The organism is Ferdinandcohnia jepli, assembly GCF_047246645.1.
GTDB lineage: Bacteria > Bacillota > Bacilli > Bacillales > Bacillaceae_L > Ferdinandcohnia.
On sequence record NZ_JBFOKR010000023.1, the window covers coordinates 1 to 57,671 of the forward strand.

General features: G+C 36.0%; 61 protein-coding genes (1 of these 61 running past the window's edge). All 61 read right to left on the reverse strand.

What is annotated here, in order from left to right; genetic code table 11:
* Positions 1-130: 130 nt before the first annotated feature.
* On the reverse strand, positions 131-391 hold the full coding sequence (locus AB3M96_RS20315; RefSeq protein ID WP_412969434.1) for a YlmC/YmxH family sporulation protein: 261 nt from the start codon (positions 389-391) through the stop codon (positions 131-133).
* A 65-nt stretch (positions 392-456) separates the two neighbouring features.
* On the reverse strand, positions 457-1,698 hold the full coding sequence (locus AB3M96_RS20320) for a M16 family metallopeptidase (protein ID WP_412969435.1): 1,242 nt from the start codon (positions 1,696-1,698) through the stop codon (positions 457-459).
* A 39-nt stretch (positions 1,699-1,737) separates the two neighbouring features.
* Positions 1,738-2,712, reverse strand: coding sequence for a polysaccharide deacetylase family protein (locus AB3M96_RS20325; protein ID WP_412969436.1), 975 nt, complete (start codon positions 2,710-2,712; stop codon positions 1,738-1,740).
* 265 nt (positions 2,713-2,977) lie between these two features.
* Positions 2,978-5,095: a polyribonucleotide nucleotidyltransferase gene (gene pnp, locus AB3M96_RS20330; RefSeq protein ID WP_412969437.1), complete on the reverse strand. Its 2,118-nt coding sequence runs from the start codon at positions 5,093-5,095 to the stop codon at positions 2,978-2,980.
* A 337-nt stretch (positions 5,096-5,432) separates the two neighbouring features.
* Positions 5,433-5,702, reverse strand: a complete 270-nt coding sequence (gene rpsO, locus AB3M96_RS20335; RefSeq protein ID WP_010282323.1) for a 30S ribosomal protein S15 — start codon at positions 5,700-5,702, stop codon at positions 5,433-5,435.
* A 106-nt stretch (positions 5,703-5,808) separates the two neighbouring features.
* Positions 5,809-6,771, reverse strand: a complete 963-nt coding sequence (gene ribF / locus AB3M96_RS20340) for a bifunctional riboflavin kinase/FAD synthetase (protein WP_412969438.1) — start codon at positions 6,769-6,771, stop codon at positions 5,809-5,811.
* 115 nt (positions 6,772-6,886) lie between these two features.
* Complete coding sequence (gene truB, locus AB3M96_RS20345) at positions 6,887-7,810, reverse strand: tRNA pseudouridine(55) synthase TruB (protein ID WP_412969439.1); 924 nt, start codon at positions 7,808-7,810, stop codon at positions 6,887-6,889.
* 116 nt (positions 7,811-7,926) lie between these two features.
* Complete coding sequence (gene rbfA / locus AB3M96_RS20350) at positions 7,927-8,280, reverse strand: 30S ribosome-binding factor RbfA (protein ID WP_412969440.1); 354 nt, start codon at positions 8,278-8,280, stop codon at positions 7,927-7,929.
* A 187-nt stretch (positions 8,281-8,467) separates the two neighbouring features.
* On the reverse strand, positions 8,468-8,746 hold the full coding sequence (locus AB3M96_RS20355; protein ID WP_412969441.1) for a DUF503 domain-containing protein: 279 nt from the start codon (positions 8,744-8,746) through the stop codon (positions 8,468-8,470).
* Complete coding sequence (infB, locus tag AB3M96_RS20360; RefSeq protein ID WP_412969442.1) at positions 8,743-10,929, reverse strand: translation initiation factor IF-2; 2,187 nt, start codon at positions 10,927-10,929, stop codon at positions 8,743-8,745. The genes AB3M96_RS20355 and infB overlap by 4 nt, the downstream gene beginning before the upstream one ends.
* A 19-nt stretch (positions 10,930-10,948) precedes the next feature.
* Entirely contained in the window at positions 10,949-11,251 is a 303-nt protein-coding gene (locus tag AB3M96_RS20365) for a YlxQ family RNA-binding protein (RefSeq protein ID WP_412969443.1), read from the reverse strand.
* Between the two features lies 1 nt (position 11,252).
* Positions 11,253-11,531, reverse strand: a complete 279-nt coding sequence (gene rnpM / locus AB3M96_RS20370; protein ID WP_412969444.1) for an RNase P modulator RnpM — start codon at positions 11,529-11,531, stop codon at positions 11,253-11,255.
* Between the two features lie 11 nt (positions 11,532-11,542).
* On the reverse strand, positions 11,543-12,676 hold the full coding sequence (gene nusA / locus AB3M96_RS20375; RefSeq protein ID WP_412969445.1) for a transcription termination factor NusA: 1,134 nt from the start codon (positions 12,674-12,676) through the stop codon (positions 11,543-11,545).
* A gap of 37 nt (positions 12,677-12,713) precedes the next feature.
* Positions 12,714-13,187 (reverse strand): ribosome maturation factor RimP, encoded by a 474-nt coding sequence (gene rimP, locus AB3M96_RS20380; protein WP_412969446.1) that lies wholly within the window; start codon positions 13,185-13,187, stop codon positions 12,714-12,716.
* Positions 13,188-13,504: 317 nt separating this feature from the next.
* Positions 13,505-17,821: a PolC-type DNA polymerase III gene (locus AB3M96_RS20385; protein WP_412969447.1), complete on the reverse strand. Its 4,317-nt coding sequence runs from the start codon at positions 17,819-17,821 to the stop codon at positions 13,505-13,507.
* Between the two features lie 71 nt (positions 17,822-17,892).
* Positions 17,893-18,258, reverse strand: coding sequence for a His/Gly/Thr/Pro-type tRNA ligase C-terminal domain-containing protein (locus tag AB3M96_RS20390; protein ID WP_412969448.1), 366 nt, complete (start codon positions 18,256-18,258; stop codon positions 17,893-17,895).
* 75 nt (positions 18,259-18,333) lie between these two features.
* Positions 18,334-19,593: an RIP metalloprotease RseP gene (gene rseP, locus AB3M96_RS20395; RefSeq protein WP_412969449.1), complete on the reverse strand. Its 1,260-nt coding sequence runs from the start codon at positions 19,591-19,593 to the stop codon at positions 18,334-18,336.
* Positions 19,594-20,009: 416 nt separating this feature from the next.
* Positions 20,010-21,167, reverse strand: a complete 1,158-nt coding sequence (locus tag AB3M96_RS20400) for a 1-deoxy-D-xylulose-5-phosphate reductoisomerase (protein WP_412969450.1) — start codon at positions 21,165-21,167, stop codon at positions 20,010-20,012.
* Positions 21,168-21,195: 28 nt separating this feature from the next.
* Positions 21,196-21,987 carry a phosphatidate cytidylyltransferase gene (locus AB3M96_RS20405; protein WP_412969451.1) on the reverse strand — a complete coding sequence of 264 codons (792 nt, stop codon included), beginning with the start codon at positions 21,985-21,987 and terminating at the stop codon, positions 21,196-21,198.
* A gap of 14 nt (positions 21,988-22,001) precedes the next feature.
* Complete coding sequence (gene uppS / locus AB3M96_RS20410) at positions 22,002-22,763, reverse strand: undecaprenyl pyrophosphate synthase (protein WP_412969452.1); 762 nt, start codon at positions 22,761-22,763, stop codon at positions 22,002-22,004.
* Between the two features lie 234 nt (positions 22,764-22,997).
* Positions 22,998-23,555 (reverse strand): ribosome recycling factor, encoded by a 558-nt coding sequence (gene frr, locus AB3M96_RS20415; protein ID WP_412969453.1) that lies wholly within the window; start codon positions 23,553-23,555, stop codon positions 22,998-23,000.
* Positions 23,556-23,558: 3 nt separating this feature from the next.
* Positions 23,559-24,281 (reverse strand): UMP kinase, encoded by a 723-nt coding sequence (gene pyrH / locus AB3M96_RS20420; protein ID WP_412969454.1) that lies wholly within the window; start codon positions 24,279-24,281, stop codon positions 23,559-23,561.
* A gap of 101 nt (positions 24,282-24,382) precedes the next feature.
* A complete protein-coding gene (gene tsf / locus AB3M96_RS20425) occupies positions 24,383-25,264 on the reverse strand; it encodes a translation elongation factor Ts (RefSeq protein ID WP_412969455.1) in 882 nt (293 codons plus the stop codon).
* Positions 25,265-25,414: 150 nt separating this feature from the next.
* The gene (gene rpsB / locus AB3M96_RS20430; RefSeq protein ID WP_412969456.1) at positions 25,415-26,113 is read right to left on the reverse strand and encodes a 30S ribosomal protein S2; all 699 of its coding nucleotides are present in this window, start codon (positions 26,111-26,113) and stop codon (positions 25,415-25,417) included.
* A gap of 146 nt (positions 26,114-26,259) precedes the next feature.
* Entirely contained in the window at positions 26,260-26,841 is a 582-nt protein-coding gene (locus tag AB3M96_RS20435) for a hypothetical protein (protein ID WP_412969457.1), read from the reverse strand.
* A gap of 10 nt (positions 26,842-26,851) precedes the next feature.
* Positions 26,852-27,157 (reverse strand): hypothetical protein, encoded by a 306-nt coding sequence (locus AB3M96_RS20440; RefSeq protein WP_412969458.1) that lies wholly within the window; start codon positions 27,155-27,157, stop codon positions 26,852-26,854.
* Between the two features lie 18 nt (positions 27,158-27,175).
* Entirely contained in the window at positions 27,176-28,549 is a 1,374-nt protein-coding gene (locus AB3M96_RS20445) for a flagellar assembly protein A (RefSeq protein ID WP_412969459.1), read from the reverse strand.
* A gap of 15 nt (positions 28,550-28,564) precedes the next feature.
* Positions 28,565-29,329, reverse strand: a complete 765-nt coding sequence (locus AB3M96_RS20450) for a FliA/WhiG family RNA polymerase sigma factor (RefSeq protein ID WP_412969460.1) — start codon at positions 29,327-29,329, stop codon at positions 28,565-28,567.
* Positions 29,330-29,405: 76 nt separating this feature from the next.
* Positions 29,406-29,903: a chemotaxis protein CheD gene (locus AB3M96_RS20455; RefSeq protein WP_412969461.1), complete on the reverse strand. Its 498-nt coding sequence runs from the start codon at positions 29,901-29,903 to the stop codon at positions 29,406-29,408.
* The gene (locus tag AB3M96_RS20460; protein WP_412969462.1) at positions 29,896-30,537 is read right to left on the reverse strand and encodes a chemotaxis protein CheC; all 642 of its coding nucleotides are present in this window, start codon (positions 30,535-30,537) and stop codon (positions 29,896-29,898) included. The genes AB3M96_RS20455 and AB3M96_RS20460 overlap by 8 nt, the downstream gene beginning before the upstream one ends.
* 8 nt (positions 30,538-30,545) lie before the next feature.
* On the reverse strand, positions 30,546-30,989 hold the full coding sequence (locus AB3M96_RS20465; RefSeq protein WP_412969511.1) for a chemotaxis protein CheW: 444 nt from the start codon (positions 30,987-30,989) through the stop codon (positions 30,546-30,548).
* Between the two features lie 48 nt (positions 30,990-31,037).
* Complete coding sequence (locus tag AB3M96_RS20470) at positions 31,038-33,077, reverse strand: chemotaxis protein CheA (protein ID WP_412969463.1); 2,040 nt, start codon at positions 33,075-33,077, stop codon at positions 31,038-31,040.
* Between the two features lie 17 nt (positions 33,078-33,094).
* On the reverse strand, positions 33,095-34,159 hold the full coding sequence (locus tag AB3M96_RS20475) for a protein-glutamate methylesterase/protein-glutamine glutaminase (protein WP_412969464.1): 1,065 nt from the start codon (positions 34,157-34,159) through the stop codon (positions 33,095-33,097).
* 255 nt (positions 34,160-34,414) lie between these two features.
* Entirely contained in the window at positions 34,415-35,287 is an 873-nt protein-coding gene (locus tag AB3M96_RS20480; protein WP_412969465.1) for a MinD/ParA family protein, read from the reverse strand.
* A complete protein-coding gene (gene flhF, locus AB3M96_RS20485) occupies positions 35,284-36,444 on the reverse strand; it encodes a flagellar biosynthesis GTPase FlhF (RefSeq protein ID WP_412969466.1) in 1,161 nt (386 codons plus the stop codon). Before flhF ends, AB3M96_RS20480 begins: the two co-directional genes overlap by 4 nt.
* Positions 36,441-38,477, reverse strand: coding sequence for a flagellar biosynthesis protein FlhA (gene flhA / locus AB3M96_RS20490; RefSeq protein WP_412969467.1), 2,037 nt, complete (start codon positions 38,475-38,477; stop codon positions 36,441-36,443). Before flhA ends, flhF begins: the two co-directional genes overlap by 4 nt.
* An 81-nt stretch (positions 38,478-38,558) precedes the next feature.
* Positions 38,559-39,641, reverse strand: coding sequence for a flagellar biosynthesis protein FlhB (gene flhB / locus AB3M96_RS20495; protein WP_412969468.1), 1,083 nt, complete (start codon positions 39,639-39,641; stop codon positions 38,559-38,561).
* A 1-nt stretch (position 39,642) separates the two neighbouring features.
* Positions 39,643-40,419: a flagellar biosynthetic protein FliR gene (gene fliR, locus AB3M96_RS20500; protein WP_412969469.1), complete on the reverse strand. Its 777-nt coding sequence runs from the start codon at positions 40,417-40,419 to the stop codon at positions 39,643-39,645.
* Between the two features lie 4 nt (positions 40,420-40,423).
* Positions 40,424-40,693, reverse strand: coding sequence for a flagellar biosynthesis protein FliQ (fliQ, locus tag AB3M96_RS20505; protein WP_412969470.1), 270 nt, complete (start codon positions 40,691-40,693; stop codon positions 40,424-40,426).
* A gap of 16 nt (positions 40,694-40,709) precedes the next feature.
* Positions 40,710-41,375 (reverse strand): flagellar type III secretion system pore protein FliP, encoded by a 666-nt coding sequence (gene fliP / locus AB3M96_RS20510; RefSeq protein ID WP_412969471.1) that lies wholly within the window; start codon positions 41,373-41,375, stop codon positions 40,710-40,712.
* On the reverse strand, positions 41,372-42,022 hold the full coding sequence (locus AB3M96_RS20515) for a flagellar biosynthetic protein FliO (protein ID WP_412969472.1): 651 nt from the start codon (positions 42,020-42,022) through the stop codon (positions 41,372-41,374). The genes fliP and AB3M96_RS20515 overlap by 4 nt, the downstream gene beginning before the upstream one ends.
* A 27-nt stretch (positions 42,023-42,049) precedes the next feature.
* Complete coding sequence (cheY, locus tag AB3M96_RS20520; protein ID WP_412969473.1) at positions 42,050-42,412, reverse strand: chemotaxis protein CheY; 363 nt, start codon at positions 42,410-42,412, stop codon at positions 42,050-42,052.
* Between the two features lie 17 nt (positions 42,413-42,429).
* Positions 42,430-43,623 carry a flagellar motor switch phosphatase FliY gene (fliY, locus tag AB3M96_RS20525; RefSeq protein WP_412969474.1) on the reverse strand — a complete coding sequence of 398 codons (1,194 nt, stop codon included), beginning with the start codon at positions 43,621-43,623 and terminating at the stop codon, positions 42,430-42,432.
* The gene (gene fliM / locus AB3M96_RS20530; protein WP_412969475.1) at positions 43,616-44,617 is read right to left on the reverse strand and encodes a flagellar motor switch protein FliM; all 1,002 of its coding nucleotides are present in this window, start codon (positions 44,615-44,617) and stop codon (positions 43,616-43,618) included. Before fliM ends, fliY begins: the two co-directional genes overlap by 8 nt.
* Before the next feature lie 39 nt (positions 44,618-44,656).
* Positions 44,657-45,082 (reverse strand): flagellar basal body-associated protein FliL, encoded by a 426-nt coding sequence (gene fliL, locus AB3M96_RS20535; protein WP_412969476.1) that lies wholly within the window; start codon positions 45,080-45,082, stop codon positions 44,657-44,659.
* A gap of 7 nt (positions 45,083-45,089) precedes the next feature.
* A complete protein-coding gene (locus tag AB3M96_RS20540) occupies positions 45,090-45,299 on the reverse strand; it encodes a flagellar FlbD family protein (RefSeq protein ID WP_412969477.1) in 210 nt (69 codons plus the stop codon).
* Between the two features lie 47 nt (positions 45,300-45,346).
* Positions 45,347-46,291 (reverse strand): flagellar basal body rod protein FlgG, encoded by a 945-nt coding sequence (flgG, locus tag AB3M96_RS20545; protein ID WP_412969478.1) that lies wholly within the window; start codon positions 46,289-46,291, stop codon positions 45,347-45,349.
* Positions 46,292-46,368: 77 nt separating this feature from the next.
* Positions 46,369-46,740, reverse strand: a complete 372-nt coding sequence (locus AB3M96_RS20550) for a TIGR02530 family flagellar biosynthesis protein (RefSeq protein ID WP_412969479.1) — start codon at positions 46,738-46,740, stop codon at positions 46,369-46,371.
* A gap of 12 nt (positions 46,741-46,752) precedes the next feature.
* Positions 46,753-47,214, reverse strand: coding sequence for a flagellar hook assembly protein FlgD (flgD, locus tag AB3M96_RS20555; RefSeq protein WP_412969480.1), 462 nt, complete (start codon positions 47,212-47,214; stop codon positions 46,753-46,755).
* A 13-nt stretch (positions 47,215-47,227) separates the two neighbouring features.
* Positions 47,228-48,550, reverse strand: coding sequence for a flagellar hook-length control protein FliK (locus AB3M96_RS20560; RefSeq protein WP_412969512.1), 1,323 nt, complete (start codon positions 48,548-48,550; stop codon positions 47,228-47,230).
* Positions 48,551-48,601: 51 nt separating this feature from the next.
* Positions 48,602-49,180: a MotE family protein gene (locus AB3M96_RS20565; RefSeq protein WP_412969481.1), complete on the reverse strand. Its 579-nt coding sequence runs from the start codon at positions 49,178-49,180 to the stop codon at positions 48,602-48,604.
* Between the two features lie 8 nt (positions 49,181-49,188).
* Complete coding sequence (gene fliJ, locus AB3M96_RS20570) at positions 49,189-49,632, reverse strand: flagellar export protein FliJ (RefSeq protein ID WP_412969482.1); 444 nt, start codon at positions 49,630-49,632, stop codon at positions 49,189-49,191.
* Between the two features lie 5 nt (positions 49,633-49,637).
* Complete coding sequence (fliI, locus tag AB3M96_RS20575) at positions 49,638-50,954, reverse strand: flagellar protein export ATPase FliI (protein WP_412969483.1); 1,317 nt, start codon at positions 50,952-50,954, stop codon at positions 49,638-49,640.
* Between the two features lie 2 nt (positions 50,955-50,956).
* Positions 50,957-51,712, reverse strand: a complete 756-nt coding sequence (gene fliH / locus AB3M96_RS20580) for a flagellar assembly protein FliH (RefSeq protein ID WP_412969484.1) — start codon at positions 51,710-51,712, stop codon at positions 50,957-50,959.
* Entirely contained in the window at positions 51,705-52,724 is a 1,020-nt protein-coding gene (gene fliG, locus AB3M96_RS20585) for a flagellar motor switch protein FliG (protein ID WP_412969485.1), read from the reverse strand. Before fliG ends, fliH begins: the two co-directional genes overlap by 8 nt.
* Positions 52,725-52,735: 11 nt before the next feature.
* Positions 52,736-54,337, reverse strand: a complete 1,602-nt coding sequence (fliF, locus tag AB3M96_RS20590; RefSeq protein WP_412969486.1) for a flagellar basal-body MS-ring/collar protein FliF — start codon at positions 54,335-54,337, stop codon at positions 52,736-52,738.
* Between the two features lie 44 nt (positions 54,338-54,381).
* Entirely contained in the window at positions 54,382-54,681 is a 300-nt protein-coding gene (fliE, locus tag AB3M96_RS20595; RefSeq protein ID WP_412969487.1) for a flagellar hook-basal body complex protein FliE, read from the reverse strand.
* A 10-nt stretch (positions 54,682-54,691) separates the two neighbouring features.
* On the reverse strand, positions 54,692-55,141 hold the full coding sequence (gene flgC, locus AB3M96_RS20600; RefSeq protein WP_412969488.1) for a flagellar basal body rod protein FlgC: 450 nt from the start codon (positions 55,139-55,141) through the stop codon (positions 54,692-54,694).
* A 2-nt stretch (positions 55,142-55,143) separates the two neighbouring features.
* On the reverse strand, positions 55,144-55,539 hold the full coding sequence (flgB, locus tag AB3M96_RS20605) for a flagellar basal body rod protein FlgB (protein WP_412969489.1): 396 nt from the start codon (positions 55,537-55,539) through the stop codon (positions 55,144-55,146).
* Between the two features lie 361 nt (positions 55,540-55,900).
* Complete coding sequence (gene codY / locus AB3M96_RS20610; protein WP_412969490.1) at positions 55,901-56,680, reverse strand: GTP-sensing pleiotropic transcriptional regulator CodY; 780 nt, start codon at positions 56,678-56,680, stop codon at positions 55,901-55,903.
* A gap of 24 nt (positions 56,681-56,704) precedes the next feature.
* On the reverse strand, positions 56,705-57,671 hold the 3' portion of the coding sequence (hslU, locus tag AB3M96_RS20615) for an ATP-dependent protease ATPase subunit HslU (RefSeq protein WP_412969491.1). 434 nt of this gene lie beyond the right edge of the window; only the last 967 of its 1,401 coding nucleotides appear in the window; its start codon lies off the right edge, out of view — the gene reads right to left on this strand; it ends in the stop codon at positions 56,705-56,707.

The following is a 57,671-nucleotide window of genomic DNA, read 5'->3' on the forward strand; positions in this document are numbered from 1 at the left end:
AGTATAAAAGACTGGCTGATGTCGTGCATTTTTTATGCCTTTAATTGTGTAGGAACCCCAACAAATATTATAGAACCCAAATATTATAGAACCAAAAAAATAACCTATCATATGATAGGTTATTCGAACGTTATTCATTTTGTTCTGCGGCATATTCATCAGGAATGTCAATGATAATCATGTCTGTACCAATCTTTCGGATATGATGCCAAGACACTCTTACTTCATTGCCTTGTTTTCTTAAACCGAACCATTTCAGTGAAGGAATGATTAGCGCCTTAATTTGACCTGTTTTCTCATCTATTTCCAGGTCAGTTTGACCTAATACCCCTAGTCTTTCAGCTCTTTTTACATCGACGATTTCTTTTCCACTTAGTTCGCTTAATCTCACAATAGACCACTCCTTATTTATCCCTTATTACATTGTATGGAGTAGTCCTATTTTTAGAAGTTAAATCAATTTGTTAGTTTTTCAGGTAATTGATCACTTGGACTAATTAATGCGACTGAATATTCATCAGTAAAAATACGAGTAGAAAGTTCATTTACACTATTTTCACTTACAGAATTAATATCTTGAACAATCTCATCTAATGATTTATGTCTCTTTAGTAATAATTCATTTTTACCATTACGACTCATTCTACTATTCGTACTTTCTAAGCTTAGCATGAGGCTACCCTTCATTTGTTCTTTACTGTTTTTTAGTTCTTTCTCTGTAATGCCTGTTTGTTTCAATTTTTGAAGTGTATCCTGAATCGTTTCAAATAATAAGTCTAACTGATTACTACCAGTCCCACCATAGATAGTTAGCATACCATTATCTTGATAAGAGGAGTGGTAAGAGAACACCGAATATGCTAAGCCTCTTTGCTCACGGACTTCTTGAAATAAACGACTACTCATACTTCCACCAAGAATATTATTTAGGACGATTAAGTTATAAATATCTTTATCACCTATTTGTAATCCATTAAAACCTAAGCATAAATGAGCTTGTTCTGTATCCTTTTTACGCGTTATTTTGTTTGTATGAAAAGTAGGCTTATTGAATTCACGCTTTGATTCATTAGTCGTATATGTCCCAAAGAATGATTCGACCTCGGAAATAAAGGCTTCATCAATGTTCCCTGCTATGGAAACCACAACATTATCCGGTGTATAGGTATCATTCATATACTGCCTTAACATGTCACCATTAAATGTTTGTAACGTCTCTTCTGTACCTAGTATAGGATACCCTAATGGATGATTTTCGTAGCTTGCCTTACTTAATAAATCATGAACGATGTCATCTGGAGTGTCTTCATACATTTTAATTTCTTCAAAGACCACATTCTTTTCTTTTTTTAATTCCACCTCATCGAAGGTAGAGTTAAAAAACATATCAGATAAAACATCTAGTGCAAAACTAGCATGCTCATCGAGTACTTTTGCATAATAGCAGGTATACTCTTTTGAAGTAAAAGCATTAACCTGTCCCCCAATACTATCGAAAGACTCTGCAATCTCCCTAGCTGTTCTTGTTTTAGTCCCCTTGAAAAACATATGCTCTAAGAAATGTGAAATCCCATTATTGCTAGGGTTTTCATTTCTAGAACCTGTTCCAATCCAGATTCCGATTGCAACTGAACGAACAGTTGGTATATTTTCTAATACAATTCTTACACCATTTTGACATGTATATTTTTTGATCAAGTGGTAATCCTCCTGTTCTAAAGACAATGCTTTCTAAGCTCACTTTTTATTTAGTATGATACGTTCTTCACTTAATAATGTAGATACATTATCAATTGAGTAACCTTTTTGTTTAATAGATAGTATTAATCTTTCCAAACTTTGAGCAGTAGATGAAGTTGGATGCATAAGAATCATAGCACCTGGATGCACCTTTCCCATTACTCTCTGAACCAGTACGTGTGGTTCCGGACGTTGCCAATCAATTGTATCCACACTCCACATAATTGTCTTCATACCAAGCTCATCTGCTATCTTAACAACTTCATCGCGATAATTTCCACTTGGCGGAGCAAAAAGGTTTACTTTTTTACCTGTTGCTGCCCCAATGACATCATTTGTTTTAATAAGTTGCTCACGAACTAATTCTGAAGACAATGTTTTTAAATTCGGATGGGTATACGAGTGATTCCCCACTTCATGACCTGCATCTACAATCATCTTAGCTAAATCAGGATTTTCTTTAGCCCATCTTCCTTCAAGGAAAAAGGTTGCACGAATTTTATGCTTTTTTAGGGTTTCAAGCATATCTGGAATATATTCGTTACCCCATGCAACATTTATTAAGAAAGTTACCATTTGCTTATTTGGATTTCCTCGATAAATAGCTTCAGCCGGTAAATCGTTCAGATGTACTTTAGGAGGAAGCTCTTTATACACTAACTTCTTCTCGTCAAATACTCCGTCTTTTTCCATCTTTTTATATGAAGCCTTAACATCCACCTCTAACCCATTTATTCCAGGAGTAGCTTTCCATACTGGATCAATCTTAGCATCCTCAGCAGGAATATTATATTCAATCGCTCGTTTTTCAATTTCCGAATATAGTTGGTTACTCTTACCGGCAACTGTGATACTATCAGAGTTGCTCTTAAGTTCCTCTACATAGTCGTTGGTAAATGGATTATGTAATGATCCAAAAGACAATAAAAGAATGCATATAAAAGCAATAAATTGTATGTATTGTTTTTTCATACTTATCCCCCTCTTTACTAGAAAATATGTAAAGAGAGGACAAGGTAGAACACTGAAATCAAGTTGTTTATATAAGAAAAGCGCAAGCGTCTTGGAAAAAGGAACATCGACTAAATAGCCGCCACGTCCTTATGTCTTCGTAGACACTTTCATGTCCTGTGCTTCGGAACGCTGACGAGGAGGCTTAAACAAAACAAAAAGCATTTTAATCACCAAAAAGCCTGGTACTATTCCAGGCTTTTCTGTTTTATTATTGAAGTGTTCTTTATTGCTGTTGTTGCTGCTTTTCTTTTTCTTCACGTAATACAGCTTTTCTGGATAGATTAACTCGACCTTGTTTATCAATTTCAGTAACTTTAACTAAAAGTTCGTCACCGATTGAAACAACGTCCTCAACTTTGCCAACTCGTTCCTCAGCAAGTTCAGAAATGTGTACGAGTCCATCTTTACCACTAAATATTTCAACAAACGCACCAAATTTTTCAATACGCTTAACTTTACCAAGGTACATTTGACCAACTTCAACTTCACGAACGATATCTTCAATGATTTTTTTAGCTTTTTCGTTCATTTGCTGGTCAATTGAAGAGATAAAGACAGTTCCATCCTGTTCAATATCGATTTTCACACCTGTTTCGTCAATAATCTTATTGATTTGTTTCCCACTAGGTCCAATAACATCCCGGATTTTATCAGGATTAATTTTCATTGTTAATATCTTCGGAGCGTATTTAGACAGCTCTTCTCTCGGAGTTGTAAGAGTGCTTAACATTGATTCAAGGATTTGCATTCTACCCTTTTTAGCTTGTTGTAATGCTTCTTCAAGGATTTCACGAGAAAGTCCTTCAATCTTAATATCCATTTGTAAAGCTGTTACACCTTTAGAAGTACCTGCAACCTTAAAGTCCATGTCTCCTAAATGGTCTTCCATTCCTTGAATATCAGTTAATACTGTATAATGCTCACCTGATTTAACCAGTCCCATAGCAATACCTGCAACAGGAGCTTTAATAGGTACACCTGCATCCATCATTGCTAGTGTGCTTGCACAAATACTTGCCTGTGATGTAGAACCATTTGATTCTAATACTTCAGAGACTAAACGGATTGTATAAGGAAAGTCCTTTTCAGATGGAATAATTGGTTCTAAAGCTCTTTCACCAAGAGCACCATGTCCAATTTCACGACGACCTGGCCCTCTCATAGGTCCAGTTTCACCGACACTAAATTGTGGGAAATTATAGTGGTGCATAAAACGTTTTGATTCCTCAATTCCTAAACCGTCTAAGATTTGTACATCACCTAAAGCTCCGAGAGTACAAATGCTTAATGCCTGAGTTTGTCCACGTGTAAACAAGCCAGAACCATGTGTTCTAGGTAAAATACCAACCTCTGATGAAAGTGGTCGTATTTCATCAATGCTTCTACCATCTGGGCGAACTTTTTCAACAGTTATTAATCTTCTAACTTCCTCTTTTACAAGCTTACTTAAAATTTCTTTAACCTGTTTAAGAGTAGCGTCATCTGCTTCTTGCTCTGTATATTCAGCAATAATAGCTGCTTTCACTTCATTAATAGCTTCTTCTCTCGCATGCTTCTCAGCTACTTGTACAGCCTTATTAATATCACTTTCAGCTTTACTGCGGATATTTTTTTCGATATCGGCATCTAACTCATAAAGTACAATTTCCAGTTTTTCTTTACCGACTTCGGCCACAATTTCTTCCTGGAATGCAATTAAGCGTTTAATTTCTTCATGCCCAAACATAATTGCTTCCAGCATAGTTTCTTCTGGTACTTCTTCAGCACCAGCCTCAACCATATTAATAGCATCTTTCGTACCAGCAACGACTAAGTGAATATCACTTTTCTCCATTTGCTGAACAGAAGGATTAATAATAAATTGATTATCTACTCTTCCGACAGTAACACCTGCAATTGGACCCTCAAATGGAATATCTGAAACTGAAAGTGCCAGTGATGAACCAAACATGGCTGCCATTTCAGAAGAACAATCTTGGTCAACACTCATAACTATACTGATAACTTGTACTTCATTTCTAAATCCATCAGCAAATAACGGACGGATTGGTCTGTCGATCAAACGACTTGCAAGTATTGCTTTTTCGCTTGGTCTTCCTTCACGTTTTATAAAACCACCTGGTATTTTCCCAACAGCATATAATCTTTCTTCATAGTTTACTGTTAACGGAAAAAAGTCTAATGGCTTTGGTTCCTTTGATGCTGTAGCTGTACTTAAAACTGCTGTTTCTCCATATCGTATTAATACAGCACCATTTGCTTGCTTGGCTAATTGTCCAATTTCAACGGTAAGTTGACGGCCAGCCCATTCCATGGAGAAGACACGCTTTCCTTGATCCATAATAATAGTACCCCTCTCTATATCTACATTTAAGTATGTTTGATTGTATAGTAATATATGTATTAGTAGTATTGACTATTTTATTAGAACATATCAATCCTAGCGAAATATGTAAAGTGAATATTGTTTAAAGGAATGAAAACATTAGATCTTTCAGATCCTTCATACTTTTCATTTTAGGGCCCTGTTTTCATAATTCTTATAAAGAAAATATCTGGTCCTCGCCAAAGTTGCGTTACTCAACTGCAACTTTTCTAATAAATAATAGTAATCTAGGTAAAATATCCCTCGATTTTTAACCTAATAAAAAAGCGGGAATTCTCCCGCTTTCTGTAGATTATCGACGTAGACCAAGCTTGTTGATTAATTCACGGTAACGAGTTACGTCTTTATTACGAAGATAAGTTAGTAAATTACGACGTTTACCAACCATCTTTAATAGACCACGACGTGAATGATGATCTTTCTTGTGTGTACGTAAGTGATCATTCAACTTGTTAATTTGCTCAGTTAGGACAGCGATTTGAACCTCTGGCGAACCAGTGTCATTTTCGTGTGTTTTGTACTCGCTGATAATTTCATTCTTGCGCTCTTGTGTGATAGCCATCCTATTCACCTCCTAATAGATAATCCCCGATTACCGAGCAGACGTTGGTGATTCGATCTGCCAAGCAATGGTTCTAATTCATACTTTACTAGAATACATCTTTTTATCATAAAAAGCAAGTATCTTCATATAATTTTTCAAAGTATTCTTGGGCTTCTACTTTATCCTTACCAATTTGTTTTATCAATTCATCAATGGAAGGAAACTTCTGTTCAGAACGGATTCTTTTATGCCATTCAACGATTACATTTTCTTTGTAAATATCCTCGCTAAAGTCAAAAAGATGTACTTCAATTGAAGGCACTGTTTTATTGTCATGGAAAGTTGGTTTTACACCAACATTACATACCCCATTATACCATTTTGAGTTTACCTTTATCCTAACAGCATAAACTCCCATTTTAGGAATAATAAAATTCTCAGTTGTTCTTATATTTGCAGTTGGAAATCCAATCGTTCTTCCTCTTTTCTCTCCATCAACTACAAATCCTTGAATGGTATAATATCTCCCTAAAAGTTTTGTAACCTCTGAGACCTTTCCTTCACCAATTAAGCGTCGGATTAATGTTGAACTGATTTTCTCATTATCATTGGCTAACTTTTCTACCGTTGTTTGTGTAAACTTTTCTCTTGAGTGAAATGGGAGTGTTTCCATTGTTCCTTTTCCAAGTCGACCATAAGTGAAATCGAAACCTGCAACAACATGTTGTACATTAAGCCCAATAATGTAGTCATCAACAAACTGTTGTGGAAAGAGACTCGCAAATTCTTTAGTGAAATGCACAATATATAGGAAATCTACATTCATTTCCTTAAATAATTCTTCTTTTTCAAATAAAGGAGTAATATATTCTACTAGTTCCACATCTTTTCCAAGAACAACAGAAGGATGTGGATCAAATGTCATAACAGAGCATGTAATTCCCATTTCCTTCGCTTTAGCCAAAGCAGTTTTTACAACCTTTTGATGACCTAGGTGTACACCATCAAAGTAGCCTAATGCTAAAACGGTTGGTGGTAATTTAGCTTGATTGAACGTATGTGGATGTGAGATACGAATCGTCTTCACTACTTCTTCACCTTTTCTAACTTGGATGACCTATTATTTTTTTCAAGCCACTATGGTTGTTAGTGTTACAATATTTGGAATAACCACGGTGAAAGCTTATCTTGTCTGAATGAAGTTATACTTGATTATTCAGAAGTACTTTAATAGGCTTAATTAATTGATTTTTTTCGGGGTGTCTTTGATATATTGCTAGGATTTCTCCCCTATTATTGACCATAGCAATTGGTTCACCAATAGGAAAATTATCCAATTCTTCTGGTTGCGGCAATACAGCCCCATTTTTTACTTTCTCTGCTACTTTATCATTAATCATAAGTTTCGGCAAATGAGATAAAGCTGCTTCAACTGAAAAAAGCGAATTCTGAATCGTACCGTTATATACCTTTTCTTCTATTTCTGAAAGTGAAAGGCATTGTTCAATTGTAAATTGTCCGGAAGAAGTCCTCATTAAATCTGACATGTGAGCTGGAAAACCGAGTTGTTCACCAATTTGAACAGCTAACGTCCGAATGTATGTACCTTTACTACAAGTTACTTTAAAGCGGAAGCTAACTGTATCATCGTTTTGTGCTATTTCGTTGATTAGTTCTAATTCGTGTATGTATATTTTTCTAGAAGGACGTTCAACTTCAATCCCTTTTCGAGCATATTCATATAGTCTTTTTCCATTAACCTTAACCGCAGAGAACATTGGTGGTGTTTGGGTAATCTCCCCGGTTAAAGAGGCAAATACCTTTTTGACTTCTTCAGGTGAAATAATCCGATCAACCTTTTTTTCTTCAACCTTTTCTCCTGACGCATCCTCTGTAGTTGTTGAAAAACCTAGTGTCACTTCTCCAACATACGTTTTATTAGTTGCAGTAATGTATTCTACAATTTTTGTAGCTCTACCCAGACAAATCGGTAAAACGCCTGTTACATCGGGATCAAGTGTTCCAGTGTGGCCTACCCTTTTCATTTTCAATAACTTTCTTACCTTAAATACACAATCGTGTGATGTTAACCCTTTTGGTTTGTTAAGTAGTAAGATACCTTCCACTAAAACCATCTCCTATTAGATAAACTTCAAAACATATACGTACTAAAGAGAAAACTATACTTCCATAACAGCATGACTGAAAAAAAGGGATAGACTATAATAGTCTATCCTCTCTTTCAATCTTGGCTTGATTGTTTATTAATTTCATGAATGAGTGTTTCAATACGGTTACCGTAGTCAATTGATTCGTCAAACTCAAATTGAATTTCTGGTGTTTTACGAAGTCTTATACGCTGACCTATTTCTGAGCGAATAAATCCCTTAGCCTTTGCTAGACCTTTTAGCGTATTTTGCCTTTGTTCTTCATCACCGAGAACCGATATAAAAACCTTTGCTTGTTGTAGGTCTCCTGTAACTTGAACATCAGTGACGGTCACAAATCCTATACGAGGATCTTTGATTTTTCGTCCAATGATGTCTCCCAGTTCCTTTTTCATCTGTTCGCCTACACGATTTGGTCGTAAACTCATTTATCATTCACCTCGTTTTGCAACGTGTCCAATTCAGCGCCTAGAAACTCGAGTAACTATACTCCCGCTTTAGTGGCAATTCTTCACAAAACAAAACCAACGAATATTGATCCTTAGCTGTTTCAGAAGAACTGACAATTCATACGGGACGTATAACCTATTTCTTTACAAGGCACTTGCACATTTTTTACAGCCATTCAAACTCTGTTACCGTTCTATCAAGCTCTGGAAACGAGTCAATGAACTTTAATGCATTCTGTAATTCGAGCTCAGATTGCCTGCGACTAGACGATACTGTAGCGATTGCAAGTTTAGTTCTTTGCCAGGTATCCTGATGATCTACCTCAGCAACAGAAATGTTAAACTTTTGCTTAAGTCGAGTTATTACACTTTGTAAAACTGCTCGTTTCGCTTTTAAAGAATTGGAATCATATATGATGCATTCGCATTCTACGTAGCCGATCACTTACGATCAACTTCTTGCATTACGAAAGCTTCAATGATATCTCCTTCTTTAATATCGTTAAATTTAGCAATTGTTATACCACATTCATAGTTTTGTGCAACTTCCTTCACATCATCCTTGAAACGCTTAAGTGTATCAATCTCACCTTCAAAGATTACAACACCATCACGAATAAGTCTTACTCCACTATCGCGAGTAATTTTACCATCAGTTACATAAGAACCAGCAATCGTTCCAATTTTAGATACTTTGAAGGTTGTACGAACTTCTGCTTGCCCAATAACTTTTTCTTCAAACTCAGGATCAAGCATACCCTTCATTGCACTTTCAATTTCTTCAATAACTTTATAAATAATTCTGTGTAGTCGAATATCAATATCCTCAGCTTCTGCTACACGCTTCGCATTAACATCCGGGCGAACGTTAAAACCAATAACGATTGCATTTGATGCTGATGCTAGTGTTATATCAGATTCTGTAATAGCCCCTACACCAGTGTGGATGATTTTAACCTTAACGCCTTCAACATCAATTTTTTGTAATGAAGCTGCAAGTGCCTCAACCGACCCTTGAACATCAGCTTTTACTATTAAATTGATTTCTTTCATTTCACCTTGTTTAATTTGTTCAAATAAATCTTCAAGGCTAACCTTAGCTTTATCCCCACGTTGCTCAACTAATTGTTTTTGAGCTCTTGCTTCACCGACTTGTCGTGCTTTCTTCTCGTCCTCAAAAACAACGAATTGGTCTCCAGCTAGTGGAACATCATTTAAACCTGTAATTTCAACTGGAGTTGATGGACCAGCTTCTTTTACTCTGCGACCAAGATCATTCACCATAGCACGTACACGGCCAAATGTATTACCTACTACAATAGGATCACCTACACGAAGCGTTCCATTTTGAACTAGTAACGTTGCTACAGAACCTCTACCTTTATCAAGCTGAGCCTCAATAACAGTACCTGTTGCTCTTCTCTTAGGATTTGCCTTGTATTCTTCAACCTCACCAACAAGAAGAATCATTTCTAGTAATTCATCGATTCCCTCTCCTGTTAAAGCTGATAGAGGAACAAAAATAGTTTCTCCGCCCCATGCCTCTGGGATAAGCCCGTGCTCAGTTAATTCTTGCATAACTCTGTCTGGGTTTGCAGTTGGTTTATCCATCTTATTCACTGCAACAATAATTGGTACTTCAGCAGCTTTAGCATGATTGATAGCTTCCACTGTCTGCGGCATAACACCATCATCTGCAGCCACTACTAGTACTGTAATGTCCGTAACTTGAGCTCCACGAGCACGCATTGTCGTGAACGCAGCATGTCCTGGTGTATCTAGGAAGGTTATTTTTTTCCCCTTGTCTGTTACTTGGTACGCACCGATATGTTGCGTAATACCTCCCGCTTCTCCAGCGGTAACCTTCGTATGACGTATAGAATCTAAGAGAGTTGTTTTACCATGGTCTACATGTCCCATAATTGTAACAATAGATGGTCTCTCAACAAGGTCTTTCTCACTATCTTCTTCAACATATTGTTCAAATTCTGTAACTTCAAATACGATTTCCTCTTCAACTTCTACACCGTAATCAGAACATATTAGTTCAATAGAATCCTTATCTAATTCTTGGTTAATTGTAGCCATTACACCTAGCATAAACAGCTTTTTAATAATTTCAGACGGTTCCTTACCAAGTTTTTTCGCCAACTCACCAACTGAAAGTGACCCGATAAAGGTAATCTTTTCAGGGAGCTTTTTCTCAGGCTTTGGCTGAACTGGTTGCTGCTGGTTATTAGGTCGGTTATTCCCTTTTTGTTTGTTCTTGTTATTCTTTCTGTCTCTTGGTTGGAATGCCGCCTTCTTCTGTCCTGGATTTTCCGTTTTCTTTCCGTCACGGTTTTTAGGAGGAACCGGCTTTTTCTTAACCTCTTTTTTCTCAACTGCATTTGTATCTACAGTATCCACAGCTACTGCTTTCGAGTTACTGTTAGTATTTTGTTCTTTAGCTGTCTTAACTGGTTCAGCCTTTTTAGTAAATGATTGATCTAATTTTTTCAAAATATCTCCCTCAATTGTTGCCATATGATTTTTAACCTCGATGTCCATCTCTTTTAGCTTTGTAATAACTTCTTTGCTTGAGATATTTTGTTTTTTCGCATATTCGTATACACGCATTCTACTCATATGTTCACCCCCAAATAAGTTAATCGAGCAAGTGACTGATTTTTTTTGCAAACCCACTATCTGTTATTGCGACAACTACTCTGGCATCTTTTCCAATTGCATGCCCTAATGTAAATCTATCGCTGACAGAACGCAGTTGAACTTTATAATACGTGCTTTTATCAGTAATTTTTTTTAGAGTGTTTGCTGATGCATCTTCAGATATTAATACTAACTTCGCAGTTCCATTTCGGATTTCCTTAACTACGAGTTCTTCACCTGAAATAACCTTTCTTGCTCGATTGGCAAGACCTAATAACGATATCCATCCGTTTTTATTCATTTTACGAATGTTTCTCCTTATCTACCAATTGAAGTAGTTCATCGTATATTGTATCATCTATTGCACACTTCAGTTGATTTGCAAGAATGTTCTTCTTCTTTGCTAGTAAAATGCAATCCTTATCCCTGCTTAGATATGCACCCCGTCCAGATTTTTTACCAGTAAGGTCTATTGAAACCTCACCCTCCTTAGAACGAACAATTCTAACAAGTTCTTTCTTCGACTTCATTTCACCACTAGCTATACACTTACGTAATGGTATTTTTTTATTACCTACCATTTGCTATCACCTCACTCGATTTCTTCAGAATGTAAATCGAATGCTTCATCCTCTTGTTCATCTTGCTGATCATCAAATAATGCAAATCCATCTCTAGGATAAATACCTACTTGCTCTGCTTCTGTTTGACTTTTAATATCAATTTTCCAACCAGTAAGCTTAGCTGCTAAGCGAGCATTCTGTCCCCGTTTACCAATTGCAAGAGATAATTGGTAATCTGGAACTACTACAGTGGTTGCCTTATCCTCTTCATTTACAATTACATCCAACACCTTAGATGGACTTAAGGCATTTGCAACAAAAATAACAGGATCATCTGACCATTTTACAATGTCAATTTTTTCACCCTTCAATTCATTAACGATGGCTTGGACGCGTTGTCCTTTTGGCCCTACACAAGAACCTACAGGGTCAACCTCTGGGTTTTCTGAATGAACGGAAATTTTTGAACGATCGCCAGCTTCACGTGCAACTGATTTAATTTCAACAGTTCCATCATAGATCTCAGGTACCTCTATTTCAAAAAGACGTTTTAATAGCCCTGGATGTGTTCTCGAAACAAAAATTTGAGGTCCCTTGGTTGTTCTTTCAACTTTTGTTATGTAAACCTTAATACGGTCATGAGGCTTATACCGTTCATTTGGCATTTGCTCATTAACAGGAAGTAACGCTTCAATTTTACCTAAACCAACATAAATAAATTTAGAATCTAGTCTTTGAACGATTCCTGTCATGATATCCTCTTCACGGTCAATAAACTCAGAGTATATAACGCCTCTTTCCGCTTCACGAACACGTTGAGTAACAACCTGCTTAGCTGTCTGGGCAGCGATACGACCAAAATCCTTTGGTGTAACTTCTATTTCGACTACATCATCAACCTGATAATTTGGGTTGAGGGTTCTTGCTTCATCTACTGAAATTTCTAAGCGTGGATCAAAAACTTCGTCCACCACATCTTTTCTGGCAAAAACACGCATAGAACCATTTGCTAAGTTTAAATCAACCCTAACGTTTTGAGCTTGATTGAAGTTACGTTTATATGCAGAAATCAGTGCTGCTTCTATTGCCTCTATTATGACATCTTTACTAATGCCTTTTTCTTTCTCGAGCAATGTTAAGGCATCCAATAGTTCACTACTCATTTGATTTCTAATCCCCCTTATCATTCAAAAAGCTTTTTTAATGGAATGTAACAGCTAGTCTTGCACTTGCAACTTTTTCGTACGGAATTTCAATTGTCTTTTTCCGTGTTTTTACCGTAACAGTAATGATTACAGTGTTTCCATCAAAAGAAGAAAGTTCTCCTTCGAATATCTTTGTCCCTTCAATTGGTTCGTAAGTTTTAACATATACCTGCTTTCCAATTGCCTTATGGAAATCACTTTCTTTTTTTAATGGACGCTCTGCACCTGGAGATGATACCTCAAGAAAATAGTTATAAGGAATAGGGTCAATTTCATCAAGCTTTTCGCTTAACTTTTCACTAACTGTCCCACAGTCTTCGATATCAACACCTTTGTCGGAGTCAATAAATACGCGAAGAAACCAGTCTTTACCTTCTTTTACATATTCAACATCCACTAGCTCCATTTGCAAATCTGATAGTATAGGTATCACCAATTCTTCAACAGTTTGTGTTACCTTCTTACTCATGTTCTTCCTCCTTACTTCATAAGGAATTGTCTTACGCTTTATTATTTCCTAAGTGGTGTAAAAACACCCTGCTATATTAGCAGGGAGGCAGTTGGAAAATATAGAAAACGTTCCATCTAAATCTAAGCTTATACCATGTTTAGCCTCAGCCAAATAATAAAGAGTGAGGAAGCCCCACTCTTTTACCATTAATATACATAGCATTTCCATAAAAACTATAACATAATCGCTATTTTTATGCAACTTATGAAATGACATGTCGGTAAAGCACATCTAAATGAACAGCAAAAATTAAGCAGATACGTCCAACCGAAAAATTAAAACAAAGATAACTGATTTTGTTCTGGTAAGGAAGTTAAACAACCATGGTTATCTAAATACTCCAAGATTGTTTTTGAAACCTTACCTCTTCGCTGCAGATCTTCTTTTGATAAAAATTCACCTTGTTCGCGCGCATTCACAATGTTTAGGGCAGCATTGGTACCTAAACCTGGAATTGAATTAAATGGTGGAATTAATGAATCCCCATCTATTATGAATTCAGTAGCGCTTGAACGATATAAGTCTACCTTTTGGAAGGAAAATCCTCTTTTAGACATTTCTAAAGCTAATTCAAGAACTGTTAAAAGGTTTTTCTCCTTTGGTGAAGCATCCAAACCTTTTGCATTAATTTCTTCCATACGAGCTTTAATTGTTGATGAGCCACGAACCATTGCATCAATATCGAAATCATCAGCACGTACTGTGAAATAGGCAGCATAATAAAGTAATGGTAAGTGAACCTTAAAATACGCAATCCTGACAGCCATTAGTACGTATGCAGCAGCATGGGCTTTCGGGAACATATATTTTATTTTTAAACAAGAATCGATATACCAATTAGGTACATCATTTTTTTTCATTTCTTCAATAAATTCATCAGTTAGACCTTTACCCTTACGAACGGATTCCATAATTTTAAACGCTAAAGATGGATCTAAGCCTTTATATATTAAGTAGACCATTATATCGTCACGACAACCGATAACCTCACTTAATGTACAAATATTATTATGGATTAGCTCTTGGGCATTGCCTAACCACACGTCTGTTCCATGTGATAATCCCGAAATCTGTACTAATTCAGAAAATGTAGTTGGCTTTGTATCTTCAAGCATTTGTCTTACGAATTTTGTACCGAATTCTGGAATACCTAACGTTCCAGTTTTACACATAATTTGCTCTTGTGTAACTCCGAGTGATTCGGTCCCACTAAATATTTTCATTACCTCTGGGTCATCCGTAGGTATTGTCTTAGGGTCAATTCCACTTAAGTCTTGAAGCATACGGATAACGGTTGGGTCGTCATGTCCGAGGATATCGAGCTTTAGTAAGTTATCGTGAATGGAATGGAAATCAAAATGCGTTGTTTTCCATTCTGAGTTTGAATCGTCAGCAGGGTACTGGATAGGCGTAAAATCAAAAATATCCATATAATCAGGCACTACGATGATTCCCCCTGGATGCTGACCAGTAGTTCTCTTTACCCCTGTACAACCAGCAACTAACCGATCCGTTTCAGCACCTCTAAATATAAGGTTATTATCATTTGCATAACCCTTTACATACCCATAAGCTGTCTTCTCAGCTACTGTACCAATTGTTCCTGCACGATACACGTAGTCTTCTCCGAAAAGTACCTTCGTGTAATTATGAGCACGTGGTTGATATTCCCCTGAGAAGTTTAAGTCAATATCAGGTACCTTATCTCCTTTAAAACCAAGGAAGGTTTCAAACGGTATATCATGGCCGTCTTTTTTATATTTTGCACCACATACAGGACAATCCTTGTCAGGAAGATCAAAACCAGAACCTACAGAACCATCATTGAAGAACTCTGAATTCTTACAATCTGGACATACATAATGAGGTGGTAATGGATTCACTTCCGTAATTTCTGTCATAGTAGCTACTAATGAGGAACCTACAGATCCCCGTGAACCTACTAGATAACCATCATCCAGTGATTTTTTCACAAGCTTATGAGAGATCAAGTAAATAACAGCAAAACCATGGCCGATGATACTTTTCAGCTCTTTTTCTAGCCTAGCTTCTACAATCTCTGGCAGGTTTTCTCCATATATACTTCGCGCCATTTTATAACTCATATCTCTCATTTCATCTTCTGCGCCGTCAATTTTTGGCGTATACAAATCGTCTTTGATTGGTTTAACATCCCCAATCATATCCGCAATTTTATGTGTATTATGGACAACCACTTCTTTTGCTTTCTCTTTATCTAAGAAAGAGAAGCAATCTAACATTTCATTGGTTGTCCTAAAATGTACCTCAGGAAGAGTATGTCGATTTAAAGGATTCGCTCCTCCTTGAGACTTAACTAATATTTTGCGATATATATGGTCCTCTGGATTAAGATAATGCACATTACCAGTAGCCACTACTGGGATGCTTAGTTTTTCACCAAGTGCCACAATATTCTTGATAATATCTTTCAGCTCTCGTTCATTCTGCACTAATTCTAGCTCAAGCAGGTGTCTATAGTTTGAAGGAGGTTGAATCTCAAGATAATCATAGAAATGTGCAATACTTTCTACTTCCTCAGGAGACTTTTGCATCATCCCTTCAAATACTTCACCCTTATCACAGGCAGAACCAACTAAGATACCTTCTCTGTGCTTAATAAGCTGTGAACGAGGTATACGTGGAACACGATAGAAATAGTGTAGATGTGATATTGAAATCAGTTTAAAAAGGTTCTTTAAACCTGTTTCATCTTGAGCTAACAATGTTACATGATATGGTCTTGACCGTTTAAACGCATCGCCTTGACCCATATAGTTATTTAACTGGTTATGAAATTCAATTCCTTTTTCAGCAGCATCCTTTAGTAGCTTTAGAGCTAGATAACCAGTTGCTTCAGCGTCATAAATTGCACGATGGTGTTGCGTTAATTCTATATCGAACTTTTTACACAATGTATTTAAGCGGTGGTTCTTTAGTTCGGGATATAAGAATCTTGCTAATTCCAATGTATCAATTACTGGATTTGTTGCTTGCTCAAATCCAGCTTTTTTATAACCCACATTTAAGAAACCCATATCGAAACTTGCATTATGCGCGACAAATATGGCGTCTTCTGCCCAAGTTTTAAAATCGGAAAGTACTTCTTCAATTTCAGGAGCAGTATTAACCATATCATCCGTTATTCCAGTTAATTCAATAGTAGTAGCGCTAAGTGGATGATGTGGATTAGCAAAGGCTTCGAATCTATCCACAATCTCGCCATTTCGCACTTTCACTGCAGCTAACTCAATAATTGTATTATATACAGCTGATAAACCAGTAGTTTCTACGTCAAAAACAACATACGTATCTTCACTTAAGTTTCGGTTTTGTTCATTGTAGGCTATTGGAACTCCATCATCTACAAGGTTTGCTTCCAGACCGAAGAGTATTTTTACCCCATTCTTTTTCCCTGCTGAATATGCTTCCGGAAAAGATTGCGCAACAGCATGATCAGTTAGGGCAATCGCAGAATGCCCCCACTTTTTAGCTTGTTCTACGTATTTACTAACAGAGGTGACAGCATCCATTTGACTCATCGGTGAGTGCAAATGCAGTTCCACACGTTTCTCGCCTTCAGGAGCAGTATCTCTTCGCTCATTCTTAGGCTGGATTTCATTAATATCATTTGCCATCATAACAAGGTCTCGAACAAATGTATCATTTTGAATACTTCCTCTAACTCGAAGCCACATTCCTTTTTTAATAGCTTGTAAAAGATGAACGTCCTCTTTATCACGTGAAAATACTTTTACTAAGATTGAATCTGTGTAATCTGTAATCTTGAACGTTAAAAGAGTTCTACCGCTTCGAAGTTCTTTTGTTTCTGAAAAGAAAACATACCCTTGGATAGCAATTCTACGTTCTTCATCCTGAATAGAGCATATCTCTTTAAAGTCTTCATCATCTTTAATCGTATACCCAATTGTAATAGGACCACTAGCAACATTTCCTTGGTCTTTTTCCTTATCCTTCTTCTGCATGTCTGCAACGGCTAATAATGCTTTTTCCTGATCTTCCTGTTGTTTTTGCTCTAAAAACTTCTGATATTCATCATTTGAAGCTTCAACAACAGTATCAATTTGAAACATTGGGAATCCAAATGCCTGATAAACGTTTGTTAGCATTTGTCCATATTTCTTCTTAATAGTGATGGATTCAGTTTCATTTCTCGTTTTGAGTTGAAGCTTTACTCCTTGTACCGAAGGTATTTGATTGTGTAGCAAGGACAATATTGGAGGTGAAATACCATCTAACTCCTGTAGGCAAAGAGACCAATACGCTTGTACTATTTCTTCGGTTACCTGTGCGGACTGAACTTGAAGCGAAAAACTCACTAGCGCAATATGTGAAAACTTGCTACGTAGTTGGGTAGAAAATAATTGGAACACATCTGGCGGAAGGATTTTTCCTAATGAAAAATAAAAATGCCATGCTTTATTCTCTTTATCTATTGTCAACTTTTCAATTCCAGCATTTTCAAAATGGTTCATCACTGCGTCTTCTGTTAAACCAATCTGTTGGAGAAGAACCGTAAAACGTTCTTTTTGTTGTGATGTAAGTTCTCCCATCCTCGTTCCCCCTCTTCAAACAGAATAAATAAAGTACCTCAAGCTTTGAGGTACCCTAAAAGTCTCTATTCCTATTTTACTACATATTTAGCAATTGTCTCGACAAGATTTTCAATATTTTCTTCCAATGTTTCCCCTGTATGTCTTACTTTTACCTCTAGAATCCCTTCGCTAGCACGCTTTCCGACTGTAATACATAATGGTAATCCAATCAAATCAGCATCTGCAAATTTTATTTCTGGACGTACTGCACGGTCATCAAGTAAAACATGGTAACCACTTTCTTGGAGTGCAAGGTACAGAGATTCAGAAAGTATTATTTGTTCGTCTTCCTCAATATCAAAAGGGATTATGTGAATCTCATAGGGAAGTTGATTACTTTTGACCTCAGGACTTACTATCACGTCTTTAAGTTCAGATATCTGACTTTGTTTCATATTCTGCACCTCTTACATTAAATTTCCAATTACAAATTTAAAGGGTTAGTTTGGAACTAACCCCTCAAATATTATTTATAGAAAAAATCGTTGTATATCATTCCAGGTAACAACTAACATTAATAGCATTAACAAAGCAAATCCTATAAAATGAACCATTCCTTCTTTTTGCTTATCAATCGGTTTTCCTCGTACTGCTTCAACTGCGAAGAATACTAATCTTCCACCGTCCAGCGCTGGAAGAGGTAATAAATTTACAATACCTAGATTAATACTTAAAATGGCTGCCCATTTCATCACATAAAAGATTCCTGACTGGACAACTGTATCAGTTGATACATATATACCAACAGGACCTGATAACATATCTATTGAAAATTGTCCGGTTACTAATTTCCCAAGACCCGTTAGTATTTCTTTTGTCCAAAGGAATGTCTCCATGACACCATATTTAAGTGAAGGTAGAACAGATTTTTCTACGGGACCATAAACACCTACAATACCAATCGTTTCATCTTCAACCTGTTGAGCCTTTGGTGTTACAGGAATCTCAAGCAAATCTCCTTGTCTTTCAACAGTAAAAAGAATTTCTTCCTCAGGATGAGCACGGATAATCGTAACAATTTCTTTCCATGTAGAAACTGGTTGTTCCTCAATTTCTTTTACAACGTCTCCTTCTTTCAACCCTGACTCATATGCAGCGCCATCCTCAGTTAATGTTCCTAGAATCGGCTCATCAATAGGAGTCCCCTGAAGCAACCCTAATGCTAGTAAAATGAAAAAAGCCAAGATAAAATTCATCGCTGGTCCTGCAGCTATAGCTAAAGTTCTTTGCATTAATGTTTTAGAGGCAAATTGACGATTGTACGGTGCAATTTGAGTTTCCTGCCCGTCAATCACAAAAAATGCTTTCTCACTAATTTCAAATTTTCGTAGTACTTCGTCATCGCCATCTTCATAACCAGAAATATATAGGTTATGTTCTAAATCAGCTTCCTCAACTTCAATTACTCTTAAATCTGGATATTTATCCTTATTATTTAGAACAAGCTTATTTACTTTGCCGGTACGGTCAAATAGAAGGCCAACGTTATGACCGGGTTTAATTTCTATCATTTCAGGATCTTCCCCAGCCATCCTCACATATCCACCGATAGGTAAGAGACGAATGGTGTATAGAGTTTCATTTTTAGTAAAGGTAAAAACCTTTGGCCCCATACCAATTGCAAATTCTCGACATAAAATGCCTGCCCTCTTTGCCAAGAGAAGATGTCCTAATTCATGAACAAATACAAGTGCACCAAATATAATGATAAAGGCTATCACAGTTTCCACATGTTTAACCACCTTTTGTTAGATTGAACTATGGTATGTTCAAAAGCAAGCGCCTTATAGAGGAACGTCGCCTAAAAACCGCCACATCCTGTGGCGAACACCGACATCAGCACATCCTGTGCAAGTCCGACAAGCGTTGGCCGGCTAAAAACCGCCACGTCCTGTGGCAACGCCGGCACTAGCACGTCCTGTGCGTCGGAACCCCTACGAGGAGGCTCTAAAAAATGCTGAAGCATTTTTTCTGCGAGGCTTATGCTCACGTAGCATTCCTTAGTGTTGCCGCCGCAGGAGGGGTGAAGCGACCTCGAGCTGCTTAAAAGCAAAGCTTTTGCGCAAGATACTCGAAGAATATTATCCAGGAAGGAAAACTGGCTAAGCGCTGGAGCTAGCCGTATATCCCCTATCTCAATCCCCAATTATTTTTTAGCCAATAAGGTTTGTACATAAAATCTTGTTTCTTGATCTACCTGATGTATTGTTTCAAGACCAGGATTCTTAATAACCTCATGTTTTTCCAAGGCGTCCTCTATTACTTCTTCAATTTCTAGAAATGATATTCTTCCCTGCAAGAATCCAGCAACAGCTTCCTCATTTGCTGCGTTCAGAACAGTTGGTAAGGTACCACCAACTCTTCCAGCGTGATAAGCAAATCCTAAGCAAGTAAAGCGATCAAAATCAAGCTTTGAAAAGTGAAGTTTACCTATTTCCCATAGTTTTAAACGTTCCTTTGATTTAGGCATTGGTAATCGGTCAGGATATGAGAAGGCATATTGGATAGGTACCTTCATATCTGGTGTTCCAAGTTGAGCAATTATACTGCCATCATGAAACTCAACCATTGAATGGATAATACTTTCCTTATGTAATAAAACTTCAATTTTTTCGTAAGGTAGATTAAATAACCAATGAGCTTCGATTACCTCTAGACCTTTATTCATCATGGTAGCGGAATCAATTGTTATTTTTGCCCCCATTGACCAGTTAGGATGATTTAATGCATCTGCAACAGTAACATCTTTTAACTCTTCACGTGTTTTATCTCTGAAACTACCACCTGAAGCAGTAAGTATTATTTTTTCAATATTTTTTTCATATTCTCCCTGAAGACATTGAAAAATAGCAGAATGTTCACTATCTACAGGTAAGATCGAGACACCATGCTTTTTAGCTGCTTCCATTACTAAATGTCCTGCGGTTACTAGGGTTTCCTTATTTGCTAGTGCAATTGTTTTTTTTGCTTCAATTGCGCGGATGGTAGGAAATAAACCTACACTACCTACAACAGCATTTAAAAGTACTGAAGCATCTTTATATGTTGCTACCTCAATTAATCCTTCGTCACCATATACAAAAGTGATATCACTTGGAAATTCACTTTTAAAAGTTTCCATTGTATCTTTAGTCTTAACTGACACTAGCTTTGGAGAAAACTTTTGAATAATTTTTCTTCCTAATTCAATATTTTCTCCTATAGACATAGCAACAAGCACTAATTGCTCAGGGTGCTGTTCAATAACCTCAAGCGTTTGTTGACCAATTGAGCCTGTTGCTCCTAATAAACTAATCTTTTTCACATACTCACTCCCTAAATCATTACAACAACTATATTACTACTCGAAGGAAGTACAGAATTGGCAGGATGAAGAGCATACTATCAAATCTGTCTAATATTCCTCCGTGTCCTGGAAGAAGTCTTCCTGAATCTTTCACATTATAGTGTCTTTTAAGTGCCGACTCTACTAAGTCACCAATTTGTCCAAAAATTGACACTAAGAAAGTGACGATAAGTAAGGCAATAAAAGAGTCAAACATGTCCGTAATCAAATTAAAACCAAACGCAAAAAGAATAGCAGTACCTATTCCGCCTAAAAAGCCTTCTACCGTCTTATTTGGACTAATTTCCGGCCAAAGCTTACGTTTCCCAAACTTTCTGCCAATAAAATAAGCACCTGAATCGGTAGTCCAAATTACAACAAACGCATAAAATATGTATTCTAACTGTATGGCTCTAATTTCAATCATATAATAAAACCCAAAACCAATATACAGTGCAGATAAAATAATTAAACCTGCATCATCGAAGGTAAAGTCATTCTTTGAGATTACCGTGTATGTAAGAACTATTAATACAATTAAAAGAACAAGTTCCATCTTCGAAAGATTTATAGTAGTGAATAGTTCATTATATTCAGTTGGTATTAATACAATCCATAATAATAAAATAGAAATAATGCCAGGTATTGAAGTAATGTTAATATGTTTCATACGTAATAATTCATAAATTGCAATGGCTCCCATTAAATATACCAAGACTGTAAAGGGTATGCCGCCAATGATTACTATAGGTAGAAATACTGCTGCTGCAATTATTGCTGTTATTATTCGTTGTTTCATCGTATCATTCCTTTTTATATGCCACCAAAACGTCGGCCTCTCTTTTGAAATGCCTGTATCGCCTCCAGGAGATGTTTTTCCCTGAAATCAGGCCATAACACATCAGAAAACCAAAATTCCGTGTATGCTAGTTGCCAAAGCATAAAATTGCTAAGTCTAATTTCTCCACTTGTACGAATTAATAAGTCCGGATCTGGCAAACCTTCACTCATTAAATACTTTGAAAAGATATCTTCATTTACCTCATGGGTTAAAGCATCACTCTTGTAATCAGAAAGAATTGAATTTACAGCTTGAATGATTTCGGCACGACCACCATAATTTAATGCGAAATTAAGAATAAGACCGGTATTATTTTTTGTTTCCCTTACAGCTTTCTCTACTGCATTAAGAGTATGCGCAGGTATGGCATCTTTATTACCCATAATTCGAACCTGTACATTTTCTTCTATTAACTCAGGCAAAAAAGCACCCATAAATTCCTCGGGGAGCCTTAGTAAATAGTTAACTTCATCCTCCGGCCGTTTCCAATTCTCAGTTGAGAATGCATAAACAGTCAGTGTCTTAACACCTAATCTACTTGAAAGCTTTGTAATTCTTTTAACAACCTTCATTCCTTCGTGATGACCAGCGGTTCTAGGAAGTGACCTTTTTTTCGCCCATCTTCCATTCCCATCCATGATAATGGCAATGTGATTAGGAATTTGTCCCTTCACTATTTCTTCCTCTGAAACAGTTTCAGGCGTATCCTTCCAAAATTTAAATTTACCTAACATGTTAAAGTCCTCCATCACCCAGTAGAAAAACACATTTTCCGCCATTTTGACGGAAACGATGTTTATTTTTTATACATTAATAACTAGTTCAGTATAAAAATACTACTTTTGTCTCTAATCTCAGTCTACAATAGAAATGAAGATAGCACCACTCAATTAATAGACAGTATTAACAAAAAAACCCCCTGTAAACATTAGAGGGTCTTTTTACAATATATTGTACATTGAATTGGATTAGACTTCCATGATTTCTTTTTCTTTTTCTTTTGCTACTGCATCAATTTTAGTAATCGATTCATCAGTAAGCTTTTGTACATCTTCTGTAAGGCTGCGTAGTTCATCCTCAGTGATTTCGCCGTTTTTCTCAAGTTTTTTGAGATCATCATTGCCATCACGACGAACATTACGTACAGCAACCTTCGTTTCTTCAGCATATTTCTTAACTAATTTTACTAAATCACGACGTCTCTCTTCAGTTAAAGGCGGAATTGAGATTCGAATGATTGATCCGTCATTCGTAGGATTTAATCCTAAGTCAGCTTTTTGGATTGCTTTTTCCATATCTCCAAGTACAGATTTATCATAAGGTTGGATAACTAACAATCTTGCTTCAGGAACATTAATAGAAGCAAGTTGATTTAAAGGTGTTGGAGCACCATAATAATCCACTGTCACCTTATCTAAAATTGAAGGATTTGCTCTTCCAGCTCTAACAGTTGCAAGTTCACGAGATAAAGCTTGAATTGCTTTAGCCATTTTATCTTTTACTTGATTTAATGTTTCATTGGCCATCGGTTATTTCCCCCTCACAATTGTTCCAATATTTTCACCTAGTACAGCACGCTTGATATTTCCTTCTTCCATAATAGAAAATACAATTAATGGAATATCATTATCCATGCATAGGGATGATGCTGTTGAATCCATGACAGCTAATCCCTCTTTAAGTACATCTAAGTACGATAATGTTTCATATTTAACAGCTGTTTTATCTTTTGTTGGGTCTGCACTGTACACACCATCAACATTGTTTTTCGCCATTAAAATCACATCTGCTTCAATTTCAGCAGCACGTAACGCTGCTGTTGTATCAGTTGAGAAGTATGGATTTCCAGTACCTGCTGCAAAAATTACAACACGCTTCTTTTCTAAGTGGCGGATTGCTTTTCTTCTTATGTATGGTTCAGCAACTTGACGCATTTCAATTGAAGTTTGGACACGAGTCTGTATGCCCAGATTTTCTAAGCTGTCTTGTAATGCCAATGAGTTCATTACTGTAGCTAACATCCCCATATAATCCGCATTTGCTCTGTCCATTCCCATTTCACTACCGATTTTACCTCTCCAAATGTTCCCGCCACCAACAACAACAGCAACTTCTACATTTAGTTCAGCAATTTCCTTTACCTGCTTGGCAACCGACTGTATAACAGATGGATTAATTCCAAATCCTTGATCTCCTGCTAATGCTTCACCACTTAACTTTAATACGACACGTTTGTATTTAGCGCCACTCATCGTTTAAAACCTCCATCTCTCTTGAAAGGTACTACCTCACTACTAAAATGAACATAGACATTTCAAAAAGAGGGAACACAAATGTGTTCCCTGTTTTCTTTTTACTTTTTCACTTGGCTCATTACTTCTTCAGCAAAGTTATCTTGACGTTTTTCGATACCTTCTCCTACTTCGTAACGAACAAAGCTCTTAACTGTAGCGCCTTTAGACTCTACGAATTGACGAACTTTAAGATCTGGGTTTTTAACGAAGCTTTGATCTAATAAACAGATGTCTTCGAAGAATTTACCAAGACGACCTTCAACCATCTTAGCAACAATATTTTCAGGCTTGCCTTCGTTTAATGCTTGTTGAGTTAATACTTCACGCTCACGCTCAGTTTCTTCTGCAGAAACCTGATCACGAGAAATATATTTAGGATTAACAGCTGCAATATGCATAGCAACATCTTTTGCAACGTCAGCATCTGTAGTACCAGCTAAAACAGCTAACACACCAATACGTCCGCCTGCATGTAGATATGCTCCAAATGCTTCGTCATCAGCTTTTGTTACTACTTCAAAACGACGTAGTGAAAGTTTTTCTCCAATTTTTGCAATTGCAGAGTTAATGTGCTCAGTAACTGTTGAACCGTTGTCCATTTTTTGCTCTAAAGCTTCTTCTAATGATGAAGGTTTATTAGCAAGTAAATAAGCTGCAAGTTCCTTCACTAGTGTTTGGAAACCTTCGTTCTTTGCAACGAAGTCTGTTTCTGAGTTAACCTCTAAGATAACTGCCTCATTACCTTGTACCTCTATAGAAGCTAGACCTTCAGCAGCGATACGGTCACCTTTCTTAGCAGCTTTCGCAATACCTTTTTCACGAAGATAGTCGATTGCTTTCTCCATATCTCCATCTGTTTCTGTAAGTGCCTTTTTACAATCCATCATACCTGCTCCGGTTTTTTCACGGAGCTCTTTTACCATTTGTGCAGTAACTGCCATTATGATTTCCTCCTTAATGTAACAACTATGTATTCATTTTTCCAATGAAACAGTATAAGTCTGTTTCTATTATGACTTAATCAGCAAGAAAATATATAATTCTTTAAAAAAGGTGATAAAAGGCTAATCCCTCTTATCACCTTTCGCTCATTAAGCAGATGTTTCTTCACCTTGTTTTGCTTCTAAAATAGCGTCTGCAATTTTAGCTGTAAGTAATTTAACAGCGCGGATTGCATCATCGTTTGCAGGAATTACATAATCAATTTCATCCGGATCACAGTTAGTATCAACAATACCAACGATTGGGATGTTTAATTTATGTGCTTCAGCAACAGCGATACGCTCTTTACGAGGGTCGATGATGAATAGAGCATCTGGTAATTGCTTCATATCTTTAATTCCGCCTAAGAATTTTTCAAGACGTTCTAACTCTTTCTTAAGCTGAACAACTTCTTTCTTAGGTAATACATCAAAAGTACCGTCTTCTTGCATTCTTTCGATGTCCTTAAGGCGCTTGATACGCTTTTGGATTGTTTCGAAGTTTGTTAACGTACCACCTAACCAGCGTTGGTTAACAAAGTACATTCCAGAACGTTCTGCTTCTTCTTTAACTGAATCTTGAGCTTGCTTTTTAGTACCAACAAAAAGCATAGTTCCACCATTTCCAGCTAATTCCTTAACGAAATTATAAGCTTCTTCAACCTTCTTAACTGTTTTTTGAAGGTCGATGATGTAGATTCCGTTACGCTCTGTGAAGATGTAACGCTTCATTTTTGGGTTCCAGCGGCGTGTTTGGTGACCGAAGTGAACACCAGCTTCAAGCAATTGCTTCATTGAAATTACTGACATGTAAAATCCTCCTAATGGTTTTTTCTCCTCCGTTCATATCATCTTTAAGCAAAACTGTTTTAACAGCACCAATGCTTAAATCTATGAACGTGTGTAATAACACCAAAAATTAATATAACATAATCGAAACTTGCAATCAAGAAAAATTAGTTGTTTTGACGAAATTTGAGTAATAACTCGATCTCTGTTTTACCTTTATTTAGCTTTCTAGCTATTTCATCTAATGCTAAACCTTGCTTTTGTAGGAGCTGGACTTGTGCTACCAATGATTGGACATATAACTCATCTTTTTCTAATGAATCAGATTTTCGAGCAGGGTTCTCCTTCTTGCTGGGAGTCTCTAGTTCAACTTCTTCATCGTTAAAAGTTGGTAATAAGGATTGAATATCGTCTTTAGATAGCTCGGACTCTTTATGTTGAAAGGACACTATTTCGTTTTTTTCCGGTTGTTCGGGTTGGTCTTCCATTAGTATCTCTTCCTGTTTCGGGTGGTTATCGTCTTGTAAGCTCTTTTTTTGGTCGTAATCTTGAATTTTTTTTAAGAAGACTTCATTTTCATCTTTTATTTCCATGACATAAGAAGTTATTACACTCTCGAATTCTTTTAGTAGAGCTCCTTGTTTTTTTTCAATTTCCTTTACTTGAGATAGTTTTAGAAATAAAAGAATAATTAAAAAAAATGCAATTGCTAGTAAAGTAAAGCAAAGCATAAACAATATAGTAGTCATTTACTTCCCTCTATCCAATAATATCAATAAAATTACCCTTAAATGGGTGACGTTCATTTTGCGTTTCATCTTTTACTTCTTTGTTTTTTTGTTTTTTTAAAACAGTAGTATTTTGCGGGGATTCCTTTGGAATATCTACAAAGTCCAGTTCATTTTTTTCAGTTACTTGATTTCGTTTCTTTTTTTCTGTTTTTTCAAGTTCAGAAGAAATGTAATCTTGCATATGTTGTCCACGCATAGACATTTGTTCACTTAATTTTCCTGCGTCCTGAGATCTTGGGATAGCGACCTGTAATTCTACTAATTTTAGACTCAATTCATTCACTTCTCCTATTTATTTGGTAGAAAAGGTATTAATTGAAATCTCTTTATTTACTAGTTGAATTTTCACACGGTGAAAGAGTTGATTGCTAATTCTTTGGTACTTACCAAAATGTATATAGACATTGGGATATAAACTGCCTTCTACTACTACATTATATCTTGTAGTATCCTGGAGTTTCTCCTTAATTTCATGTAATTCCTCTTCAAGCAGAGTAACTTTATGGATCAATTCCTCTTTAGTTATATTTTGTCTCTTTAACAGAATAATTTCTTCTTCTGATAAAGAAGAAGTTTGTTTATATTTATCTGCTAACTTTTGAAAGATAACATCTAATTTTTGAAGGTCATTTTTTAAAAGGGCAATATCATTATATGTACGTTTTTCTTCTTCTTCAAAGAGGTGATTATTGGTACCCATGTTTATTTCCGTTTTTGTATGTAGTTCATTTCCAATATCCCTAGCTGTAACATTTGCTCCTGCTGAGATTCGACCGCCAATAATATTCCCTGTTAATGATACTACACTATCTCCAGCGACACATTCACTATGTAATATCGAACCCGTAACCTCTATGTTTTTCCCTGCAGACACTTTACTTTGATTAATAAATGAAGCAATGATATCACCATTAGCCTTTATATTAGCTTTATTAAATCCCACTACCCCACCTGATATAAAGACTGAGCCGCCAGCTTCAATAGTTGCCCCTTCAACTATTCCATGAATAGATAAATCTCCACCCGCTTTGATACTATAATCACTGGGAACATTTCCTCGAACCGTTACATTTCCAATAAAATCAATATTTCCAACTTTTAAGGATAAATCTCCTTCAACCTCAAAAAGTGGTAAAACACCCACTTTGTTTTTCGCAGTACTAACCTGACCATCAATTGCAGCAAATATCTTTCCATTGTTTTCTATCGTATTTTCTCCCAACTTGAGACGATAAGGTTTTCCTTTAAAGGCACGGATCTCATTACCAAATACATCTTTACCCGGCTTACCTTCAGTAGGTGGAACGATAGTGGCAATTAATTGCCCCTTTTTTACGGAAGGAATTTTTCTTACGTTCCGAAAATTAAAAACATCATTAACCCCTGGACTATTATTGGACTGATCTTCTTGTGGATTTTCTATTTTCAAATATCCATTTAGCCCATTAATAGGATTTTGACCCTCTGCAATGAGCAATGGATAGGAAACTTGCTCATAGTTAGCTGCAATATGTGAGATAACATCTCTTTGAATTCCGAAAGTAATTCCATGTTTTGATAGTAGCGTATATATATCAGATTCTATTATTTTGTCCGGATTATTTTTATTCAAATTAATGTGCGCAGATCGTTTATCTTTAGAAATAAAGACATCAAAGTCAACCACAGTCTAACCGCCTTCTTAATGGATATTTTTTTGAAGTGTATCCTTTAATTTAAATAGCGCTTTTGAATGAATTTGGGATATTCTCGAGGTTGATAAACCCATTACCTGACCAATCTCAGTTAATGTTAAATCCTCTTTGTAAAACAAGCTGATAATCAGCTTTTCCTTTTCATTAAGTTGTTCAATAATGTGAGTCAGTTGCTGCAGTAATTCCTTCTTTACTACATGCTCTTCAGGAGTAAGAGTTGAATGATCCTTTATAGAATATGCCGATTTTTCACTATCGTCGTCAACCTGATAATCATCCATTGAGAGAACATTTGCAAAAAAGCCCTCATTTATGGTTTGATAAACTTCATCCTCACTCATTTGGACTTCTTCAGCAATTTCCTGTACCGTTGCATTCCTCATTAGTTTTTGTTCAAGTTTTTCAATAGCTGCATCAACTTTTTTTGATTTCTCACGTGAGCTTCGAGATAACCAATCTTCTTTTCTAAGCCCGTCAATGATAGCACCTCTTATACGAAAAGAGGCATATGTATCAAATTTCAAATCACGAGAAGGATCAAATTTTTCCAAGGCATCAAACAACCCAAACATACCTAAACTCTTTAAATCATCCTTATTCACACTTTTAGGTAAAGTAACTGCAATGCGTTGTACATGGAATGTTACTAAGGGCATATATTTTTGAACAAGTACATCTCCTGCATGAGAATCACGTGAGTCAATCCATTTTTGCCAATATAGTTGATCATCGGTTGTTGATATTTTGGACATTTTACTCCTCCTCTACATGCAAATTAACAATACCTTTATTATGATAGAATAAATAAATTTTATTTACCCTAAGCAATTAGATTTCCTTTATCCCCTGATTAACTGTTCGAATTTTTAACATTGTTGTTTGAGGGTCAAATTCAATTGTTCGTCCACTATTTCCACCAACATCAGTAGCTACAAGCGGAATGTGTAAACGTTTTAGTTCCGTTTGGACAGCCTCCACATTTCGAGGACCAATTCTCATAATATCACTACCAGTTTGAAACTGGAACATTTGGGCTCCTCCAGCGATTTTCGCTCGCAATGTATGAGCTCTACCACCAATTTGGATGATTTTTTTATAAAGTTCTTCTATAGCCAAATCTGCATATTTTGCCAGATTCATATTTTCTGCTTTCGCAAGTTTCGAATCAGGTAGCATAATATGTGCTAAGCCGGCAATTTTTTTAGTTGCATCATAAATTATAATTCCCACACATGATCCTAAACCAGATGTTCGAATGGTATTAGGAGCAGTAACGACATTCATATCAGCAATACCAACCCTAACAACTATGCCTGTCTCAATCATTTGTTTGAACCCCTAATGCTGTAAAAATTTTCTCAAAGGCATTTGGGTCAGGTAATAGGAAGAAATGTCCATTAACACTATTTTCTTCATTCATCTCTGCTTCGCTTATCACTGTGTCTATCACTATTGCATAATCGCTTACTTGCGATAATTCTAGTAGTCCTGACCCAATAATTGCACCAGCCATATCGATTGATAACGCCGGTACAGATGGCATTAAATGCAGTTTTGTAAAGTCAGATAATGATGTTAGATAGGAACCCGATAAGATATTTCCTAACTCCTGAAATGCAGACAATCCAAGATCTGATTGTTGAATGCCCTCGAAGGAAAACTCTTTATCCCCTAACAAATCCTGAATTAATTTTGTAGCATGTGGTAATTGAAGAATGAAAAACATGTTCCCAGGAACATCACCTTCCAATCTTAAAAAGACACTTGCAACGATATTATCTGGTCCACCTGCAAGCTCCATCATTTCATCAAATGAAACGATTTTTACGTTAGGGACCTGCATGTCAATTTTGCGATTTAAAAGTTTTGAAAGTGCAGTTGCTGAATGCCCTGCACCAATGTTTCCTATCTCTTTTAATATATCTATATGAGTTGAGTTTATATAATTATAAAATGTCATAGAGTAGACTACCTTTCTACCTTTTCCTTAAGTTCCTCCGGGTTAAGAACTTTTTCTAAGTTTAATAGAACAAGAAGTCTTTTATCTATCTTGGCTACGCCCTCAATATATTCAACTTCAACGCTCCCTACAACTTCCGGGGTTGGTTCAATCGAATCAACTGGAATATCTAATACATCATTTGCAGCATCAACAATAAGTCCAACTTCCACTTCTTCTGTAGCAACAATAATAATCCTAGTATGATCTGTATAAGTAGCTTCTGAAAGGCCGAATCTGTTTCTAAGGTCAATTATAGGAGTCACAACTCCTCTTAAATTAATAACACCCTTTACAAATGATGCTGTTCCTGGCACGCGAGTAATATGTTCCATTCTTTCAATTGAACGTACTTGTGAAACAGAAAGCCCATACTCCTCATCCAGTAGTGAAAAAACGATTACTTTTAACATCGAAACTGATTGTTCGGACACTACACTCTCTCCTTTTGTGGTAACCATTTATTTAATTAATGCATTACAATCAATGATTAAAGCTACTTGCCCATCACCTAATATGGTAGCTCCAGAAATTGCAAAAACACCAGATAAGTAGTTGCCTAATGATTTTAATACAACTTCTTGTTGGCCAATAAAGGAATCGACGACTAAAGCTGCCGTTTTATCTCCTTTTTTAACAATAACAACAGAATAATATTCATCCTCTTCCATTGTTGTTGGTACGTTAAAAATATCCTTAATGGAAAGTAACGGTACAACCTTACCTCTAAAATCAATTACTTTTTGATTATGTGCATACAGGATTTGTTCCTTCTTCACAATCGCAGTTTCAATAATGGAAGAAAGAGGTATTGCGTATTTCTCACTTTGGACCTCTACAAGCATAACTGAAATTATAGATAAGGTTAGCGGAAGCTGGATAGAAAATACAGAGCCCTTACCTCTTGTGGAAGTGATTGTTATAGAACCACCCAGAGATTCAATCGTGTTTTTAACTACATCTAATCCAACTCCTCGACCCGAAACATCAGAAATTTTCTCTGCTGTTGAAAATCCAGAAGAAAAGATAAAATCAAATACTTGACTGTCTGATAACGCATCCGCATTTTCAGCTGAAATTAGACCATTTTTTATAGCTTTTTGTAATACCTTTTCTCTACTTATGCCAGCTCCATCGTCTTCAATTTCAATAAAGACATGGTTCCCGCTGTGATAAGCACGTAAAATAACTGTTCCTTCTTCTACTTTTCCGTTTTGCACTCTTATTTCAGGAGTTTCAACACCATGATCAAGTGCATTTCGAAGCAAGTGGACTAAAGGGTCACCAATTTCATCTATAACAGTACGATCCAGTTCAGTTTCTGCTCCGATAATTTGAAGATTAATCTTCTTGTGTAAATCCTTTGCTAATTGACGTATCATCCTAGGGAATCTATTAAATACAGTTTCTATTGGAACCATTCTCATGTTTAATATAATATTTTGGAGGTCACCAGATATTCTTGACATTCTCTCCACAGTTTCATGAAGTTCAGCATTATTTAAATCTTTTGAGATTTGTTCTAATCTTCCCCTGTCAATTACGAGTTCTTCAAATAAATTCATAAGAATGTCAAGCCGTTCTATGTTAACACGGATTGTTTTTGAACTGCTTGAACTCTTACTTTTGGTTTGCTGAGATCGGTTTTCTTGTTCCTCTATATATGGCTCTTCCACAATAGCCAGCGAAGGTGCAACCTCAGCTTGTCCTTGAATAAGTTCAGTCTCAGGATTGTTATATTCCCCAAGTTGTAGTTTGACAACTTCAACTCTATCTATTTCTGAAACTTTTAATATGCGTTTTTGAAGTTCTATTTCATCTTCTTTAGAAACAACCGTTACGCAAAACTCATTCTCAAACTTTTCATCCTCGATAAGATCGACCGATGGTACTGATTTTATTACTTCTCCTATTTGTTCTATTACTTCAAAAACCATAAAGGCTCTTGCTGCCTTTAGTAAACAGTCTTCTCTAAGCACAACAGTAACTTCGTAACAGTTAAACCCTTGGTCCTCTGACTGTTGCAGAACAGTAAGTTCAAAATCATCATATGCTGTTTTCGTATTGCTACTACGTACAGGCAGTGTTTCTTTATGTTGGGAGACGAGGCTAATCGTTTCATCTCCATTTTCAATAATCTTTAACAAATGGACAACATCTGTTACATCCTTCTTACCATCACCACCGTCAGCAATTGAAAATATCATTTCTTCTAAATAATCAACTGCTTGGAAAACGACATCAAGTACTTCAGGCGTAACTGCAACCTTAGAATTTCGAATACCATCTAAGACATTTTCCATTTGATGAGTTAGATTTGCTAAATCCTCATAACCCATCGTAGCCGACATACCTTTTAAGGTATGAGCAGAACGGAAAATTTCATTAACAATTGTGATGTTTTGGGGATCCTTTTCTAAATTTAATAATTGCTCATTACAAGTTTGAAGATGTTCTTTACTTTCTTCAATAAAGACTTCTAAATAATCACTTAATTCCATTGATTACACCCCTTCGCTTATGTAAGACTTAGGACAGTTTCGGCTATATTTCCTAATGGTACCACTCTATCTACTAAATTTGTTTCTATTGCAGCTTTTGGCATTCCAAACACTACTGAAGTCTCCTGAGACTCTGCAATTGAAATAACTTGTCCAGTTTCTTTCATTCTTTTCAAACCAACTGCACCGTCAGCGCCCATACCTGTCATGATAACAGCAATCTTTCGTACATTTTCTATTTCACTTATTGATTCAAATAATATATCAACCGAAGGTCTATGACCGTTCCTTGGTTCACTGTTTTCTATGTGTACCGCCAAGGATGTTCCCATTTTTTTTACTTTAAGATGGTATCCGCCTGGTGCAATATAAGCAGTTCCTGCTTTTACAATTTCACCATTTTCTGCTTCTTTTACATTGATTTCGCAAATGGAATTAAGTCTATTTGCTAATGACTTTGTAAAGCCTGGAGGCATATGCTGAACTATCAAAATGGGAGCTTCATAGTCTTTTGGAAACTTCGTTAGTACTTGTTGCAAAGCTCTTGGCCCTCCTGTAGAAGTACCTATACAAAGTAGTTTTTTTACAGTATTACGAGCTATTGAACCTTGATTATGTTTCCCAATACTCTTGTTTGTAGATGTAATTCCTGGTGTAATAGGATTTTGCAGTGATTTTATATTTGCTTTACTTGCATTAATCACTTTTGTTACTATTTCTTGTTTAATAATGTGTAGGTCAATTGAAATCGAACCTGATGGTTTCTGAATAAAATCTACTGCTCCAAATTGAATAGCTGCAAGTGTATTGTCTGCACCATCTTTTGTAGTACTAGACAACATTACAACTGGTAAGGGATTTTCCTTCATAACTTTTTTCAAGACATCAATGCCATTCATGCCCGGCATTTCTACATCCAGAGTAACAACATCCGGATGTAGTTTTTCGATTTTCGTTATTGCATCTAACCCGTCACGTGCGGTACCTACTACATTAATTTGATGGTCTGCATTGAGAAATTCCGAAATAAGCTTCCTCATGAACGCCGAATCATCAACAACTAATACATTAATTTTCTTCAAATCTAGTCTTCCTTTCTACCGCAGTATCTAGAAAACTCACAATAACGCTGTGTTCAAGCAATTTACTTTGGGCTATTACTTTTGAGTGTAAAATGTATAAAGTATGGTCAATTCAGTGGGAGGACCGTTCCATACACTCCAATCACCCTCGTAAAATCATTATTCAACTCGAACTAATGTCCTAAAAGAATATAAGAGTAACAAAGTTTGCGAAATCACCCTAAACTATATATTGTTTCTTACTACTTCGTTCCATTAATCTCGTTTCTTAAAAGTCAAAAAACGTTGAAGTTTCGAAATAAAAGACTGCTTATTACTAGATATATTATTGTTTTTATCGACATACCTTACCATCATCTCATATAATGACTTACTAACCACCGCTTTTGGTGAATATAGAATAAATGGCACTTGGTGACTTACTGCCTTAGGTACAGTTTTATCATCGCTTAAAACTCCTAAAAGACTAATTTCCTTGATTAAAAACTTAGACACAACCTGTTTAAGCCTTTTAAACGTTTGTATACCTTCTGCTTCACTTTGTGCACGATTTACTAGCAAATTGAATGGAATACTATGATCAAACATACATAGGTACTTCATTGCTGAATAAGCATCAGTAATAGAAGTTGGTTCAGGTGTAGTAATTACAAATATCTCATCCATTGCCATTAGAAATTTAACATTTTCCTCTGACATGCCTGCTCCCATATCAAACATCACATAATCATATTGGTTCAATACAAGTTGAAGTTGCTCAATCAAGTATTCAGAGTTAGTTTCACTTAACTTATACAAGCTTGAAAGCCCATTTCCACCTGCTATATAATCGATACCTTCAGGACCCTTTACAATTAAGTCAGTTATAGACAAATTACTATTGAAAAGGTCAACTATTGAATGATGTGTAGTAATTCCTAATAGAATATCAATATTTCCCATACCGATATCCATATCAAAAAGCAAAACTTTCTTACCGTATTTAGCTAAAGCGATTGAAAAATTTAGTGAAATATTAGATTTACCAACTCCACCTTTTCCACTAACAACCCCTATGGTTATTGGATTATTTTCAGTTGTATCGATTGATGCGAGCTTTTTCCTTAGTGCGGATGCTTGGTCTGTCATACTTCATCTACTCCAAGTAATGTATTTGCAATAAGTGAGGGTGTTGCAACAACAATATCATCGGGTACATTCTGACCATTTGTTACATAGGCTGCACCTATTTTATTATGAATCATTAAATTCAGCATAGGACCGTAATTAATGGTTTCATCCACCTTCGTGAATATCATTTTCGAAACATTTACAACTGAAAACTGTTTATAAATATCAGCCATATCTGTCATTTTTGAAGTCAATGACAGAACCAAATATGTCTCCATATCTTCAGAAAAGTTAATAATACTATTTAAATCGTCTACATACTTTTTATTGCGAAAGTTTCTACCAGCAGTATCCACTAGTACAACATCGTAATCCATATATTTTTCCTTAGCTCTAGTAAAATCTTCTAAAGAGTAACAAACCTCTAAAGGAGCACCAAGTATTTTCGCATACGTCTTTAACTGGTCAATTGCAGCTATACGGTATGTGTCGGTCGTAATGAATGCTACTCGCTTTTTATCCTTTAACATACAATCTGCAGCAATCTTAGCAAGTGTTGTGGTTTTTCCAACCCCGGTTGGACCAACAACATTAATGAATCGCTTTTGGTATGATACCCCACCGAAACTAAGAGGAGAGAGATAAGATATAATAATTTCATTTGTCCATTTTATAAGATCATTATAAGTTGCTTTAGCTTGGTTTAAATACCACTTTTCTAGTAAGGAAGATAAAATATCTTTTCTTATTAATGGATCAAGTTCCTGAGCAATTAATAATTGATTGATCTCAGCTAACGGTCCACTATAAGGCATCGTCTCCGAAGACATATCTTTCATCAATGTTTTTAACTCACGAATCTCTTTGATTAATTCTTGACTGTTTTGAGTTTCTGGACGAATAGTTGGAGCACTTTCAACAGGTATTTTAGTCTGTTCCTTAAATGGCTCAATAGGCAGCTTTTTAATTTTTTCCTTTTGCTGGAGTTTTTGCTTAGTTGGCTGAACAGGATCAACAGCAGCAATAACTTCAAAGTTCTTTTTTCTAAACAGACCAAGAAATCCCGATTTTTGGACAACCTTTGAGTTTAAAATAACTGCATCACTGCCTAGTTCAGCACGAATCAATTTCATCGCTTCAGGCATTGAGGAAGCTATATATTTTTTTACCTTCAATCTATATTCACCACCCCAACACTTTGTACTTCAACATTTGCTTCTAATTCATTGTATGAAAGAACAGGTACTTGTGGAAAGTAACGATCAATCAATTGTCTCACATACATTCTTACAGCTGGAGAGCATAATAATATAGGAGCTTGATCTTGTAGACTAACTGCTTCAATTTGTTTAGCAATTGCTTCAATAATTGATTGAGACACATTAGGGTCTATTGATAAGTAATTTCCATGTTCTGTTTGTTGAACTCCATCAGCAACTGCTTTTTCAACTCTCCCAGATAAGGTTAAAACTTTCATAGTTTCATCTTGAACAATATATTGATTCGTAATTTGTCTTGCCAGTGATTGCCTTACATACTCCGTCAATAAATCTGTATCGGTTGTCATTCTACCAAAGTCTGCAAGTGTTTCGAAAATAACCGGAAGATTTCGTATTGAAACATTTTCCTTAAGTAATTTTGCCAATACCTTTTGGATATCCCCAACAGTTAGTGGTGTAGGAGTTACTTCTTCCACGAGAATTGGATACGTTTCTTTAACATGATCAATTAATTGTTTTGTTTCTTGTCTGCCTAATAATTCAAATGCATTGCGTTTAATAACCTCTGTAATGTGAGTGGATACAACTGAAGGTGGATCAACGACCGTATAGCCACTCATTTCTGCCTGGTCTTTCATATCCTCAGAAATCCATTTAGCAGGTAATCCAAATGATGGCTCAATCGTATCTATACCTTCTATAGCATCGTCATCATAGCCAGGACTCATAGCTAAATAATGATCTAATAGAAGTTCCCCTCTTGCCATTTCATTACCTTTTATTTTTAAGCGATATTCATTAGGTTGTAATTGTATATTGTCACGAATTCGCACGACTGGTATTACTAGACCTAACTCAATTGCAAGTTGCCTTCTAATCATGACAATTCGATCTAGAATGTCTCCACCCTGGTTTGTATCTGCCAAAGGGATTAAGCCATATCCAAACTCAAATTCAATCGGATCAACATTTAATAGTGTAACAACACTCTCTGGACTCTTAAGATCCTCAACATGAACATCTTCCTCTATATCATTTTCCAACAGAACCTCCTGATCCCTATTTTTAGAGATCATAAAGCCTCCGACAGCTAAGAAGCCCGAAATAGAGATTGTTAATATGTCATTAATGGGTGTAAATAAACCAAGTAAAAAGATTGTGCCTGCTGTTACAAATAACATCTTTGGATAAGCAAATAATTGCTTTGTTATGTCAGTTCCGAGATTTCCATCTGATGCAGCACGAGTTACAACAATACCTGTAGCAGTTGAGATTAGAAGAGCTGGAATCTGACTTACAATTCCATCTCCAACCGTTAAAAGAGTAAACTTTGACAAAGCTTCTTGAAAGCCAAGTCCATGTTGTGTCATACCGATTATGAAACCGAATATCAAGTTTATAAGTACAATGATTATACCGGCGATTGCGTCCCCTTTAACGAATTTACTTGCTCCGTCCATCGCTCCGTAAAAATCAGCTTCACGACCTACTTTTTCACGACGTTCTCTTGCTTCCTTGTCAGAGATCATTCCTGCATTTAAGTCTGCATCGATACTCATTTGTTTACCTGGCATTGCATCAAGAGTAAAACGTGCAGCAACTTCGGATACACGCTCTGAACCTTTGGTAATAACAATGAATTGGATGATAATTAATATTAGGAATACAACAAATCCGACAACTACATTACCACCTACAACGAATGTACCGAAGGTGTGTACTACCCCACCCGCTTCACCAGTTGCAAGGATAGATCTAGTAGTCGAGACGTTTAATCCTAATCTAAACAAGGTTAAAAGTAATAATAATGATGGGAAAATTGAAAATTGAAGTGGTTCCTGCATGTTCATTGAAGTTAAGAGAACTAATAATGCAAGAGATATATTTATGATAATTAAAATACTTAACATCCAAGCTGGAAATGGAATGATAAGCATGGCGACTATTAAGATAACACTTAATAAAACCGATAAATCTCTAGCTGACATAGTTGATTCTCTCCTTCAATGTGTACCCTCTGTGGGAAGCTTGCGATTAATATTTGTGGAAATAGTGTTAAAAGTAGCCTGTTAAATCTTTTCTTTTAGACGATATACATACGCTAAAATTTCAGCAACGGCTTTAAAAAATTCTTCTGGAATGGCATCCCCTATTTCTGATTGACTATAAAGGGCCCTTGCCAGCGGACGATTTTCTATTGTTATAATTTCGTTTTCCTTTGCGATCTCTTTAATTCGTTGTGCAACAAAATCAACACCTTTTGCAACTACATATGGGGCATCCATCTTAGATTCGTCATATTTAAGAGCAATTGCATAGTGAGTCGGGTTTGTAATAATTACATCTGCGTTTGGTACTTCCTGCATCATTCGCTGCATGGCCATCTCACGTTGTTTTTGTTTTATTTTTGATTTAATTAAAGGATCCCCTTCTGTTTTCTTATATTCATCCTTTATATCCTGCTTAGACATTCGTATGTTTTTCTCGTGATCATAGCGTTGATAAAGATAATCTAAGAGTGATAGAAAAAGAAGTGCTCCTCCTGCAAATAAACCCATCTGAGCCGTAAGCTTTGCTAAAACAAGTAGCGCTGACCCTACCGTTTTTTGAGAGATAGAAAGTATATCTTCCAATCGGAACCAGAGAATCGCAAATGTTACACCACCAACAATGACTATCTTTAAGATCGATTTAATCATTTCAACAATTGCACGAATGGAATAAATACGTTTGAATCCTTGAATAGGATCTAACTTATTAAGTTTCATCTGGATGGCTTCTGTTGAAAATAGAAAACCAACCTGCATCAGATTTGCTGCAATCCCAGCAATTAATGCAACTACTAAAATAGGGGCTAATATAATTCCAGCCTCAAGTGAAAGCTCAATAAAAATCTCAGATATAGACTGTTCAGTTGGATTTATTGATAAATAGTGAGTAAATGAATGTTTTAATAGACCAAGTAATCGTTCAAGAAAAAAACCACCAAAAATGAAAAGTGTAAAGAATACTGCAATCAATAATATAGCTGTATTTACATCTGCACTCTTCGCAACCTGACCTTTTTTCCTAGAATCCTGGCGTTTCTTTGGAGTGGCTTTTTCTGTCTTTTCACCCGCAAAAAATTGAAGGTCAAGTCTAACAAAATGCATTTTAGCTCCCTCCCATGAGTTGCATTAGACCCCTCATCGTTAATAACATATTTTCTACTAGATTTCCTACCAACATAAACATCACTGACATTGAAATAATTAAAACGACAAAGCTAACACCAATCTTTAAAGGCAATCCTACAACAAAGACGTTTAGCTGTGGTACTGTTCTAGCTACAATTCCTAATGCAATGTCTACAAGAAATAATGAACCCACTACCGGCAAGGACATTTGAAACGCAATAATAAACATTGAATTAAAAGCTTTGATTACATACTCTATTACATTCTCATTTCCAAAAGGGATCCATAACTGCTCCATTGGTACAAATTGATAGCTATAAAAAACTCCATCTAGTAGTAAATGGTGACCGTTTATTGATAATAAAAATAACAAAGCAAATGTATATAAATATTGACCAATTAAAGGGCTTTGAGCACCAGTTTGTGGATCAATTACATTGGCAATTGCAAAACCCATTTGAAAGTCGATAAAACTTCCTGCAATCTGTATAGCTGCAAATATCATATAGGCCACTAAACCAATAAACAGTCCTACCATTGCCTCTTTCATGATAAGCATATAATAGAAACCATCGATATCAAGGGCTGGTTTATCCATTGATAAGAACATAATCCACGATACAAAAAACGCAATTCCAACACGATGGGTTGCTGGTAGCGTTCGATACGAGAATAATGGTAACGTTACAAAGAAACTAGATACCCGTACTAATACGAGCAAAAAAGCTGGAAAGTTTGTAATAATATCCGTCATCCTGCTACCCTACAAATCTCGTTAAATTACTAAAAATTTCATGGGTATATGACAGCATTTTAGAAAGCATCCACGGCCCGAAAAAGACTAGGCCAACTAAAACAGCTACAATTTTAGGAATAAACGCTAAGGTTTGTTCTTGAATTTGAGTAGTTGCTTGAAAAACACTGACAATTAGTCCAATAACTAATGCAACCAAAAGTAAGGGACCACTAATCATAAGAATCGTATATATTCCTTTTTCAGCTAATGAAATTACAAACTCCGGACTCAAAACTGTTCACCTACTTCTAGAATGTCTGTAAAAGGGATTTAACAATAAGATACCAACCGTCCACGAGAACAAATAATAAAATCTTAAAAGGTAATGAGATCATAACAGGTGGTAGCATCATCATCCCCATTGACATTAAAACACTGGCTACTACCATATCAATGACAAGAAAAGGGATAAAAATCATAAAACCAATTTGAAAGGCAGTCTTTAATTCACTAATAGCAAAAGCCGGAACCAATGCAGTTAAAGGAATATCTTCAATTGAAGTTGGTCGCTCAGCTCCCGAGTAGTTTAAAAATAGCTCAAGATCCTTTTGACGAGTATGAACACTCATAAACTCTTTAAAGGGTGTTGCTGCACGTTCATATGCTTCCTCTAAATTAATTTCTTCATTAAATAATGGTGTTAAAGCTTGCTCATTTACTTCACTAAAAATTGGAGCCATGATGAAAAAGGTTAGAAATAATGCTAATCCCACTAATACTTGGTTTGGTGGCATTTGTTGAGTACCTAATGAGGTTCTAACAAAAGACAACACCACAATAATTCTTGTAAAACTTGTCATTAAGATTAGAATACTTGGCGCAATTGAGAGTACTGTTAGCAGAAGGAGCATTTTAACAGATGTTGATACATTCTCAGGGGTGCTAGTATTAAAAAACTCCATAAATTCATTCATTCTTTACTAGACTCCTTATCTTCAAGTTGCTCAACAATCTTTTTTCTACCCTGTGTTATTTCAGAAAGCTGTTTCTGTAAAATAGAAGAAAATTCATCCTGCTCACTGCTCTTTCTACTCTTACGCTTTTCAATAAACTTAGAAATAATGTCTCTTGGCTGAATCATTGAATCAAGTTTCGAATTATGCTGTTCTAGGATATCACTAATTTCATCAGTGTCATCAATCTCTTTTAATAATTGAATCGACTCTCCAACCCCTACTACTAAGATACGTTCACCAATCTTGACAATTTGAATTGAACGATTTGTTCCTAGGCTTGTCCCTCCAAGATTTTCAATGAATTTATACTGGTTAAACATTTTATTTTTTTTATTTACAAATTTTAAAAGACCATAAATAAGTGCAATAACAAATAAAGTTGTAAATATCATTTTAAAAAAGTCACCAGCGGTTAATTCATTGGATCCTAATTGAGTTTGTGTAGCATTGTCAGTTTGGGTTGTATCGGTTTGTTCCGTTTTTGGTTTTCCCAATCCGTCATAAACACTTTTATCTACATGTCCATCTTCTGCCTGCACAGGAAAAGTGACAAGCAGTAGCTGAAGAAAAACAAGGCCAAGTACTATTATTTTTATGTGTTTCACTATGTTGCCACTCTCCTGATAAGTTTACTAGCTTAATGTTTTACTAATTGCTTCAATTACGCGGTCTGCCTGAAACGGCTTAACAATGAAGTCTTTTGCACCTGCTTGAATTGCATCAATTACCATAGCCTGCTGCCCCATTGCGGAACACATAATAACTTTTGCATTTGGATTTATTTTTTTAATTTCTTTAAGCGCAGTAATTCCATCCATCTCCGGCATAGTGATGTCCATTGTAACAAGGTCAGGATGGTGCTCTTTGTACTTTTCAACTGCTTGAGCCCCATCAGCGGCTTCTGCTACAACCTCAAAACCATTTTTCGTTAAAATATCTTTAATCATCATTCTCATAAATGCTGCATCATCAACAATTAATATTTTGTGTCCCATATATATATCCCCCTTAATTAATTCAACTTTTTAATTCGGTCACTTTGGCTGATTATATCTGTAATACGTACACCAAAGTTTTCATCTATAACAACTACTTCACCTTTAGCAACTAGTTTTTTGTTTACTAGTACATCCACAGGTTCTCCCGCAAGCTTATCTAATTCAATAATTGAGCCAGCTGACAACTCTAATATTTCCTTAATAGAGCGTTTTGTTCTTCCCAACTCGACAGTCACCTGTAGTGGAATATCTAAGAGCATACTTAAATTTTTTGATTCTGGCTCCTGCAGTTTTACTGGTTGGAAGTCTGAAAATACAGCAGGTTGTATGTCAGCTTGCGTAACATGTGTTCCTCCTATATGCTGTGAACCCTGATTTTGCGGTTGTTGAAAAGGTACTGAATTGTAATTAGGTTGAACAGCCTGTTGTTGTGTTGATGATCCATAATCATATTGGTTCGTAGGAATTTCTATATTACTAGGTACTACATCTACAGCTGGAGCAACTTCAGCAGATGGTGATAGAAGCTCATTTACCAATTCTTTTGCAAAGTTTACAGGTATTAGCTGCATGATAGTTGAGTCAATTAATTCGCCTACTTTTAGTCTAAACGAGATTTTTACTAATGTTTCCTCTAACGGGAGCTTCTCGGTACCTTCTCCGTGTTTAACATCTAAAATATTTATACTTGGTGGAGATATATCAATTTTTTTACTAAATACAGTAGACATTGATGTAGCAGCGGAGCCCATCATTTGATTCATCGCCTCTTGAACAGCACTTAATTGAATCTCACCTAGTAATTGGGATGGATTTTGGCCGTTGCCTCCTAGCATTAAATCTGCAATTATTGCAGCATCACTTTGCTTAATCACCAATAAGTTGGTTCCTGTAAAACCAAGTGTATAGCTCACATAAACAGCAACATATGGCTGAGGAAATTCATCAGCCAATTGATCTCTTAGAACAACCGTGACATTAGGTGTTGTAATTTCAACCTTTTGGTTAAGTAATGTAGAAAGTGCTGTAGCTGAACTACCAAAAGAGATATTTCCAATTTCCCCTAGTGCATCTTGTTCCATGGAAGACAAATAGTTTTCAACAAGGGGCTGTTTTTCACTCACTATTGGTTCTTCGTTGTCTATATCTGCAGTTCCTCTTAATAGTGCATCGATTTCATCCTGTGATAGCATATTTCCATTACTCATCTTCGTTGTTCCCCCCTTTGATTTCTTCCAGAATTTGTACAGCTTGTCTCTTATTCACCTTGCCCACTTGAGCAAGGTATTTTGGTGTATCCTCTACCTTTAATACGATAGGTTGTTGGATGATTTTATCAAGTTGTATTGTATCCCCAATATCAAGCTGTAAGAATTCCTGTATGGATATATCTGCAGTTCCTAATTCAGCAACGATTGCTAACTCAGATTCCCTTAGATTATTTTCAATATCCATAAGTTCTTCCATATTTCTATCCTTTTTTGGAGCTGCTTGCATCCAATAATGAGCAGAAAGCTTAGGTATAATTGGTTCAAGAACTACATGAGGAATACAAATATTAATCATTCCACTCGTCTCACCAATTTGAGTATTTAATGAAATAACGACAACTGTCTCATTAGGTGAAACCATTTGTAAAAATTGTGGATTCACTTCAAATTCTGATAACATTGGGTCTATTTCAATAAGGTTCGCCCATGCCTCCCGAGCATTATCAAACGCTCTTTCAAACATATTACTCATAATTTTTGTTTCAATTTCTGTTAAATTCTCAATCTTATTTAAACCCGCTCCTCTACCTCCTAGCAATCTATCAAGCATTGCATACGCAATATTTGGATTAACTTCCAGTAGTATTCTTCCTTCTAATGGAGTTACATCAAACACATTTAAGATTGTCATTTTGGGTATTGAACGGATAAATTCTTCATAAGGAACTTGGTCTGCAGTTCCGACTGAAATTTGCACATATGTTCGTAATTGTGCAGAAAAATAAGTTGTTAACAACCGTGCAAAATTCTCATGTATACGAGTTAAGCTTCTTATCTGATCCTTAGAAAACCGTAGTGCTCTCTTAAAATCATATACTTTTACTCTTCTCTCATTTTCTTCCTTTTTTAATTCCTCAGGATTCATTTCACCAGTAGAAAGCGCTGAAAGGAGAGCATCTATTTCACTCTGAGATAATATTTCTCCAGGCAAGGTTCCACCTCCGCTCTATAGACTATGATGTTTTACGTTTTACTGCGGAAGAAAGGATGTCGCATAAACTTTAACGACCTTTCCATCTTGCATCAATCCATTCATTCGATCTTTTAGCCTGTTTTCTAAGCTTATAATACCTTCTTCACCTTGAAACTCTTCAGACTTCATGTTGGATAATTCTTTTATAATCAGGTTGTTAACCTGAAAGCTTCTTTTTTCAAGTTCTTCTTTAGCTTTTTTACTATCGGTTTGCACATTAAATGAAATACGAATATAATCATTGCTCAATAATTTTGTTGTTATCTCTGGGATTTCAACAGTTGCTTCAATTACTTCATCTATTGTTGGCTCTTTTTGACTTTCACTAGCTGTTACCTTCGTTAAAATAACAAATGCAGTTGTACCAACTAACGTAATTGTACTTAAGATTATTATCATAATAATAAGCAGCTTATTTTTCATAGGTTTTTTATCCCTCCAAGCTCTTACGAGGGCCTAGTATATTTATTTTTTGATAAAATTCTAGGACCTTGAATTGTACATCTTCTTCTGTTTCCTTTACAACAAATTTCTTACCATTGGTAAGGGTTATTGTTGTATCTGGAAAAGATTCAACTTGCTCAATGTATAACGCGTTTAACGTAAACTTCTTTTCATTTAATCTCGTTAAAGTTATCAATTTTATCACGGGGCTTTAGGCTGAAGCCCTAAGCCCCTTACCCCCTATTAACGTTTTAGGTTAACTAATTCTTGTAGAATTTCATCAGAAGTAGTGATAATTCGAGTATTTGCTTGGAAACCACGTTGAGCAACAATCATGTCCGTAAATTCTTCAGAGAGGTCAACATTTGACATCTCAAGGGCACCTGACTCAATTGAACCAAGTCCTGATTCACCAGCAAAGTTTAATACTGGTTGACCTGAGTTTGCAGTTGCTTGGAACAAGTTCCCACCAACCTTTTCTAAACCTCCTGTATTTGGAAATTTACTAAGAACTAATTGACCAGCCCAGCGCAATGTTCCGCCTGCATCTACGTAAGTAACCGAGCCATCTTTTCCGATACTCATACTCTTTGCATCAGTTGGAATCTGAATTGGTTTGTAGCCCACAGCAGGAGTGGCTGCACCCGTATAAGACGGCGTTGTTGGGTTAGTTGTAAAATCGAATTCTGTAGGGTTAATAGTTGATGGTTCTGGGCTATCAGGAGTAGCATCATCACCGTCATTTTCATAAGAAGCAAATCCCATAACATACATACCTGCACTAGTTACTAGAAAACCTTCTTGGTCAAGATAGAAGTTACCAGCTCTTGTGTATAGTGCTTCTTCTGTAAAAGTTGTTCTATCAGAAGTTGGTGCTACTTGGAAGAAACCGTCGCCTGCAATTGCTAAATCTAGGATTCTGGCAGTAGTTTGTAAACTGCCGCTGTTGTGTATTGTATCGATTGCTGCAAGAGACGAACCTAACCCTACTTGTTTTGGGTTAACACCACCAAGGGATTGACCAGGTGCAGTAGCACCATTGATAGTTTGGCTCATAATATCAGTGAAAATTGTTCTTCCTTTTTTAAAGCCATATGTGTTTACATTGGCAATATTATTTCCGATTACATCAAGCTTTGTTTGAAAGTTTTTCATACCACTTATTCCAGAGTACATTGAACGTAACATTTAATTTTTCCCCTTTCGTATGTTGGCCGCTTCTGTCAATCAGCTAACCAATGGCTTCCTAATTAGGTCCAGCCGAATTAATCTAAAATGATGGTTCCATTAATATTGGTGAAAATTTGAGAATTTGCTTCATTTCGGTTCATTGCTGTAATAACAGTATTATTTGGTACATTAACGATTAACGCCGCATTATTCATTACAACAAGTGAATCACGTATTCCTTTAGATTTTGCTTCTGTTACTTTTTCTTGGATCTCATGCCATTTCGATTCTTGAATCGTTATATTTCGTTCATCTAATCTCTTTTGAGCATGCTTGCTTATAACTAAATGTGACTCTTTGTGAAGAGTTTCTTTAAAAGATACCTTCGGTTGCTCAGTATGTTGAACTTTTTTTCGATTTTGCAATGTTAATGGATGATTTTGTAATTGTAATATTCGATGGTCCATATAAAGCACCTCCTATTTATCTTCGTTTGAAGGTTCCTTTACCTTTATAATTTCGTCACTATAGATTTTAGTCCCATCTCTCAATTCGAGTTCTATAAACGAAAGCTTTTGTGAAACTGAGTTTACAGTACCAACACCCGTTTTTATAATCTCTTTTCCATCTTCGTCTTTCGTTGTATAGCTGTATTCCACTTCTTTTCCAATCATACTGCTATACTTTAATAGTTGTTCACCCGTTTGACTAGTAACAAATTTCTCCAAAGTCTTGCTCATATTAGTCATTTGTTCAAGGGAACTAAATGTTGCCATTTGAGCGATAAAATCCTTATCTTCCATTGGATTCATTGGATCTTGATTTTGCAGTTGGGTCATAAGTATCTTTAAAAAATCATCTTTACCTAAAATATCCGAACCCGTTTTTCGCTCTGGTTGTAAATTTGACAGATAAAGATTTGAATCAATTTTAGTAGCCATCAACTTTCACCACCTATACTTCAATATTCAGCAATTCGTCCAAAAGAGTAGAACTAAAGGATTCTTCTTCATTAACATCATGATTGTCCCTGTCATCCTTTTGCTGTGGAGTTTGCTGTTTTTGTTGTTCAGCATCTCTTTGTAAGCTTCTTTCACTTTGGAAAAGCTGTTGATTTGTTATTTCAATTTTTTCTACTGAAATATTCTGCATGATAAACGACTGCTTTAAACTTGAAAGCTGTGACTCCACTAACTCCTTAGCTTGACTCGTAGATGCCATAATTCTTGCTATTAATCCATTTTCACTTTGCAGTATTTCAATACGTAATGAACCAAGATGCTCAGGGTAAAGATTAATGAATAGTTTTTGGTTTCCGGTTCCATTTACAAAGTTACTTCGAGCAAGAATATTTTGAAACTGTTTGATAAACTGTTCCTGGTTAGGCATTTGCTTAGCATTTTGCTCCACAAATAACGTGAACTGCTGGATTTTCGGCATCTGATTAGGTAACGTATCATTTACAAGAACTGTTTCCGGCGTAGTTGTTGTAACTTGATTTGTATTACTAGTCTTTTGTATTAATTTTTCAGTTATGACAGCTGTAGGATTTTCCAAACCTCTTGGGATCGTGAAATACCTTGAATGAACCCCTTGTAAATATTGCTGACGGTTACCTTGAGTCTCAGTTTTTTGGTGATCGCCAAGTTTTGTTTCAAGATTTCGGATTAACTCAGACATTACTTTCATTGCTTTTATATCTAAATCGTTATTTGTTGATTCATTACTTTGTTTGCTTTTAATTTGCGGCAAAGACTCTGAGACAAACTCTTTTAGTTGAGTCAATAATTTTTGTATTTTACCTATAGATTCTTCAGAAATCTCGCTATCTGTAAATTTAGTAACAACTAAAAGTAAACCAATTAATTCATGCTTATCGCTTATTTGGTTAAGTTGTAGACTACCTTCTTTTAAATTAGATATGAAGTTACTTATTTGAATAATAAAATCAGGTACGACTAAATTCATATCTTCTTCATCATAATTTTCATCCACGTTCTTAACTTTTACGAGCACTTCAAGTAATTGTTTAACTTGTTCATTAGGAGGTAATTCCTCTTTTTGAAGATATTCAGCTAACTCTAGAGAAAGGTCACTATTAGTTGGTGGTGCATCAGAATCACTCAAAGACGATAGATTACTCTCTTCCAACAATAATCCAAGTTTTTCACGAAACGAGTTGCCACTTTTACTAATTAAGCTATCGTTAGTTACCTTATTTCTTGTAGAAACAGCTTTTATCGTCATGTCATTTGTCATATCCAAATTTGCCATCATCCCCACTATTTTCACCTCCTTTCAAATGTTAGGCAGTATAGATGAGTTTAGTTATTTAGTAAGTAATTCTGTGTATCTAGCAGCATCCTCTGGCGACATTTTTTCAAGTATTTCCGCAAGCGTTTCTGTTTCTAAACTAGATAAAATATCCTTCGCCTCTAGCTCATTCAATTTTGGAATAATTAATGCAGCATTTTTCGGTGACATAAGTTCATATAATTGTTTCATTTCTTCATTTGTTTTTGTTTTTGTGAGCTTTTCTTCTTGAAGTGCAACTATCTCATTAGAAAGCACTTCAATTTCTTGCTGTAATGTCTTTATTTCATCAACTTTAGTATCCAGCTCGTTTTCAAGCTTTGTAATTTCATCTTGTTTTGTATTTATTTCGGTTTCCAGTTTTCCAATAGTTACCTTGAGATTTTCAGTATCGGTCTGTATATCAGACCCTTTTTTGTCAAATAAATTTGACAGTAAGGGTGTCTTCTCTGCATATTCTTTTATGGTTCCAATTGGATTAAATCCAGCCACAGACAGTAATACAACAACTACTAGTAGTGTAAATAGAGTTGGTATAAGAACGACGAATAGAAACCATTGAAGTTTGTTATATTCTTTTTCGGTTGTTTCCATTTCAGCACCTATTTTCCTCTGTTCAAATATTGTTGAATTGAGATTTCGTCCATGATTTGATTTTCTTGTAATTTAAGCTGTCCTTCGTAGATTGAAAATTCCTTTTCATTCATAATCTCGTATTTTTTCACTTCAATATTCTTTTCTGTAACCAATGCTTGAAGTTGCTGCATTTTTTGACGAGCTTTAATTACTAACTGTTGATAGTACATAATGGTTTTTTCTAACCCAGAGATAAAATATTGCTGATGACGAATACTGTGAATTGATAATCCGTTTGTAAGTTGTTGCCTTTGATTTTCTTCCAGAGTCTCTTTCTTTTTTAGGGATTCATATAAGGCTTCTGCTACCTCTTCGAATTCTTTGACAGATGTTTTGTAGTCCGCCAATACCTGATTTTTTTCATTTTCCTTAATGGATAGGACCTTTTGAAACTTAAATTGATAACTCATTTGGATCATTCACCTTTTTCAGCAAGCATTGTAAGCATTTGTATACTTTCTTCAAACGTGACTTTTTCGTCTGTACGTTGACGTAGAAAAGAAATAATTTTAGGATAATAGCGTATTGCTTCGTCTACTTCAATCGAAGAACCTCTTTTATATGCACCAATATTTATTAAATCCTCTGAGCTTATATATGTGGCTAAGGTTCCACGAACTTTTTCCGCATATGTTCGATGTTCATTAGAAACAATTTGATTCATAACACGGCTGATACTTTTCAGAACATTAATCGCTGGATATTGCCCTTTATTAGCTAGACTGCGATCCAATACAAAGTGCCCGTCAAGTATTCCTCTTACTGTGTCTGCAATTGGTTCATTCATATCATCACCATCAACTAGGACCGTATAGAAAGCTGTTATAGAACCATTCTGGTTTGTCCCCGTTCTCTCAAGAAGCTTTGGAAGTGTTGTGAATACACTTGGTGTGTACCCTTTAGTTGTAGGAGGTTCTCCTATCGCTAAGCCAATTTCTCTACTCGCCATTGCTACACGAGTCACAGAATCCATCATAAACATAACGTCTAAACCTTTATCTCTGAAGTATTCGGCAATTGCAGTTGCTGTCATTGCCGCTTTTATTCTAAGAAGAGCAGGTTGATCAGAGGTTGCTACTACTAGAATTGATCTTTTTAGCCCCTCTTCTCCTAAATCATTTTCGATGAACTCACGAACCTCTCTCCCGCGCTCACCTACTAGAGCAATGATGTTAATATCTGCAGTGGTGTTCCGTGCAATCATCCCCATCAAGGTACTCTTCCCCACACCACTCCCAGCAAATATACCCACACGTTGACCTTTTCCAACCGTTAACAAACTGTCTATCATTTTAACTCCGACTTCAATTGGTTCATGAATCGGCGGACGGAGTAATGGGTTAGGTGGCTCTTGTTCCGTTGGTACTGTGGATAAACCTCTAGGTAATGCACTTCCGTCTAATGGTAATCCCAGAGGATCAAGAACTTTCCCTAGTAACCCAGGACCAATTTTGATATCAAGGGGCTTACCAGTAGCTTCCACAATACTTCCGGGAGAAATATCCTTAACATTGGAAAATGGCATAAGGATAACATGTTCATCTCTAAAGCCAACTACTTCGGCCTGTATACTTCTTTTGTGCTTTAAACCGACATATATATAGCAAAGGTCCCCAATAGAGCACTCCGGTCCACGTGATTCGATCATCAAGCCTACAACCCTCGACACCTTACCAAATCGCTTAAAGGAATCTATTGAATTAATTTCGTCAAGTAACTCTATTGCTTTCAACACTATTCCTCCATTAGAAGTGCAAGTAGCTTTTCTTTCACTTCTAAAAGTTGACTATCAATACTTGCATCAATTTTCCCAAAAGAAGATTCAATGACACAATGGGTATCACCTAATTCCTCTTGGGGGTAGATAAAGATATCAGTTTCCCTTGTTAGTATTGCAAGTAATTCTTGTTTTTGACTTACTACGAATTGGTAATACTGAGGACTCACATAGATTTTAATTTGCGAATGCTCTTTAACCTCTTTCAGCGCATTCTTCACTAGAAAGATAAAATCGCTCGGTTCACTCTTCAAGTGAGAAGCTAGTATTTTTTCAGACACCCGGATTGCCAGTTGAAGGATAGCCTCTTCAGATGAATGTAAATATTCTTCATAATCCTTTTTAGCTGTTTCTATAATTTCTCTAGCTTCAGCTAATATATTTTCATACTCTTTATAACCGTCACTTCTACCTTCTAAAATTCCGGTTTCATAAGCTTCCTCTATTATTTGCTTATGCAACCGTTGCTTCTCCACTTCCCAATCACTTTTTTCTTGAAGAACCTGTTGTCTGATTGTATTCGAGTAACTAATTGCTTCCTCAACAATTTGGGCAGCTTGCTTTTTAGCATTCTCAATAATAGATTGAGAGGTGACATCAGGATCTACTATCTCTTCCTCAAGAACAGTTCCAGTTTGTTGGAGCATTCTTAATTCTATAACTCTCTTCTTAGAATCTTGTAATGTGCTAGCGGACTTAATAATATTAGACAATAATATCATCTCCTCCACCGCGTGCGATGACAATTTCTCCTGCCTCTTCAAGTCTTCTAATCACTGTAACAATACGTGTCTGAGCTTCTTCAACATCTCGCAACCTTACAGGACCCATAAACTCCATTTCCTCTTTAAAGGTTTCAACCATACGTTTAGACATATTTTTAAAGACAATTTCCTTAACTTCTTCACTAGCAACTTTCATAGAAAGCATTAAGTCTTCATTTTCAACATCACGAATAACTCTTTGAATTGCACGGTTGTCAAGAGTAACAATATCTTCAAATACAAACATGCGCTTTTTAATTTCCTCAGCTAATTCAGGATCCTGAATCTCAAGAGCATCTAAAATGGTGCGTTCTGTTGCACGATCAACTCCGTTTAAAACCTCAACAACTGCTTCAATACCGCCAGTTTGCGTATAATCATGCGTTACTGTTGCAGATAGTTTACGTTCCAGAATTTGCTCTACTTCATTAATAATTTCTGGAGAGGTACGATCCATAACTGCAATCCTTCTCGCGATATCGGCTTGAACATCCTGTGGTAGCTCAGATAGGATTTGTGCAGCCTGAGCTGAGTCAAGATATGAAAGAATTAAAGCAATAGTTTGTGGATGTTCATTTTGAATAAAGTTTAATATTTGTCCTGGATCTGCCTTTCGTGCAAAATCAAACGGTTTTACCTGAAGGGAAGAAGTTAATCGGTTAATAATTGCGCTTGCTTGTTCTTGACCGAGTGCTTTTTCAAGTACTGTCTTCGCATACCCAATTCCACCCTGGGTTATATAATCTTGCGCAATAGCTATTTGGTGAAACTCTTCCATAATATGTTCCTTCGTACTAGCTTCAACCTTGCGCACTCCAGATATTTCTAATGTTAATTTTTCAATTTCTTCCTCAGAAAGGTGCTTATATACAGATGCAGAAACATCTGGCCCTAATGAGATTAAGAGTATGGCTGCCTTTTGTTTTCCAGATAGTTCATATTGATTGTCTCTCTTCGCCATCTCTATACCCCCTATTCATCTGCTAGCCAGGTTCGTAATAATTTCGCAAAATCCTCAGGCTTATCTTTCGCTAATTTTTCTAGTTGCTTTCTTCTTACAGTAGTTTCAGATTCTTTTTCTTCATTTACATCTGGAATTTGAGTAAAGAATAATTCTTCAGTTTGAAGTTCTTCTGATATTACTTCTTCCTTATCTTTCTTCCTGCGTAAGAATAAGAAGATTAAAACAAGAATTACCAACACTAATATTCCACCAACAATGTAGATCCAAATAGGAAGAATAGAAGTAACAGTAGGTTCTGAAGTCGTCATAGCTTTACCATTAAACTCCTGAACAGAAACGACTATTTTGTCCTGTAAATCTTCTTCAGTAAGAACATCAGCAGATTGATCTTGATTAATACTCGTTCTAACAATCGTACTTAGTATCTTTTCAATATCTTCTACTCGATCTTCCGGTAATGAAGCACTATCTTTTGGATCTGGCGCTTCTACCATTACTTGAATCCCCAAATCTCTTATCTTATAAGGGGCCTCTACAATATCCCTTGTAATACGGTTAACATCCTTATTAACTCGTTCTTCAATTCTTTCATAATCACCATTACCCGCTTGTCCATCTGCTGCATAAGTTGGAACATCCGTTTCTCCTGTCCCGACAACCCCACCTGCCCCAGCTCCTTCTCCGGTAAAGGTTTCAGTGATTCGTTCCACACTAATTTCAATACCTTCCATGTTTTCAGGGTCTACAGGTGTAACTAAGTTTTCTTGTCTATTTTCTTGTGAAAAATCGATATCGGTAGTCACCGAAACAACCACTTTTTCAGGGCCCATCATCGTACCTAACATTTGTTGAACTTGTCTTTGAATATCTTTTTCAATTTCCCGTTTTAATTCAAGCTGTGAAGCTACAGTTCCAACTGCAGAAAAACTTTCTTCACTTTCGAGATCAAAGTACTCAAAATATTGGTTTGTAATGACGATATTATCAGTAGGAAGGTTTGGAATACTTTTTGATACTAAGTGATATAAAGATTTAATTTGTTGTTGATCAAATTTATATCCCGGTTTCGTATTAAGGACAATAGATGCAGAAGCTTCAGTTTTTGCATCTGATACGAAAATACCGTCACTCGGCAAACTGATCATTACTTTAGCATCGTTTATCCCTTCAATACCCTTCATAAGGTTTGCAAGTTCAGTTTGAGTAGATTCAAGCTTTAGCATGTTAAACTCATTATCGGTCATACCAAAACCTGCATTTTGGCCAAAGAAAGAATAATCTATATTACCACTTGACGGAATTCCATCAGCCGCAAGCTCAACCATTAAAGTCTCCACTACTTCTTCCGGTACTTTAATTGTTGTTCCGTTGTCAGCAATCTCAGATTGAATACCTCTGGAATCAAGAGTCGCTTTAATTTGCCCGGTTTCTTGAGGAGATAGATTACTATACAAAGGAACAAGTGTTGATTTAGTTGTCAGGATAACAGTTATTGAAATGATAAAAATTAATAGAAGTGGTAACCCAATTATCATTGATTTTTGGAAGCTTGATTGAGATTTCCAAAATTCTACTAGTTTCGTTTTATATAAATTCACGTTCTCTTTCATATCATGCCCCTAAGTAACTAGTTAGTTTTAATAGTAGAAAAAAATTAAACCTGCATTCTCATAATTTCTTGATAGGCTTCAATTACCTTATTTCTTATTTGAAGTGTTGCCTGCAGCGACACACTAGCTTTTTCTGAAGCTATCATAACCTGGTGCAAATCAACATTTTCACCATTAATTAGCTTTTCTGTCATTTTGTCTGAAGTATGTTGTGCTTCGTTTACATTATTTAACGCATCTTTAAGGAAACTACTAAATTCCTTTTGAGCCTCACTAGCCGTTTTAGGCTGTAACGCCGGCTTCAAAAAGACTTGTTGAGTAGATATATTTACTTTATCAATCATTGACTATCACCTATTTTCCGATTTCTAATGCTTTCATTAACATACCTTTTGATGCATTAAATACTGTTACATTTGCTTCATATGATCTTGTAGCACTAATAAGGTCGACCATTTCCTTTAAAGGATCTACATTTGGAAGTTCAACATAACCTTCTTCATTTGCATCAGGATGATCAGGATTATATACAAGTTGAAAAGGAGCGTTGTCTTCAACAATACCTGCTACCTTAACACCTGTACCAACAGTTGATTGATTCATAGCTTTCGAGAGATGAGAGGAAAAACTAGCTCCTTGTTGCTGTTGAACAACCATCTTTCTTGTATACGGTTGCCATTCTCCATTTACCATCTTGCCTCGGGTAGTATCGACATTCGCCATATTTGAAGAGATAACATCCATACGTAATCTACCTGCTGTCAATGCAGAAGCACTTGTATTAAGACTATGGAAGATTGTCATACTTAGTTTCCTCCTTTAATAACTGTTTTCAACGAGTTAAATTTGCCACTTATTCTTTCAGTAACAGCGTTGTAATATATTTGATTCTCTGCTAAAGAAGCCATTTCTTTATCTATGTCTACATTATTCCCATTATGGTTATAGGCCGTATCAGTCTTAGTAAACAGCTGGGAACTTACACGATTTGATTTAGAAAATTCGATATGCTTATTACTAGTTCGATTGGCCAGCATTTGGCTATCTACTTCTTTTGCTAATACATTTTTAAAACTGACATCCTTAGCCTTGAAATTTGGCGTATCGATATTAGCTATATTATTGGAAATAGTCTTTTGCCTTAAGGTTGAAAAATCTAATGCTCTTTCAAGCGAATTAATAGTATTTGAAAAAAGTTTCATCGAATCCCCCACAAAAATTCTACATTTGTCGAATATATATATCGAATGGTGTTAGCTATTTATTATTTTAATGAAATAAATACTATCTGTCTATGAAGCTTGGGTGAAAATATCACATATTTCGACAATATAGTTCTTTTATCACATGAATATATACCTTAATTATAGTGAGGTATGCGTCAAGTTTCACTATTATTTTACAATAATAGACATATCAGACCTAAATTCTACATCAACTCACATATTATTATAGGAACAAAAGATTTGCTCGTATAGGATAAAATATTACCACTAGAACGTTTGATGAATATTTTGTACGCAAAAAAAGAAGATGGGCTATGTCCCATCTTCTTTTTTACTCTTAGTTTGATTTAAGTTTTTCTAATTCAACTAGGAATTTATCGTTAAGTACTTTAATGTAAGTTCCTTTCATACCTAACGAACGTGACTCAATTACTCCCGCACTCTCAAGTTTTCTTAGTGCATTAACAATTACAGACCTAGTAATTCCTACGCGATCAGCAATTTTACTTGCTACTAGAAGTCCTTCATTACCATTAAGTTCTTCAAAAATGTGTTCGATTGCTTCAAATTCACTATACGAAAGTGAACTAATCGCCATTTGAACAACAGCTTTGCTTCTAGCCTCATCTTCAATTTCTTCAGCTTTTTCACGAAGAATTTCCATCCCAACTACAGTAGCACCATATTCAGCAAGAATTAAATCATCGTTTTCAAAAGATTCATCAAGTCTAGAAAGTATTAGAGTACCTAATCTTTCACCGCCACCAATAATTGGAACGATTGTAGTTAAACCACTCTTAAATAATTCTTTGTTCTCGATAGGGAAAGCAGTATAGTCGCTATCAACATCAAGGTTTGAAGAAGTCTCCTTAATATTGAACAAGCTTTGAGTATACTCCTCTGGGAATTGACGATCTTCAAGCATTTTCTTCATTCTCTCGTTTTCAATCTGTTGATTGATAGCAAAACCAAGAAGCTTTCCACGACGACTTAATAGGAAAATATTCGCTCCGATTACATCACGTAGTGTTTCTGACATCTCCTTGAAGTTTACTGGCTTACCAGCTGCATTTTGCAGCATAGCATTAATCTTTCTTGTTCTCTCTAATAATGGCATGTTTTACTATTCCTCCTGATTAACTTACAAAATAAATTGACTTAAATCTTTATTTTTTACGATTGTGCTAAGTTTCTCATCTACATATTGTGGTGTGATTGTAATCTTTTCCATTGTGATATCCGGGGCTTCAAAAGATAAATCTTCCAATAAACGCTCCAGGATTGTATGTAGTCTACGTGCACCAATGTTATCGGTGTCTTGGTTAACTTGGAAAGCAACTTCAGCTATCTTACGAATAGCATCGTCAGAAAATTCAAGTTGTATACCTTCTGTTTCTAATAATGCAGAATATTGTTTCAATAAAGCATTATCAGGTTCAACTAGAATTCGATAAAAATCATCAACAGTTAGTTTCGTTAACTCAACACGAATCGGAAAACGCCCCTGTAATTCTGGTATTAAATCTGATGGTTTCGACATATGGAAAGCACCAGCAGCGATAAATAACATATGATCAGTTTTAACAGAACCATATTTTGTAACAACAGTGGAACCCTCAACGATTGGTAAAATATCCCGTTGAACTCCTTCTCTTGAAACATCAGCTGAAGATGAATTCTGACTTTTTCCTGCAACTTTGTCAATCTCATCTATAAAAATAATCCCAGACTGTTCAGCTCTTGAAATTGCCTCTTGAGTGACCTCGTCCATATCGATTAATTTAGCAGCCTCTTCGTTTGTTAATACCTTTCTAGCTTCTTTAACAGTTAGTTTACGTTTCTTACGTTTTTTAGGCATTAAACTACTCAACGCATCTTGCATATTCATGCCCATTTGTTCCATACCGGAACCTTGAAGCATATCAAACATAGATGCCTGCTGTTCTTCAACCTCTACAGTAACATAATGATCCTCAATCTCTCCTAATGCTAGCTTGTGCGCCATTTTCCTTCTACGTTCACTTACACTTTCTTCTTCAGTAGTGCTTTCCTGTTCAGTTTCTGAAGAGGTATTTCCTCCGAACAACATTTCAAGAGGATTTTTGTAG

What these genes read in the sequence shown, in the direction of transcription:
- pnp (WP_412969437.1), bottom strand. Translation starts at nt 5,095, where the DNA reads ATGGATCAAGGAAAGCGTGTCTTCTCCATGGAATGGGCTGGCCGTCAA.
- AB3M96_RS20565 (WP_412969481.1), bottom strand. Translation starts at nt 49,180, where the DNA reads ATGGAAACAACCGAAAAAGAATATAACAAACTTCAATGGTTTCTATTC.
- AB3M96_RS20390 (WP_412969448.1), bottom strand. Translation starts at nt 18,258, where the DNA reads ATGAAACAAAGTCAGATATCTGAACTTAAAGACGTGATAGTAAGTCCT.
- rpsO (WP_010282323.1), bottom strand. Translation starts at nt 5,702, where the DNA reads ATGGCTATCACACAAGAGCGCAAGAATGAAATTATCAGCGAGTACAAA.
- tsf (WP_412969455.1), bottom strand. Translation starts at nt 25,264, where the DNA reads ATGGCAGTTACTGCACAAATGGTAAAAGAGCTCCGTGAAAAAACCGGA.
- codY (WP_412969490.1), bottom strand. Translation starts at nt 56,680, where the DNA reads ATGCCATTATTAGAGAGAACAAGAAAGATTAATGCTATGCTGCAAAAT.
- rimP (WP_412969446.1), bottom strand. Translation starts at nt 13,187, where the DNA reads ATGAGTAAGAAGGTAACACAAACTGTTGAAGAATTGGTGATACCTATA.
- flhB (WP_412969468.1), bottom strand. Translation starts at nt 39,641, where the DNA reads ATGCATTTTGTTAGACTTGACCTTCAATTTTTTGCGGGTGAAAAGACA.
- nusA (WP_412969445.1), bottom strand. Translation starts at nt 12,676, where the DNA reads ATGAGTAGTGAACTATTGGATGCCTTAACATTGCTCGAGAAAGAAAAA.
- AB3M96_RS20460 (WP_412969462.1), bottom strand. Translation starts at nt 30,537, where the DNA reads ATGACATTTTATAATTATATAAACTCAACTCATATAGATATATTAAAA.
- flgG (WP_412969478.1), bottom strand. Translation starts at nt 46,291, where the DNA reads ATGTTACGTTCAATGTACTCTGGAATAAGTGGTATGAAAAACTTTCAA.
- uppS (WP_412969452.1), bottom strand. Translation starts at nt 22,763, where the DNA reads ATGTTAGGTAAATTTAAATTTTGGAAGGATACGCCTGAAACTGTTTCA.
- infB (WP_412969442.1), bottom strand. Translation starts at nt 10,929, where the DNA reads ATGAGTAGAATGCGTGTATACGAATATGCGAAAAAACAAAATATCTCA.
- AB3M96_RS20385 (WP_412969447.1), bottom strand. Translation starts at nt 17,821, where the DNA reads ATGGGAGAACTTACATCACAACAAAAAGAACGTTTTACGGTTCTTCTC.
- fliL (WP_412969476.1), bottom strand. Translation starts at nt 45,082, where the DNA reads ATGAAAAATAAGCTGCTTATTATTATGATAATAATCTTAAGTACAATT.
- AB3M96_RS20560 (WP_412969512.1), bottom strand. Translation starts at nt 48,550, where the DNA reads ATGATGGCAAATTTGGATATGACAAATGACATGACGATAAAAGCTGTT.
- AB3M96_RS20455 (WP_412969461.1), bottom strand. Translation starts at nt 29,903, where the DNA reads ATGATTGAGACAGGCATAGTTGTTAGGGTTGGTATTGCTGATATGAAT.
- flgB (WP_412969489.1), bottom strand. Translation starts at nt 55,539, where the DNA reads ATGAAACTTTTTTCAAATACTATTAATTCGCTTGAAAGAGCATTAGAT.
- pyrH (WP_412969454.1), bottom strand. Translation starts at nt 24,281, where the DNA reads ATGAGTGGCGCTAAATACAAACGTGTCGTATTAAAGTTAAGTGGTGAA.
- fliF (WP_412969486.1), bottom strand. Translation starts at nt 54,337, where the DNA reads ATGAAAGAGAACGTGAATTTATATAAAACGAAACTAGTAGAATTTTGG.
- fliG (WP_412969485.1), bottom strand. Translation starts at nt 52,724, where the DNA reads ATGGCGAAGAGAGACAATCAATATGAACTATCTGGAAAACAAAAGGCA.
- flgC (WP_412969488.1), bottom strand. Translation starts at nt 55,141, where the DNA reads ATGACAATCTTCCATAGTCTTAATACAAGTGCTTCTGCATTGACAGCA.
- rnpM (WP_412969444.1), bottom strand. Translation starts at nt 11,531, where the DNA reads ATGGTAGGTAATAAAAAAATACCATTACGTAAGTGTATAGCTAGTGGT.
- AB3M96_RS20470 (WP_412969463.1), bottom strand. Translation starts at nt 33,077, where the DNA reads ATGGAATTAAGTGATTATTTAGAAGTCTTTATTGAAGAAAGTAAAGAA.
- fliP (WP_412969471.1), bottom strand. Translation starts at nt 41,375, where the DNA reads ATGAATGAATTTATGGAGTTTTTTAATACTAGCACCCCTGAGAATGTA.
- frr (WP_412969453.1), bottom strand. Translation starts at nt 23,555, where the DNA reads ATGGCCAATGAAACATTAAATCAAGTAAAAGATAAAATGGCTAAAGCA.
- AB3M96_RS20365 (WP_412969443.1), bottom strand. Translation starts at nt 11,251, where the DNA reads ATGAATAAAAACGGATGGATATCGTTATTAGGTCTTGCCAATCGAGCA.
- AB3M96_RS20465 (WP_412969511.1), bottom strand. Translation starts at nt 30,989, where the DNA reads ATGTTAAAAGTAATCGTTTTTTCACTACTGGATGAGGAGTATGGGCTT.
- cheY (WP_412969473.1), bottom strand. Translation starts at nt 42,412, where the DNA reads ATGGGACACAAAATATTAATTGTTGATGATGCAGCATTTATGAGAATG.
- AB3M96_RS20435 (WP_412969457.1), bottom strand. Translation starts at nt 26,841, where the DNA reads ATGACTACTATATTGTTTATGCTTTGCTTTACTTTACTAGCAATTGCA.
- AB3M96_RS20550 (WP_412969479.1), bottom strand. Translation starts at nt 46,740, where the DNA reads ATGGACCATCGAATATTACAATTACAAAATCATCCATTAACATTGCAA.
- AB3M96_RS20405 (WP_412969451.1), bottom strand. Translation starts at nt 21,987, where the DNA reads ATGAAACAACGAATAATAACAGCAATAATTGCAGCAGCAGTATTTCTA.
- AB3M96_RS20325 (WP_412969436.1), bottom strand. Translation starts at nt 2,712, where the DNA reads ATGAAAAAACAATACATACAATTTATTGCTTTTATATGCATTCTTTTA.
- fliY (WP_412969474.1), bottom strand. Translation starts at nt 43,623, where the DNA reads ATGAGTAATGGAAATATGCTATCACAGGATGAAATCGATGCACTATTA.
- flgD (WP_412969480.1), bottom strand. Translation starts at nt 47,214, where the DNA reads ATGGCTACTAAAATTGATTCAAATCTTTATCTGTCAAATTTACAACCA.
- fliR (WP_412969469.1), bottom strand. Translation starts at nt 40,419, where the DNA reads ATGACGGATATTATTACAAACTTTCCAGCTTTTTTGCTCGTATTAGTA.
- flhA (WP_412969467.1), bottom strand. Translation starts at nt 38,477, where the DNA reads ATGTCAGCTAGAGATTTATCGGTTTTATTAAGTGTTATCTTAATAGTC.
- AB3M96_RS20480 (WP_412969465.1), bottom strand. Translation starts at nt 35,287, where the DNA reads ATGACAGACCAAGCATCCGCACTAAGGAAAAAGCTCGCATCAATCGAT.
- fliE (WP_412969487.1), bottom strand. Translation starts at nt 54,681, where the DNA reads ATGATTGATAAAGTAAATATATCTACTCAACAAGTCTTTTTGAAGCCG.
- rpsB (WP_412969456.1), bottom strand. Translation starts at nt 26,113, where the DNA reads ATGTCAGTAATTTCAATGAAGCAATTGCTTGAAGCTGGTGTTCACTTC.
- AB3M96_RS20450 (WP_412969460.1), bottom strand. Translation starts at nt 29,329, where the DNA reads ATGTCCAAAATATCAACAACCGATGATCAACTATATTGGCAAAAATGG.
- rbfA (WP_412969440.1), bottom strand. Translation starts at nt 8,280, where the DNA reads ATGAGTTTACGACCAAATCGTGTAGGCGAACAGATGAAAAAGGAACTG.
- fliJ (WP_412969482.1), bottom strand. Translation starts at nt 49,632, where the DNA reads ATGAGTTATCAATTTAAGTTTCAAAAGGTCCTATCCATTAAGGAAAAT.